Annotated in this window: 50 protein-coding genes (1 of these 50 only partly in view); 24 read left to right on the forward strand and 26 right to left on the reverse strand. The window is 72.9% G+C overall.

The features are described 5' to 3' along the window. A partial coding sequence (locus tag AOM04_RS06600) for a 2-oxo acid dehydrogenase subunit E2 (RefSeq protein WP_174447664.1) occupies nucleotides 1-957 on the forward strand: 957 nt, incomplete at its 5' end. A 19-nt stretch (nucleotides 958-976) separates the two neighbouring features. Next, entirely contained in the window at nucleotides 977-1,879 is a 903-nt protein-coding gene (locus AOM04_RS06605; RefSeq protein ID WP_062463999.1) for a TIGR01777 family oxidoreductase, read from the forward strand. On the opposite strand, the gene AOM04_RS06610 is transcribed toward AOM04_RS06605, so the two are convergent. Both AOM04_RS06610 and AOM04_RS06615 read right to left on the reverse strand, forming a co-directional pair. After that, on the reverse strand, nucleotides 1,863-3,065 hold the full coding sequence (locus AOM04_RS06610) for a serine/threonine-protein kinase (RefSeq protein WP_062464000.1): 1,203 nt from the start codon (nucleotides 3,063-3,065) through the stop codon (nucleotides 1,863-1,865). The two genes, AOM04_RS06605 and AOM04_RS06610, sit on opposite strands and share 17 nt — an antisense overlap. A 54-nt stretch (nucleotides 3,066-3,119) precedes the next feature. Next, a complete protein-coding gene (locus AOM04_RS06615) occupies nucleotides 3,120-5,303 on the reverse strand; it encodes an MMPL family transporter (protein ID WP_082104524.1) in 2,184 nt (727 codons plus the stop codon). A 70-nt stretch (nucleotides 5,304-5,373) separates the two neighbouring features. Between AOM04_RS06615 and lipB the strand changes: the two genes are divergently transcribed. From lipB to AOM04_RS06630, 3 genes are read left to right on the forward strand one after another with little or no spacing between them, the layout of a single operon-like run. Next, nucleotides 5,374-6,066, forward strand: a complete 693-nt coding sequence (gene lipB, locus AOM04_RS06620; RefSeq protein WP_062464002.1) for a lipoyl(octanoyl) transferase LipB — start codon at nucleotides 5,374-5,376, stop codon at nucleotides 6,064-6,066. Beyond that, nucleotides 6,063-7,079 carry a lipoyl synthase gene (gene lipA / locus AOM04_RS06625; protein ID WP_062464003.1) on the forward strand — a complete coding sequence of 339 codons (1,017 nt, stop codon included), beginning with the start codon at nucleotides 6,063-6,065 and terminating at the stop codon, nucleotides 7,077-7,079. Before lipB ends, lipA begins: the two co-directional genes overlap by 4 nt. Before the next feature lie 58 nt (nucleotides 7,080-7,137). Beyond that, nucleotides 7,138-7,842 (forward strand): DUF4191 domain-containing protein, encoded by a 705-nt coding sequence (locus tag AOM04_RS06630; protein ID WP_062464004.1) that lies wholly within the window; start codon nucleotides 7,138-7,140, stop codon nucleotides 7,840-7,842. Between the two features lie 108 nt (nucleotides 7,843-7,950). Here AOM04_RS06630 and AOM04_RS06635 read toward each other — a convergent pair whose 3' ends face one another. Then, nucleotides 7,951-8,595, reverse strand: a complete 645-nt coding sequence (locus AOM04_RS06635) for an HAD-IA family hydrolase (RefSeq protein ID WP_228373655.1) — start codon at nucleotides 8,593-8,595, stop codon at nucleotides 7,951-7,953. Then, nucleotides 8,592-9,011: an RDD family protein gene (locus tag AOM04_RS06640; protein ID WP_062464006.1), complete on the reverse strand. Its 420-nt coding sequence runs from the start codon at nucleotides 9,009-9,011 to the stop codon at nucleotides 8,592-8,594. Before AOM04_RS06640 ends, AOM04_RS06635 begins: the two co-directional genes overlap by 4 nt. 186 nt (nucleotides 9,012-9,197) lie before the next feature. Here AOM04_RS06640 and glnA point away from each other — a divergent pair, with 186 nt between their 5' ends. Both glnA and AOM04_RS06650 read left to right on the forward strand, forming a co-directional pair. Further along, nucleotides 9,198-10,631 carry a type I glutamate--ammonia ligase gene (gene glnA / locus AOM04_RS06645; RefSeq protein WP_062464428.1) on the forward strand — a complete coding sequence of 478 codons (1,434 nt, stop codon included), beginning with the start codon at nucleotides 9,198-9,200 and terminating at the stop codon, nucleotides 10,629-10,631. 136 nt (nucleotides 10,632-10,767) lie between these two features. Then, nucleotides 10,768-11,133 carry a hypothetical protein gene (locus AOM04_RS06650; protein WP_062464007.1) on the forward strand — a complete coding sequence of 122 codons (366 nt, stop codon included), beginning with the start codon at nucleotides 10,768-10,770 and terminating at the stop codon, nucleotides 11,131-11,133. 2 nt (nucleotides 11,134-11,135) lie between these two features. Here the strand turns inward: AOM04_RS06650 and AOM04_RS06655 are convergent, their stop codons facing one another. The 3 genes from AOM04_RS06655 to AOM04_RS06665 form a co-directional block, all read right to left on the reverse strand. Then, the gene (locus AOM04_RS06655; RefSeq protein ID WP_062464008.1) at nucleotides 11,136-11,525 is read right to left on the reverse strand and encodes a hypothetical protein; all 390 of its coding nucleotides are present in this window, start codon (nucleotides 11,523-11,525) and stop codon (nucleotides 11,136-11,138) included. Nucleotides 11,526-11,734: 209 nt separating this feature from the next. Continuing rightward, nucleotides 11,735-12,379, reverse strand: coding sequence for a response regulator (locus tag AOM04_RS06660; RefSeq protein ID WP_082104454.1), 645 nt, complete (start codon nucleotides 12,377-12,379; stop codon nucleotides 11,735-11,737). Continuing rightward, a complete protein-coding gene (locus AOM04_RS06665) occupies nucleotides 12,376-14,223 on the reverse strand; it encodes a sensor histidine kinase (protein ID WP_062464009.1) in 1,848 nt (615 codons plus the stop codon). Before AOM04_RS06665 ends, AOM04_RS06660 begins: the two co-directional genes overlap by 4 nt. Nucleotides 14,224-14,360: 137 nt before the next feature. Between AOM04_RS06665 and AOM04_RS06670 the strand changes: the two genes are divergently transcribed. Beyond that, nucleotides 14,361-15,035 (forward strand): hypothetical protein, encoded by a 675-nt coding sequence (locus AOM04_RS06670; protein WP_062464010.1) that lies wholly within the window; start codon nucleotides 14,361-14,363, stop codon nucleotides 15,033-15,035. Nucleotides 15,036-15,137: 102 nt separating this feature from the next. Here AOM04_RS06670 and AOM04_RS06675 read toward each other — a convergent pair whose 3' ends face one another. Beyond that, a complete protein-coding gene (locus AOM04_RS06675) occupies nucleotides 15,138-15,734 on the reverse strand; it encodes a GNAT family N-acetyltransferase (RefSeq protein WP_062464011.1) in 597 nt (198 codons plus the stop codon). Between the two features lie 4 nt (nucleotides 15,735-15,738). After that, nucleotides 15,739-17,079, reverse strand: coding sequence for a serine hydrolase domain-containing protein (locus AOM04_RS06680; protein ID WP_062464012.1), 1,341 nt, complete (start codon nucleotides 17,077-17,079; stop codon nucleotides 15,739-15,741). Nucleotides 17,080-17,251: 172 nt separating this feature from the next. Between AOM04_RS06680 and AOM04_RS06685 the strand changes: the two genes are divergently transcribed. Both AOM04_RS06685 and AOM04_RS06690 read left to right on the forward strand, forming a co-directional pair. Continuing rightward, on the forward strand, nucleotides 17,252-19,882 hold the full coding sequence (locus AOM04_RS06685) for a UvrD-helicase domain-containing protein (RefSeq protein WP_062464013.1): 2,631 nt from the start codon (nucleotides 17,252-17,254) through the stop codon (nucleotides 19,880-19,882). Nucleotides 19,883-19,986: 104 nt separating this feature from the next. Continuing rightward, nucleotides 19,987-21,258: an ATP-binding protein gene (locus AOM04_RS06690; protein ID WP_062464014.1), complete on the forward strand. Its 1,272-nt coding sequence runs from the start codon at nucleotides 19,987-19,989 to the stop codon at nucleotides 21,256-21,258. A gap of 106 nt (nucleotides 21,259-21,364) precedes the next feature. Here AOM04_RS06690 and AOM04_RS06695 read toward each other — a convergent pair whose 3' ends face one another. Continuing rightward, nucleotides 21,365-22,909, reverse strand: coding sequence for an MFS transporter (locus AOM04_RS06695; protein WP_082104457.1), 1,545 nt, complete (start codon nucleotides 22,907-22,909; stop codon nucleotides 21,365-21,367). A gap of 246 nt (nucleotides 22,910-23,155) precedes the next feature. On the opposite strand from AOM04_RS06695, the gene AOM04_RS06700 reads away from it, so the two are divergent. Then, nucleotides 23,156-23,719 (forward strand): TetR/AcrR family transcriptional regulator, encoded by a 564-nt coding sequence (locus AOM04_RS06700; RefSeq protein ID WP_062464015.1) that lies wholly within the window; start codon nucleotides 23,156-23,158, stop codon nucleotides 23,717-23,719. Between the two features lie 7 nt (nucleotides 23,720-23,726). Here the strand turns inward: AOM04_RS06700 and AOM04_RS06705 are convergent, their stop codons facing one another. Then, complete coding sequence (locus AOM04_RS06705) at nucleotides 23,727-24,308, reverse strand: TetR/AcrR family transcriptional regulator (RefSeq protein ID WP_062464016.1); 582 nt, start codon at nucleotides 24,306-24,308, stop codon at nucleotides 23,727-23,729. Between the two features lie 85 nt (nucleotides 24,309-24,393). On the opposite strand from AOM04_RS06705, the gene AOM04_RS06710 reads away from it, so the two are divergent. Further along, nucleotides 24,394-25,275 (forward strand): SDR family oxidoreductase, encoded by an 882-nt coding sequence (locus AOM04_RS06710; RefSeq protein WP_062464017.1) that lies wholly within the window; start codon nucleotides 24,394-24,396, stop codon nucleotides 25,273-25,275. 316 nt (nucleotides 25,276-25,591) lie between these two features. On the opposite strand, the gene AOM04_RS06715 is transcribed toward AOM04_RS06710, so the two are convergent. From AOM04_RS06715 to AOM04_RS06760, 10 genes are all read right to left on the reverse strand, one after another. Continuing rightward, on the reverse strand, nucleotides 25,592-26,767 hold the full coding sequence (locus AOM04_RS06715; RefSeq protein WP_062464018.1) for a bifunctional 2-methylcitrate synthase/citrate synthase: 1,176 nt from the start codon (nucleotides 26,765-26,767) through the stop codon (nucleotides 25,592-25,594). A gap of 32 nt (nucleotides 26,768-26,799) precedes the next feature. Beyond that, nucleotides 26,800-27,702, reverse strand: a complete 903-nt coding sequence (gene prpB, locus AOM04_RS06720; protein WP_062464430.1) for a methylisocitrate lyase — start codon at nucleotides 27,700-27,702, stop codon at nucleotides 26,800-26,802. 8 nt (nucleotides 27,703-27,710) lie between these two features. Then, on the reverse strand, nucleotides 27,711-29,243 hold the full coding sequence (locus AOM04_RS06725; protein WP_062464019.1) for an MmgE/PrpD family protein: 1,533 nt from the start codon (nucleotides 29,241-29,243) through the stop codon (nucleotides 27,711-27,713). After that, on the reverse strand, nucleotides 29,240-29,896 hold the full coding sequence (locus AOM04_RS06730; RefSeq protein WP_062464020.1) for a GntR family transcriptional regulator: 657 nt from the start codon (nucleotides 29,894-29,896) through the stop codon (nucleotides 29,240-29,242). Before AOM04_RS06730 ends, AOM04_RS06725 begins: the two co-directional genes overlap by 4 nt. Before the next feature lie 86 nt (nucleotides 29,897-29,982). Then, complete coding sequence (locus AOM04_RS06735) at nucleotides 29,983-31,233, reverse strand: cytochrome b/b6 domain-containing protein (protein WP_062464021.1); 1,251 nt, start codon at nucleotides 31,231-31,233, stop codon at nucleotides 29,983-29,985. Beyond that, on the reverse strand, nucleotides 31,230-32,192 hold the full coding sequence (locus AOM04_RS06740) for an electron transfer flavoprotein subunit alpha/FixB family protein (protein WP_062464022.1): 963 nt from the start codon (nucleotides 32,190-32,192) through the stop codon (nucleotides 31,230-31,232). Before AOM04_RS06740 ends, AOM04_RS06735 begins: the two co-directional genes overlap by 4 nt. Before the next feature lie 11 nt (nucleotides 32,193-32,203). Beyond that, on the reverse strand, nucleotides 32,204-32,980 hold the full coding sequence (locus AOM04_RS06745) for an electron transfer flavoprotein subunit beta/FixA family protein (protein WP_062464023.1): 777 nt from the start codon (nucleotides 32,978-32,980) through the stop codon (nucleotides 32,204-32,206). Next, complete coding sequence (locus tag AOM04_RS06750; RefSeq protein WP_062464024.1) at nucleotides 32,977-34,074, reverse strand: phosphotransferase family protein; 1,098 nt, start codon at nucleotides 34,072-34,074, stop codon at nucleotides 32,977-32,979. Before AOM04_RS06750 ends, AOM04_RS06745 begins: the two co-directional genes overlap by 4 nt. Beyond that, a complete protein-coding gene (locus AOM04_RS06755) occupies nucleotides 34,071-35,294 on the reverse strand; it encodes an acyl-CoA dehydrogenase family protein (RefSeq protein ID WP_062464025.1) in 1,224 nt (407 codons plus the stop codon). The genes AOM04_RS06750 and AOM04_RS06755 overlap by 4 nt, the downstream gene beginning before the upstream one ends. After that, complete coding sequence (locus AOM04_RS06760) at nucleotides 35,291-36,115, reverse strand: SDR family oxidoreductase (RefSeq protein ID WP_082104459.1); 825 nt, start codon at nucleotides 36,113-36,115, stop codon at nucleotides 35,291-35,293. Before AOM04_RS06760 ends, AOM04_RS06755 begins: the two co-directional genes overlap by 4 nt. Before the next feature lie 150 nt (nucleotides 36,116-36,265). Between AOM04_RS06760 and AOM04_RS06765 the strand changes: the two genes are divergently transcribed. Genes AOM04_RS06765 through AOM04_RS06780 form a run of 4 tightly spaced genes read left to right on the forward strand, consistent with a single transcriptional unit; the run spans nucleotide 36,266 to nucleotide 41,877 of the window. Continuing rightward, complete coding sequence (locus AOM04_RS06765; RefSeq protein WP_062464026.1) at nucleotides 36,266-37,459, forward strand: acyl-CoA dehydrogenase family protein; 1,194 nt, start codon at nucleotides 36,266-36,268, stop codon at nucleotides 37,457-37,459. A 9-nt stretch (nucleotides 37,460-37,468) separates the two neighbouring features. Next, the gene (locus AOM04_RS06770; protein ID WP_062464027.1) at nucleotides 37,469-38,677 is read left to right on the forward strand and encodes an acetyl-CoA C-acetyltransferase; all 1,209 of its coding nucleotides are present in this window, start codon (nucleotides 37,469-37,471) and stop codon (nucleotides 38,675-38,677) included. A 12-nt stretch (nucleotides 38,678-38,689) separates the two neighbouring features. Continuing rightward, the gene (locus AOM04_RS06775) at nucleotides 38,690-40,870 is read left to right on the forward strand and encodes a 3-hydroxyacyl-CoA dehydrogenase NAD-binding domain-containing protein (RefSeq protein ID WP_062464028.1); all 2,181 of its coding nucleotides are present in this window, start codon (nucleotides 38,690-38,692) and stop codon (nucleotides 40,868-40,870) included. Nucleotides 40,871-40,878: 8 nt separating this feature from the next. Continuing rightward, the gene (locus tag AOM04_RS06780) at nucleotides 40,879-41,877 is read left to right on the forward strand and encodes an NAD(P)H-dependent flavin oxidoreductase (RefSeq protein ID WP_062464029.1); all 999 of its coding nucleotides are present in this window, start codon (nucleotides 40,879-40,881) and stop codon (nucleotides 41,875-41,877) included. On the opposite strand, the gene AOM04_RS15060 is transcribed toward AOM04_RS06780, so the two are convergent. Continuing rightward, on the reverse strand, nucleotides 41,852-42,493 hold the full coding sequence (locus AOM04_RS15060) for a TetR/AcrR family transcriptional regulator (RefSeq protein WP_062464030.1): 642 nt from the start codon (nucleotides 42,491-42,493) through the stop codon (nucleotides 41,852-41,854). The genes AOM04_RS06780 and AOM04_RS15060 overlap by 26 nt on opposite strands. A gap of 142 nt (nucleotides 42,494-42,635) precedes the next feature. Between AOM04_RS15060 and AOM04_RS06790 the strand changes: the two genes are divergently transcribed. Beyond that, nucleotides 42,636-44,138 carry an aldehyde dehydrogenase family protein gene (locus tag AOM04_RS06790; protein WP_062464031.1) on the forward strand — a complete coding sequence of 501 codons (1,503 nt, stop codon included), beginning with the start codon at nucleotides 42,636-42,638 and terminating at the stop codon, nucleotides 44,136-44,138. A gap of 17 nt (nucleotides 44,139-44,155) precedes the next feature. Here the strand turns inward: AOM04_RS06790 and AOM04_RS06795 are convergent, their stop codons facing one another. Further along, entirely contained in the window at nucleotides 44,156-45,358 is a 1,203-nt protein-coding gene (locus tag AOM04_RS06795; RefSeq protein ID WP_062464032.1) for a TetR/AcrR family transcriptional regulator, read from the reverse strand. Between the two features lie 169 nt (nucleotides 45,359-45,527). Between AOM04_RS06795 and AOM04_RS06800 the strand changes: the two genes are divergently transcribed. From AOM04_RS06800 to AOM04_RS06815, 4 genes are all read left to right on the forward strand, one after another. Beyond that, nucleotides 45,528-47,114: an AMP-binding protein gene (locus AOM04_RS06800; RefSeq protein WP_062464033.1), complete on the forward strand. Its 1,587-nt coding sequence runs from the start codon at nucleotides 45,528-45,530 to the stop codon at nucleotides 47,112-47,114. 31 nt (nucleotides 47,115-47,145) lie between these two features. Continuing rightward, nucleotides 47,146-47,607, forward strand: coding sequence for an acyl-CoA thioesterase (locus AOM04_RS06805; protein WP_062464034.1), 462 nt, complete (start codon nucleotides 47,146-47,148; stop codon nucleotides 47,605-47,607). Nucleotides 47,608-47,646: 39 nt separating this feature from the next. Next, nucleotides 47,647-48,330, forward strand: a complete 684-nt coding sequence (locus AOM04_RS06810; protein WP_062464035.1) for a ZIP family metal transporter — start codon at nucleotides 47,647-47,649, stop codon at nucleotides 48,328-48,330. 84 nt (nucleotides 48,331-48,414) lie between these two features. Next, complete coding sequence (locus AOM04_RS06815; RefSeq protein ID WP_062464036.1) at nucleotides 48,415-49,839, forward strand: basic amino acid/polyamine antiporter; 1,425 nt, start codon at nucleotides 48,415-48,417, stop codon at nucleotides 49,837-49,839. Between the two features lie 13 nt (nucleotides 49,840-49,852). Here the strand turns inward: AOM04_RS06815 and AOM04_RS06820 are convergent, their stop codons facing one another. Next, nucleotides 49,853-50,920: a T6SS phospholipase effector Tle1-like catalytic domain-containing protein gene (locus AOM04_RS06820; protein WP_062464037.1), complete on the reverse strand. Its 1,068-nt coding sequence runs from the start codon at nucleotides 50,918-50,920 to the stop codon at nucleotides 49,853-49,855. 66 nt (nucleotides 50,921-50,986) lie between these two features. After that, the gene (locus tag AOM04_RS06825) at nucleotides 50,987-51,712 is read right to left on the reverse strand and encodes a GTP cyclohydrolase II (RefSeq protein WP_082104463.1); all 726 of its coding nucleotides are present in this window, start codon (nucleotides 51,710-51,712) and stop codon (nucleotides 50,987-50,989) included. A gap of 223 nt (nucleotides 51,713-51,935) precedes the next feature. On the opposite strand from AOM04_RS06825, the gene AOM04_RS06830 reads away from it, so the two are divergent. The 3 genes from AOM04_RS06830 to AOM04_RS06840 are packed head-to-tail and all read left to right on the forward strand — an operon-like array spanning nucleotide 51,936 to nucleotide 55,587. Continuing rightward, nucleotides 51,936-53,618: a glycoside hydrolase family 13 protein gene (locus AOM04_RS06830; RefSeq protein ID WP_062464038.1), complete on the forward strand. Its 1,683-nt coding sequence runs from the start codon at nucleotides 51,936-51,938 to the stop codon at nucleotides 53,616-53,618. A gap of 39 nt (nucleotides 53,619-53,657) precedes the next feature. Then, a complete protein-coding gene (locus tag AOM04_RS06835) occupies nucleotides 53,658-54,686 on the forward strand; it encodes a LacI family DNA-binding transcriptional regulator (protein ID WP_062464039.1) in 1,029 nt (342 codons plus the stop codon). Beyond that, complete coding sequence (locus tag AOM04_RS06840) at nucleotides 54,679-55,587, forward strand: carbohydrate kinase family protein (protein WP_062464040.1); 909 nt, start codon at nucleotides 54,679-54,681, stop codon at nucleotides 55,585-55,587. The genes AOM04_RS06835 and AOM04_RS06840 overlap by 8 nt, the downstream gene beginning before the upstream one ends. Before the next feature lie 99 nt (nucleotides 55,588-55,686). Here the strand turns inward: AOM04_RS06840 and AOM04_RS06845 are convergent, their stop codons facing one another. Beyond that, nucleotides 55,687-56,886: the 3' portion of an HNH endonuclease gene (locus tag AOM04_RS06845; protein ID WP_169816421.1), read on the reverse strand. The gene runs 267 nt beyond the window's last position; the window shows 1,200 of its 1,467 coding nt (coding positions 268-1,467); the start codon falls outside the window, past its right edge; its stop codon occupies nucleotides 55,687-55,689.

Consider the following 56,886-nt stretch of genomic DNA (forward strand, 5'->3'; position numbering starts at 1 on the left):
CCCGCCGCCCCGGCTCCCGCCGTGATCGCGTCGTCGGGCTCGGGCTACGTCACGCCGATCGTCCGCAAGCTCGCGGCCGACAAGGGCGTGGACCTCGGCTCGCTCACGGGCACCGGCGTCGGCGGACGCATCCGCAAGGAGGACGTCCTCGCGGCGGCCACCGTCCCCGCGGCCGCTCCCGCCGCGCCTGCCGCCGCTGCCGCCCCCGCGGTGCCGGCGAACCAGGTCGAGGTCTCCGAGCTGCGCGGCACCACGGTCAAGATGACCCGCATCCGCAAGATCACGTCCGACAAGATGATGGAGTCGCTGCACGGCATGGCGCAGCTCACCTCCGTGGTCGAGGTGGACTGCACCAAGATCTTCGCGCTGCGCGCCAAGAACAAGAACGCGTTCTCCGAGAAGCACGGCGTGAACCTCACGTTCCTGCCGTTCTTCACCCGCGCGGTGTCGATCGCGCTCCAGGAGCACGCGTTCCTCAACGCATCGGTCGTGGGCGACAGCATCGTCTACCACCCGTCGGTCAACCTGTCGCTCGCGGTGGACACCCCCAAGGGCCTCATGCTGCCGACGCTCAAGGACGCGGACGCGAAGACGATCGTCGACCACGCCAAGGGCATCGTCGACCTCGCCGGCAAGGCCCGCAACGGCGGCCTCAGCTCGGACGAGATCTCGGGCGGCACCTTCTCGGTCACCAACACGGGCTCGGGCGGGACGCTGTTCGACACCCCGATCGTCCCCTCGCCCCAGGTCGGCATCCTCGCGACCTGCGCGATCGTCAAGAAGCCTGTCGTGGTCAAGGGCCCCGACGGCGAGGACGTCATCTCGGTGCGCCCGATGTGCTATCTCCCGCTGTCCTACGACCACCGGATCGTGGACGGCGCGGACGCGGCCCGCTTCCTGCAGACCGTCAAGCGCATCATCGAGGCCGGCGAGTTCGAGTCCGAGCTCGGCCTCTAAGCGACAGGGACAACTCCACATGCGCGTCGTCATCGCAGGCTCCTCGGGGCTGATCGGCACGGCGCTCAAGAACGACCTGCACGGGGGCGGCCACGACGTGGTCGCCCTCGTGCGGCGTTCCCCCACCGGCGAGCACGAGTCGCGGTGGGACCCGGCCACCGGGCGTATCGACGCGGACCTCGTCCGTTCCGCGGACGTGGTGGTCAACCTCGCCGGCGCGTCGATCGGCGACAAGCGCCTGACCGACTCCTACGCCCAGGAGGTCCGCCGGTCGCGCGTCGACTCCACCCGGACCATCGCGCGGGCGATCCTGGGGGACGATGCGGGCGCCGGCTTTCGCGGCATGCTCCTGCAGGGCTCGGCGATGGGTTTCTTCGGCGACCGCGGCGAGGAGCGGCTCAACGAGCGGTCCCCCGCCGGCCACACCCTGCTGTCGAGCATCGTGCTCGACTGGGAGGCCGCCGCGCAGCCCGTCCGCGACGCGGGCGTGCGCGTGGTGACCGCGCGCACCGGCCTGGTGCTCGCCGCTCACGGCGGCTTCGCCGAGCGCCTGCTGCCCCTCACCTCACGCGGCCTGCTCGGCGCCCTGGGCGACCCCGACACGTGGCACTCGTGGATCACGCTCGAGGACCACATCCGGGCGCTGCGCTTCCTCATCGACTCCGACCACTCCGGCGTCGCGCTGTGCATCGCGCCCCACCCGGCACGCGACGGCGCCCTCATGCGGGCATTCTCGGAGGCCGCCGGCAAGCGTCCGGGATTCCACGTGCCCCGGTTCGTGCTCGACGCGGCGATCGGCCGCGCTGTCGAGGACCTCCTCACGTCGCAGCACGCCACCCCCGGCGTGCTCACCCGCCTCGGGTTCACCTGGAACCACCCCACCGTCGAGGACGCCGCCCGCTGGGTCATGTCGCGCCGCTGACGCCCGCGACCCGCCAGGCCTCGCCGGACCACGCGAGGTCGAGCACCACCCGCTGCGACTCCCCCGCCACCTCGGTGCGCGTCCCGTCCGGGGACACGAGCACCCGCGCCGAGAGCCGGTAGGTCACCTCGACCGTGGCACGCGTCCCGTCCCGCGCCCGCGTGCTCGCGCCCGTGACCTCGACGGCGAGGTCCTCGAGCGCCTCGCCTCCCGCGAGCTGACGGGCCTGCCGCGACGCGGTCACCCACGCCTCCGAGCCGGGCACCGTCATCGCGACGAGCGCCTCGCCGTCGCCCCGTGCCACGGCGTCCACGCGGCGCTCCGTGAGCGCCCGCGCGGCATCCGCGGGATCGGGCAGGGACGATGCGGAGGCGGGCGCGGCCTGCGCGCTCACCGGCTCCCGGCCCGCGTCGGGCAGGGGCGCCCACAGCAGCCACGCCGCTGCCGCCCCGAACGCGAGGACGGCTGCCGCGAGCCGGCCGGGGCGGCGCCGGAGCCGCCAGGCCCAGGCGCGCGGGTCGGTCTCGGTGCGCGCGTCCGCCGAGACGGGCGCCGCCCCGTCGGTCGGCGCCTCGGGTCGCCAGCGCACGGGCGCGGCGCAGCGCGCGATGCCGTGCGCGACGGCGGCGGCCGAAGGCCGCGCGTCGGGGTCAGGGTCGAGCAGCGGCAGCATCCACGCCTCCGCCTCGGTGCGCCACGCGGGCGCGGCCGCGGCGAGCGCGAGGGCGCCGAGGGCGTGGACGTCGTCCGCGGGCGTGGGCGGACCCCCGCCGGCCCGCTCGGGCGCCGCGAAGCCCGGCGTCCCGCGCTCGCGCCCGAGGGCCGGGCCGACAAGGTCGACCAGCACCGGGCGCGCCCCCACGATCACGTTGCCGGGGGCGACGTCGCCGTGCGCGAGCCCGCGCACGTGGAGCGCGGCCAGGGCGTCGGCGATGCCCGCGACGAGCCACACCCACTCCCCGAGCGACGCGCAGCGCCCCGCCTCGGCGAGCGTCACCCCGGCGACGCGGGGCGCGCACGCCACCACCGCATCGTGCTCACGCGCCACGTCGAGCGGGACGCACACGCCCGGGTGCTCGACGGCGCTCAGGGCCGCGAGCCGGGCGCGCGCGGCCCGCTCGTCCGCGTCGCCGTGCCCGACCGTCCGGGTGACCCGGTCGAGCCGGAGGGGCGTGATGGTCCGCACCCCTCCACCGTCGCATCGCGAGCGGCGCCCCGATCAGTTCTCCACAGGGTCGATTCAGTCGGAGATGCGCCGCGACGCCCACCATGCACGCCGGCCCAGGTCCCCGATGAGGCCGGGGACCAGGAGCGAGCGCACGACGAAGGTGTCGATGAGCACGCCCGCCGCCACGATGAAGGCGATCTGCGCGAGGAAGATCAGCGGGATCACGCCGAGCGCCGCGAACGTCGCCGCGAGCACGATGCCCGCCGACGTGATGACCCCGCCCGTCACGGCCAGCGCGCGCCGGATCCCCTCGCGCGCGCCGTGACGCAGCGACTCCTCGCGCGCCCGCGACATGAGGAAGATCGAGTAGTCGACGCCGAGAGCCACGAGGAACACGAAGCCGAGCAGCGGCACGGACGGGTCGGTGCCCGGGTAGTCGAGCACGTGGTTGAACACGATCGCCGACAGCCCGATGGTCGCCGCGAAGCTCAGCACGTTCGCGACGATGATGAGCACCGGCGCCGCGAGGGCCCGCAGGAGCAGCACGAGCACCACGAGGATCACCGCGAGGATGGTCGGGAGGATCACCTTGAGGTCGCGGTCGGTGGTGAGGCGCGTGTCGAGCGACTCGGCCGCCGCACCGCCCACGAGCGCCTGCGGGTCGATCGCGTGCACGGCGGCGCGGACGTCGGTGACGATCGTCTGCGCCTCGGCCGAGGACGCCGCGACCTGCGTGATGGCGTCGATCTCGACGCGTCCGTCCACCACGACCGGCTGCTCGCCGGGCACGGCGCCCACGGGCGCGCCCGCCGCCACGGACGGGGTGAGCACGTACGCCTGCGCGACGCCGTCCACCCCCTGGACCGCGGACAGCACGGCGTCCGCCTCGGACTCCGCGGCGATCACCCGGATGGGTGAGGTCGCGCCGGCGTCGACGTGCTTCTCGAGGAACTGGAAGCCCGTGACGGACTCGGTCGACTTGGTGAAGATGTCGCGGTCGCCCAGGCCGCCGACCTTGAACGTCGGCACGAACGCGGCGAGCACCACGAGCCCGATCGCCGCCGCGGCCCACACGACGCGCGGGCGCGAGGCGACCTGGCGCGAGACGCGGCCCCACAGGCCGGCGCGCGCCTCGACCTCCTCGACGGTCTCGTGCGCCTCGTCGGCCCCCTCGCCGCGGTACCGCGGCATGGCCGGCCAGAACACGCCGCGCGCGTGCCTGCCGCCGATGAGCAGCAGCGCGGGCAGCAGCGTGAGCGCCGCGAGGAACGATGCGGCGATGCCGATCGCGCCGGCCGGGCCGAGCGCGGCGTTGGACTTGAGGTCGCTCAGCAGCAGCACCAGCAGTCCCGCGATGACCGTGCCGGCCGACGCCGCGATGGGCTCGAGCGAGCGCCGCCACGCGTGCGCGAGGGCTTGGTACGGCGACTCGGTGCGGAGCAGCTCCTCGCGGTAGCGGGCGACCAGCAGCAGCGAGTAGTCCGTGGTCGCGCCCACCACGAGGATGAACATGATGCCCTGGCTCTGCCCGTTGAGGGTGATGACGTCGGACGAGGCGAGGGCGTAGACCGCGATGATCGCGCCGGTGAGCGCGAGCATCGACGTCGCGAGCACGAGGAACGGCAGCACCGGGCTGCGGTAGACGATCAGCAGGATGACCAGGACGACGCCGAGCGCGACGAGAAGCAGGATCCCGTCGATGCCTCCGAAGGCCTCCACGAGGTCGGCGGTGAGGCCCGCGGGCCCGGTGACGTAGCCGGTGAGGCCCGTGCCGGCCTCGGCCCAGCCGTGGCGCAGGGCGTCGACGTACAGCTGACCCACCGAGCTGTCACCCACGGCCTCGGCGAACACCGTCGCGTCGACGGAGAAGGTCGCGACGATCGCCTTGCCGTCCTGCGACGCGACCGCGGTCGGGCCCTCGCCCTGGGGGCCCTTGAGGGTGACGTCGCCGACGGTGCGACCCTCGGGGTCGCCCTCGAGCGGCGCCTTCAGCACCGCGTCGACGAACGCCTGCACGGTCGGCAGGTCCGCGGGCGTGCCCTCGACGGCGAGGATCGCGGGGATCGAGTCCGTCGGCGCGAACTTCGCGTGCGCGGCGGCGGCCTCGGTCGACTCGGCGCTCGACGGCAGGAACGCTGCGGCGTCGTTCTCCTGCACGTCGGAGAGCTTGCCGAACGTCTGTCCGCCGGCGCCGCCGACGGACAGCCACACCGCGATGACGAGGACGATGAGCAGGGGACGGGCCCAGGTTCGCATCTTCACGCTGGTAATGATGTCGTAAGGTCGGCGAACTATTCCCGTCGGCGACGAGAGTTACCATCCTGTGATGCGCATCGTCCCCCTCGACCTCGGCACGCGCCTCGTCCCCTACGAGGAGGCCTGGGCGCTCCAGCGCGAGGTCCACGCGGCAGTCGCCGCGGGCGCGGCCGAGGACACCGTGATCCTGGTCGAGCACGAGCCCGTGTACACCGCGGGCCGCCGCACCGCCGCCTGGGACCGCCCCGTCGACGGCACCGCCGTGGTGGATGTCGACCGCGGCGGCCGCATCACGTGGCACGGCCCCGGCCAGCTCGTCGGCTACCCGATCGTGCGCCTCGCCGAGCCCGTCGACGTGGTCCGGTACGTGCGGCAGCTCGAGCAGGCGGTCATGGACGCGTGCGCGTCCTTCGGCGTGGAGACGATGCGCGTCGAGGGCCGCTCGGGCGTCTGGCTCCCCGCGGACGATGCGCGGCGCGAGCGGAAGATCTGCGCGATCGGCGTGCGCGTGGCCAAGGGCGTGACGATGCACGGCTTCGCGCTCAACTGCACCCCGGACCTCGGCTGGTACGACCGCATCGTCCCGTGCGGCATCTCCGACGCGGACGTGACGTCGCTGTCGGCCGAGCTCGGGCGCGAGGTGCCCGTGGCGGAGGCCGTCGAGCCGACCCTGCGATTCCTGGAGGAGGCGCTCGCCGACGTAAGGTGGGCGCTGGCGCCTACCGGCGCATCGTCAGTCCTCCCCACGAAGGAGCCCGTGTGACCATCGCCCCCGAAGGCCGCAAGATGCTGCGCGTCGAGGCCCGCAACGCCGCCGTCCCCATCGAGCGCAAGCCCGAGTGGATCCGCACCAAGGCGACCATGGGTCCCGAGTACAACGACCTCAAGGGCCTCGTGAAGGCCGGCGGCCTGCACACGGTCTGCGAGGAGGCGGGCTGCCCCAACATCTTCGAGTGCTGGGAGGACCGCGAGGCGACGTTCCTCATCGGCGGCGACCAGTGCACGCGCCGCTGCGACTTCTGCCAGATCGACACCGGCAAGCCGGCCGCGTTCGACGCCGACGAGCCGCGCCGCGTGGCCGAGTCGGTGCGCCAGATGGGCCTCAAGTACTCGACCATCACGGGCGTCGCGCGCGACGACCTCGAGGACGGCGGCGCGTGGCTCTACGCCGAGACCGTGCGCCAGATCCACGCGCTCATGCCGGGCACCGGCGTCGAGCTGCTCATCCCCGACTTCAACGCCGAGCCCGACCAGCTCGCGGAGGTGTTCTCGTCGCGCCCCGAGGTGCTCGCGCACAACCTCGAGACGGTGCCGCGCGTGTTCAAGCGCATCCGTCCGGGCTTCCGCTACGAGCGGTCGCTGTCGGTGCTCACCGCCGCGCAGGACGCGGGGCTGGTGACCAAGTCGAACCTCATCCTCGGCATGGGCGAGACCTTCGACGAGGCCGTCGAGGCGCTGCGCGACCTCCACGCCGCGGGCTGCGACCTCATCACCATCACGCAGTACCTGCGCCCCTCCCCGCGCCACCACCCCGTCGACCGCTGGGTCAAGCCCGCCGAGTTCGTGGAGCTGTCCGACATCGCCGAGGAGATCGGCTTCCTCGGCGTCATGTCGGGCCCGCTCGTGCGCTCGTCGTACCGCGCCGGCCGCCTGTGGGGCCAGGCGATGCGGAGCAAGGGTCGCGAGATCCCCGCCGCGCTCGCCCACCTCGGCGAGGCCACCGAGTCGCGCCAGGAGGCCTCCGCGCTGCTCAAGGCGCGCCCCGAGCTCGCCTGACGTCACCGGGACCAGGGGTCCCGAGGGCGTCCTGACCTGCGACTAGACTGTGCGCATCATGGCTAAGAACGACGCACCGAAGCCCAAGAAGCAGCGCTGGTACCACCTGGTCCTCCAGGCGTACAAGGTGACCGCTCCGCACGACAAGTACCTGCTCCCCGGCATCATCGGCATCTTCGTCGGGATCGTCGCGATCGCGGTGCTGATCGGCCTGCTCATCGGCAACACCGCCGCGATCATCTACATGGCGATCTTCGGCGTGCTCGGCGGTGCGCTCGGCGCCATGTACTTCCTCACGCGCCGGTTCGAGAGGAACGCGTTCGCGCGCATGGAGGGCCAGCTGGGCGCCTCGGTCGCGGTCGCGCAGTCCATCCGCACCGGCTGGACCTTCGCCGACGAGCCCGTCAACATGGACGGCCGCGGCAAGGCGGTCGTGTTCCAGGGCGTGGGCAAGGGCGGCATCGCGCTGCTCGCCGAGGGCGGCGCCGCGGTGCGCAAGCCCGCGGACGCGACCAAGAAGCGCCTCGAGAAGCTCGTGCCGGGTGTGCCCGTCACCGTGATCTACGTGGGCCGCGGCCAGGGCGAGGTCCCCATCGCTGGCCTCAACAAGGCGATCCGCAAGCTCCCCAAGGCGCTCAAGAAGAACGACCGCCCCACCGTCGAGGCGCGCCTCAAGGCGATCGGCGGCGCGAAGCCCCCGATGCCCAAGGGCATCGACCCGGTGCGCGCGCGTCCCGACCGCAAGGGCATGCGCGGCCGCTGAGCCGCTCCGCTTCCCGACAACCCCCTCCCCTCGCGCCCCCGCGAATGGGTAGGGGGTTGTCGCTTCTCGGCGATCGCTGCTCGCCAGGGGTGGCAGGTTGTCGGTGGCTCAGCCGAGCTCGACGGTGACGCCGCGCTCCCCCGCCCCGAACCGCACCGCGGTGAGGTCGGGGATCCGCGCGAGCCCCGCCGTCGCGGGCGTCGCGAGCCCGCCCACCACGATCACGCGGCACCCTGCGGCGAGGCCGGAACGCACGCCCGCGTCGGAGTCCTCGAGCACCAGGCAGTCCTCCGGCGCGACCCCCAGCGCCGCGGCGCCGCGCCGGAAGGGCTCGGGATCCGGCTTGCCGTGCGCGACGTCCTCCGCGGCGACCAGCGCGTCGATCGGCGGGAAGCCCAGCCGCTCGAGGCGGCGCAGCGCCGCGGTCCGGACAGCGGACGTCACGACCGCCCAGCGGCCGGCCGGTAGTCCGTGCACGGCCGCGACGGCGCCGGGGATCTCGACGTCGGCGTCGAAGCGCTCGTTCTCCCACGCGCTGATCCGCGCGAACCACGGCTCGATGTCGGAGGTATCGCCGAGGAAGCGGCGCAGGGTCGCACGCGCGGGCACGCCGTGGACGTGCGCGAGGACCTCGGCGACGTCGAACCCGGCCTCGCGCGCGAAGTCGCCCCAGACCACGTCGACGGTCGCGGTCGAGTCGATGAGCGTGCCGTCCATGTCGAGCAGCACGCCCCCGACCTCGAGCGCCATCATGCGGCGGCCCCGATGGCGACGATGCGGGTGCCGGCGAGGCGGTCGTGCAGGCCGCGGCCGTCGGGTCCCCACACCACGGCCGGGATCACGAGCGCGAGGAGTGCCGTGCGGATCGCGGCCTTGCCGAAGCCGACCGCGCGGGCGCCGTCCTCACGGACGACCCGCAAGCCGAGCACGCGGTGGCCGATGGTCGAGCCGAGCGTCGCGACCAGCACCAGGTGCTGGACGGCCCACACCGCGAGGGTCGCGAAGGTCGACCCGGCGAGGAACGCGCGCTCGATCACGGTGACGCCGTCGACGGGGTAGGACGGATCCGGGAAGAACGCCGAGGAGATCAGCAGGCACAGGATCCAGTCGATGCCGATGCCGACCAGGCGACGCGGGACGAGGGCGGAGGGCGTGGTCTGCTCGGTCACCGGGACAGCCTAACGGCGAGGCGCGCGCCCGACCCGCCCGGCGCATCGTCCCTCGCGCCCGGTACCACCACTCCGCAGGTGCCACTTGTAACACTCCGGAAACATTCTGTGTATGTGCAGGCAACGGACCGCCCCTAGGGTGTGAGGTGCCACTGTCAGACCGAGCACTTCATGAAGGAGTACCGGATGTTCAAAGACGCCAACGAGGCGATCGAGTATGTGAAGAACGAGGGCGTCGAGTTCGTCGACATCCGCTTCTGCGACCTGCCCGGCCAGATGCAGCACTTCAACATCCCCGCGTCGCAGTTCACCGAGGACGTGTTCACCGAGGGTGCGATGTTCGACGGTTCGTCGATCCGCGGCTTCCAGGCGATCAACGAGTCCGACATGAAGCTGCTGCCGGACGTCGCGACCGCGTTCGTCGACCCGTTCCGCAAGGCGAAGACGCTGGTCATCAACTTCTCGATCGTGGACCCGTTCACGAACGAGCCGTACTCGCGCGACCCCCGCAACATCGCGGCGAAGGCCGTCGAGTACCTGAAGTCCACCGGCATCGGCGACACCGCGTTCTTCGCGCCCGAGGCCGAGTTCTTCATCTTCGACTCGGTTCGCTTCGACACGAACCAGCACGAGGGCTACTACCACATCGACTCGTCCGAGGCGTGGTGGAACACCGGCGTCGAGACCGAGGCGGACGGCACCCCGAACCGCGGCTACAAGACGCGCTACAAGGGCGGCTACTTCCCCGTCTCCCCCGGCGACCAGTTCGCGGACCTCCGCGACGAGATGTGCAAGGTCCTCGAGGAGGTCGGCCTTCACCTCGAGCGCGCGCACCACGAGGTGGGCACCGCCGGCCAGCAGGAGATCAACTACCGCTTCAACACCCTGCTCCACGCCGGTGACGACATCCAGAAGTTCAAGTACGTCATCAAGAACGTCGCGTGGCGCGCAGGCAAGACCGTGACCTTCATGCCGAAGCCGCTCTTCGGCGACAACGGCTCGGGCATGCACGTCCACCAGTCGATCTGGAAGAACGGCGAGCCGCTGTTCTACGACGAGTCCGGCTACGGCGGCCTCTCGGACATCGCCCGCTGGTACATCGGCGGCATCCTCAAGCACGCCCCGTCGCTGCTCGCGTTCACCAACCCGACCGTCAACTCGTACCACCGCCTCGTGCCGGGCTACGAGGCCCCGGTCAACCTGGTGTACTCGGCCCGCAACCGCTCCGCCGCGGTGCGTATCCCGATCACCGGCTCGAACCCGAAGGCCAAGCGCATCGAGTTCCGCGCGCCGGACCCGTCGTCGAACCCGTACCTCGCGTTCGCTGCCCTCCTGATGGCCGGCCTCGACGGCATCAAGAACCGCATCGAGCCCCCGGCCCCGGTCGACAAGGACCTCTACGAGCTTCCCCCGGAGGAGCACGCCCAGATCGCTCAGGTCCCGGCCTCGCTCCCCGAGGTGCTCGACGCCCTCGAGGCGGACCACGGCTTCCTCACCGAGGGCGGCGTGTTCACCGAGGACCTCATCGAGATGTGGATCGACCTCAAGCGCACGCAGGAGATCGACCCGCTGCGCTTCCGTCCGCACCCGCACGAGTTCGAGCTCTACTACGACTGCTGAGTCGTAGCGCTCATCCGGAGGCCCGTCCCGCATCGCGCGGGGCGGGCCTTCCACTTGTGCGGGGACGATGCGCGGGGTCGACCGGGTGCGCCGGTGCCCCTGTTCCTCCTGCTAGGGGCCCGCTAGGGTCGTCCGCATGTGGACGCTCGCACGCACCCCCGATGGCCCTCGACTCATGTGGACACACGTGCGGTGGGCGCGAATCGTCGCTCTCCTGCTCATCGCGTGGTGGGCGCTGATGGTGATCGCGAACATGCTGCTCGACGGCGGGAGCGCCGGCTCGATCGCCGTGTGGACGCTCGTGATCGGCGCGCCCGGCGTCACCCTCCTGTACCGCCTCGGGGTCGACCGGACCTGCGCGGTCCGCGAGGTGGTGGCGACCCGAGAGGTCGAGGACGGGCTCCTGGTCACCGTGATGGACGACCGCGCCCGCCGTCACGAGGTCCTCACCGATCCGTCGACCGCGGCGGCCGTCGCGCGGGCGGTGGCGGGCGCCGAGTAGCGTCAGGACGCGCGTGATGGCTCGTCCTGAGCCGCGTAGGACGTGAACCTCCAGCCGTCGCCGTCAGCGATGACGGTGGGCCCCGAGAGGTCGCCCGCGCCGCCGCCGCGCCCGTCCCAGCGGATACGGAGCTCGCCGGTCGCGCCGCGCGCCACCGTCACCGCGAACGGGGTCACGCCCGTGCCTGCCTCGTCGACGGTCGCCATGTCCGGGACGACCGTCATCCCGGTGCCGGCGGCCACCAGCGACACGGTGCCGCCCAGCGTCGGCGCGAAGCATCCGTAGACCACGACCGTGTCGCCGTAGGCATGCCGCTCTCCCGACCAGTCGGTGCCGAGGAGGATCCCCGGGTCGCCGTCGATCGCGGGCAGGTCGTTGCAGTCGTCGGCCATGGTGGGCGCCGCGTGCGGAGTGGGATCGAGAGGGACACGCGCGTCGCCACCGGCGCAAGCCGCACAGGCGAGCACGGCCGCGCACGCGAGGAACGCCTGCCACCCACCACGCATGCTCACCCGAGCACCCCCTCGACGGCGGGCGCGACGGGCGCCCGCCGCCATCATCGCAGGCACAGGGCGCTTTCAAGGCCCGGAAGGACGGCCTGTCAACTCTCGCGCGCCAGCCCGGCCTCACGCGCGCGGACGATCGCGGCCGCCCGGTCCGACACCTGGAGCTTCGCGAAGATCGCGGAGACGTGGTTGCGCACGGTCTTGAGGCTGATCATCAGATCGTGCGCGATCGCTGCGTTTCCCTTGCCCGCCGCGATCAGCTCGAGCACCTGCCTCTCGCGATCGGTCAGCTGCGGGAAGGCCGCCACGCGCGAGCCCGCGCCGGTCGCGAAGTGCGCGACGATGCGCGCCGCGATCTCGGGGCCGAAGATGGCCTCCCCTGCCGCGGCCGCACGCACCGCGCGCTCGAGCTCGTCCTGCTCGGCGCCCTTGAGCAGGTAGCCGCGGGCGCCCGCACGCATGGCGGCGAACACCGAGTCGTCGTCCTCGAACATGGTCAGCACGACCACCGCGCAGCCGTTCGCGTCGCGCACGATGCGCCGGGTCGCCTCCATCCCGTCGAGGCCGGGCATGCGCAGGTCCATGAGGATCACGTCGGGGTGCTCGCTCGCGGCGAGCTCGACCGCCTCGATCCCTGTGGCGGCGGCTCCGACGAGCGTGATGTCGTCGACCTCCGCGACCATGAGCTCGAGCCCGCGCCGGAACGCGGGATGGTCATCCGCGATGAGCAGGCGGATCATGCGCGCGGCTCCACCAGGTGCTCGGGCGACCGGGCCGACTCGAGCGGCAGGACCGCGTGCACGAGCAGTCCGCCCTCGGGCCGTGGACCGATCGCGCAGGTGCCACCCAGCTCGGCCGCGCGCTCGCGCATCGAGCTCCAGCCCACGCCGTCCTCGACCCCTGGGAGCGCGCCACGACCGTTGTCGGCGATCGTCACCTCGAGCGCGTCGCCGGCGCGGAACGCAACCGTGCAACGTGACGCGCCGCTGTGACGCGCCACGTTGGTCATCGCCTCGGTGGCGATCCGGAACGCCGCGACCTCGACCGCCGCGGGCAACCGCGGCGCATCGCCCCCACCGTCCACCTCGAAGGCGACCTCGCCGGACAGCGCCGCCGCGCGCAGGCGCACCGCCGCAACCAAGCCGACCTCGTCGATGGCCACCGGGCGCAGCCCGTCGACCACGCGGCGCACCTCGGCGATGGTGCCGCGAACCTCCTCGCGAGCCTCGGCGAGGAGGGCGTCGCGCTCGGCACCATCGCGCTTGGCCTGCGCCGCGTTGAGGGTGAGCAGGATCGCGGCCAGCGACGGTCCCACGCCGTCGTGCAGGTCGCGGCGCAGGCGACGCCGCTCCTCCTCGCGGCCGGAGACCAGGCGGCTGCGAGAGTCGCGCAGCGCATCGTTCAGCTGCTCGGCGCGCACGAGCACGGCGGCATGGCGTGCGAGGTCCCCGAGCAACGCGCGGTCGGACGCGTCGAGCACACGCCCCGGTGGCAGGTCGACCACGAGGTCGCCGAGGTGCTCGCCCCGATGCACAAGCGCGACCCCGGTGCCCGCGGGGCCGATCGACACGCGCTCCGCACGCAGCGCATCGGCCACCGCAGCCGTCACCGCGTCGACGAGCCCGTCGGGGTCCGCCGACTCCGCCCGCTCGCCGAGCAGCCGCCAGGCGGCCTGCGCCTCGGACCGGTAGCCGTAGACCCAGCGCTCGATGCGCCGCTCGATCCAGCGATGCGCGGGCTGCATCGACACCGCCACGACGGCGATGCCGATCGCACCCGCGAGGGTGGAGCTGCTCAGGACGGCGCCGGCCAGCGCAAGGATTCCCGCGTAGGCGGCCAGCGCGACCACGATCAGCGCGCCGTAGACCAGGGTGCGGCTCAGCACCAACCTGATATCGAGCAGGTGGTGTCGGACGATCGCGACGGACACCGCGACGGGGATCCCCAGGGCGCCGATGGCGAGCACCCACGTGAACGGGAAAGCCGGGACCTGATCGCGCGCGAGATACGCCGCCCACACGAGCAGGAGCGCCGTCGGCACGCTCAGGCTGCCCCACACGACCCAGAGCAACTGGAGCCTCTCGACACCGCCGGACCGCCGAAGCCGCCATCCGACTGCCCAGACGGCTCCGAAGAGGAAGGCCGTGACCACCACGAGGCCGAGGACGCCCACGGCTCCGAGCCAGGCGGGCAACGCGACCGGCGGCTCCACGCCACCGTGCGCCGCGGCGAAGCCTTCGCGATCGGCGGCGGCGCCGATCCAGAACAGCACGTTGCCCGCGAGCCCGATGTGGATCCACCGTGCCCATCGGCGGGATCCCGGCCTGCCGTCGGGCAGCAGGTAGGCGATCAGCGCGACCCACAGGAACAGGAGCGTCCACATCCCCTGCGTCGCCTGATCGAGGACCAGGCCGAGGCGTCCGGCACCGGCCGTAGCGCCGGACGGCAGCCCGAGCACGATCCCGACGCTCACGCCGTGCGCGACCAGCAGCCACCCGATGACGCGGCTCCCGCCGTGCAGCAGCACCACGAGCCCCGCGACGCACGGCACCGCCCCCACGGCGATGGCAAGCACGGCGTCCATGCCGCCAGTGTCGATGATCGGGGCCCGCGTGCACAGGGCTCCCGGGACAAGTTCCCAGGCTGTCCGGGACACGCGCATCGTGCGGGCGGGTCGGCGGGAGCCCGACGGTTGCCTCACCGAACAGAGAGGAGCCGAGCATGTCGCTCAGCAGATTCGACCGGATCGCACCGTGGAGCGGGGCGATCGCGGGTGTCGCATGGGTGGCGCAGGACGCGCTCGCCCAGTTCCGCGAGGACGATGCGCCCGGCGGTGGCACCGTCGCCTACATCGCCGACCACCTCGCGACCAACGTGGCGGCGAGCCTCTGCCTGGTGGTGATGGCCATCGCGCTGTTGTTCTTCGCCGCGACGCTGCGCACCACCCTGCGCGATTCGGAGGGCGTCGTGGGCACCTTCTCCGGGGTCGCGTACGGCGGATGGCTCGTCGCGGTCGCCGGCGCCGCGCAGATGCTCGTGTGGAACATGAGCCTCATCCATGGCGTGCCGGCGGGCGCCGACACGGCGCTGCACACCCTCGACTACGTCGCGTACTTCGCGTGGGACGCGGTGGCCATCGGGGTAGCCGGCGCATTCATCGCGACCGGCCTCGGCATCGTGACGGGCGCCGCGCTCCCCCGATGGTTCGGGATCGTCACGCTCGTGCTCGGGGTGCTAGGCGCGCTCGGTGCCGCGGGCATCCCGCCCGGGGGGATGGTGAGCTACGTCCTCCTGCCGTTCTGGCTGGTCGCGGTCTCCATCATGATGGCGCGACGTCAGCGGCGCTCCCGGGCGGGCGCACCGGCACCGCACCACGACACCGCGACAGTGGCCTGAACGGCGCGCCCCGACCCACGCGCCGACGGGGAGCGCCCGCACTCACGCGAGGGCGGGCGGTCCCCGTCGGTCGTGCGGACGCCGCGGGGCCCACGGCCGCCGTCAGCCCCCGACCGGCCTCCACATCAGCGTCACCGGCGACCGGTCGATCACCGTGGGGAACCGGCCGACCTCGACGTAGCCGAGCCGCGCGTAGCGGACGTTGTTGACCGGGTTGCTCGACTCCAGGTAGGTGGGCATCCCCTGCGCGTCCCAGCGCTCGAGGTCGACGCCGAGGTGCGCCATGCCCGCTCCCCTGCCCGCCGCGCGCGGGTGGGTGGCGAGCAGGTTGAGGTAGGCGTGGGGCGGTCGCAGCGCGCGATGCTCCTCGAAGCGCGACCACAGGGTGAGGAGGTCGGCGACGCGCGACGGCTCGAGGGAGGTGTCGAGGTGGCGACGGAGCGCATCGGCCTGCTCGGCGGACATCTCCGGCGCTCCGTCGGGTAGCCACACCGAGACCGTGTCGGCCTCGCCGGTCACCCAGACCGTCCCGTGACCCAGCGCGCCCTCGACGAAGAAGCGCCAGAAGCCGGGAATGTGATCGACAGACCCGTCCGGGCGCGCCAGGGCGACCTCCCACACCGGGTCGTGCGCGAAGGCCAGCGCGATCGTGCCGACCACGGCGTCGACGTCGGCGGCGGTGGCGGGGCGCGGGATCATCGCGTCACCGTAGCGCGTCGACCAGCTCCGCGGCCATCGACACCACGCGGTTGTCGTCGGCCGTGGGCGTGAAGCCGAGGCGCGCGACCACGAGCTGCTCCGACGGCACCACCACGACCCACTGGCCGTCGTGGCCCTCCGCGAAGTACGTGTCGGCCGGCAACCCCTTCTCGACGACGGAGCCGTCGGGGCGAGCGTTCGACCACCAGCCGGACGCGTAGCCGTCCGAGCCCTCCTCGACGGTCGTTTCCACGGCCGTCGTGGAGTCCGCGATCCACCCCGCGGGCAGCAGCTGCTCGCCGTTCCACTCGCCGTCCTGGAGCGCGAACTGGCCGATGGTCGCCCAGTCGCGCGGCGTCGCCCACATGTAGGACGAGCACACCGGGGTGCCGACCGCATCGGCCTCGAGGACCGCGCTCGCCAGGCCCAGCGGCGCGAAGACCTGCTGGCGCGGAGCGTCGGCCTGGCCGCGGTCGGCCGTCACGATGTCGCACATGAGGGTCGTCGCCCCGCTCGAGTACTGGAGGTACGAGCCGGGCTCGTGCGCGAGCGGCTGTGACGCGACGTACGCGCCCATGTCTCCCTCGCCGTAGAGCATCTGGGTGATGGGCGTGCCGAGGTCGTAGGTCTCGTCCCACTGCAGGCCCGAGGTCATCTGCATGAGGTTGCGCAGCGTGATCGCGGAGCGCCCGTCGGTCCACGACGGCACGAGGTGGTCGTCGTCGAGCGACACCTCGCCCTGTTGGACCAGGCGACCGACCATGAGGTTGGTGACGGACTTGGTCATCGACCAGCCGAGCTGGGGCGTGGTCTGGTCGAAGCCGTCCGCGTAGCGCTCGGCGACCAGCTGGCCGTCCTTGAGCACCACGACGCCGCGCGTGCCCAGCTCCGCCTGCGCGTCGGCGGGCAGGTCGTCGCCGAAGCCGCGCGCGAGGGCGGCGGTCACCGCGTCGTCGGACGATGCGGTGAGCGGAAGGTCGGTGTACGGGTTGGCGTCCGCGGACACGGCCGTCGCGGCGGGCAGCGCGTCGGGACGGGACGATGCGAGGGTGCACCCGTAGCCGTCGACCTCCCACGCCTTCTGCTTGGCGAGCACGCCGAGGATCGTGGCCTGCGCGGCCGTGCCGTCGTCGGTCAGCTTGGTGCTGAGCACCGGCACGAGGGGGTTGGGGGGAAGGTCGTCCGCCGCATCGTCCCTGCCCGCGATCGCGTGGAGCGCGCACGCGTTGTGCGCGGCGTACCCCGTGCCGGTGAGGAGCATCGGCCGCTCGTACCAGTAGGCGGCGGTGACGCCGACGGCGAGCGTGGCGACGGAGGCGATGACGATGGTGCGTGCGCGTGGCATGGCTGGGGAACCCTTCGAATCCAAGACGATCGCGCCGGGAGCCCACGTCGGTGTGGAGCCCCGCCGGCGCCGATCGAGACGGCCCAGACTAGGCCATCGGAGCGCGGTCGACGCACGCGTCGCGGACGATGCGGTGGCGGGCGATGTTCCCCGGCTACGGCAGGATGGGCGCGTGCATGAGGCGTGGTCGGGTCGAGGGGGATGGTCGCTCACCCGCGACGACGACCGCCTCACGCTGACCGTCGGCGACGAGACCGAGGTCTTCGAGGGCGTCGACGCAGGCCGCCTCACCGTGCGCCGCACCTGGAACGGCCTCGCGCTCCACGTCACCGGCGAGCACCCCCGCCGCCTGCCCGGCCTCACCCGCACGGACGCCGACGCGATCCGCGCGGCCGTCACGCGCATCGTCACCCGCGGCGCCCTCGCCGCGCCCCTCGCCCAGGCCGTCGAGACGCACGCCGCGCTCGAGCGGCTGCTCGCGCGCCACGTGCGCGCCCAGCGCTGGGTCCCCTACGACACCGTCGCCGCACTGCTCGACAGCCTTCCCACCAGGGACGATGCGCTGGCAGGAGTTCCGGCCGACGCCCGCACCCACCTCGAGACGCACCTCTCCCCCGGCGAGCTGCGCGCCCTCGCATTCCTCGACGGCGCCCCGCTGGCGCGCGTGGGCCAGGCGAACGCCGAGATCATGCGGCGCGAGCTGGCCGCCGGGCGGTCGTTCTTCACCCGCGTCGAGAAGGCGCCCCTCACGCTCGAGCAGGCGCGCGCGGTGGTGACGCTCGACAACCGCGTGCGCGTCATCGCGGCCGCCGGCTCCGGCAAGACCTCGGTGATGGTCGCGCGCGCCGCGTACGCGATCCGGCGCGGGTTCGTGCGACCCGAGCGGATCCTCATGCTCGCGTTCAACTCCGACGCGGCGCGCGAGCTGCAGGAACGCGTCGACATGCGCCTCGCCGCCCTCGGGTTGCCGTCGGAGGGGGTGCGGGCGAGCACGTTCCACGCGTTCGGGCTCGCGCTCATCGGCGAGGCGACGGGGCGACGCCCCCGGATCGCGCCGTGGATCGAGGCAGGCACCGAGGTCGAGAAGGTCCAGGAGATCGTCGACGAGCTGCGCGACTCCTCGCTCGACTTCCGCTTCAAGTGGGACCTGTTCCGCCTGCTCTACGGCAAGGTCCAGCCCGGGGGCGCCGAGCCCGACAGCCACGACTCCCTCACCGGCGTGACCGGCTTCGAGACGTACCGCGGCGAGACCGTGCGCACCGAGGGCGAGCGGCTGGTCGCCGACTGGCTGTTCCTCCACGGCGTCGACTACCGCTACGAGGCCCCGTACGTCCACGACCTGTTCGACCGCGACCACGAGCGCTACCGGCCCACGTTCCACTACCCCGACGCGGACCTGTGGCACGAGCACTGGGCGCTGCGGGCCGACGGCGCCGCGCCCCCGGGCGTCGTCGGCTACCGCGAGACGATGAAGTGGAAGCGCGGCATCCACCGGAAGCACGGCACGGCGCTCGTCGAGACGGCGTGGCACGAGATCGAGGACCACAGCGGCTTCGAGGCCCTCGCACGGTCGCTCGAGGAGCACGGCATCGCGCTCGACTGGAACCCGGACCGGCCGCTGCCCGCCGCCGAGCCGCTCGAGCACGAGCGGCTCGCCCACCTGGTACGCACCTTCATGACGCACGTGAAGTCGGGCGCGCTCACGCCGGAGGACCTCGAGGCGCGCGCCGCCGCGCAGCCCGAGCTCGACACCCCGCGCACACGCCTGTTCCTCGACCTGTACTGGCGCATCCACGAACGCTGGCAGGCCGCGCTGGCCGAGGCCGACGCGGTCGACTTCGACGACATGCTGCTGCGCGCGGCGGAGCTCGTCGAGCAGGAGCCGTCGCTCGCCCGCTGGGACCTCGTCATGGTCGACGAGTTCCAGGACACGTCGCGCGCGCGGGCGCGCCTCACCCGCGCGCTGCTGGTCGGGGATTCGAAGCACCTCCTCGCGGTCGGCGACGACTGGCAGGCGATCAACCGCTTCGCGGGCGCCGACCTCACCGTGATGACCGGCTTCGGGGACCTCTTCGGCCCGGCCCTCACGCGCCGCCTCCAGACCACGTTCCGCACCACGCAGACGACGGCGGACGTCGCGAGCCGCTTCGTGTCCGCCAACCCCACGCAGATCGCCAAGGGCGTGCGCGCGTTCCGCGGCCCGGGCGGCGCGCCCGTCGCGATCGTGCGGGTGCCGCGGCACGATGCGCTGGCGGGCGCCGTGCGCACGCACCTGGAACGCCTGTCCGAGGCCGGCGAGGCGGGCACCGTGGACGTGCTCGGCCGCTACGGCTTCGACCGGAAGCTGGTGCCCGCGCGGCGCTTCGACGGGCTCGACGTGCGCTTCCGCACGATCCACCGATCGAAGGGCCTCGAGGCGGACCACGTGATCCTGCCGAACGTCTCGAGCGGCCGCTTCGGGTTCCCCAGCACCATCCCCGACGACCCGGTGCTGCGCCTCGCGATGTCCGAGGACGACGGCTTCCGCCACTCCGAGGAGCGCCGCCTCCTCTACGTCGCGCTCACGCGGGCCCGCAGGACGGTGACACTGTTCACGGTCGCGGGGCGCGAGTCGCCGTTCGTGCTCGAGCTGCTCGAGGACGCCGACGTGGAGCTGCGGTCCGAGGACGGCCAGGCGGTCACCGAGGAGGTGCGGGTGTGCCCCGGATGCGGCGAGGGGACGCTCGTGCGGCGCGAGGGGAGGTTCGGCGAGTTCTACGGGTGCTCGACGTTCCCGCGCTGCACGCAGACCGTGAAGGTGTAGCGAACCAACGCCGAGAGCCTTCCTCGTCCCTTCGCGAGAATCTTCCTGATGCACATCTGAGATTCTTCCTAGTAGCGCGGCGAGCCAGCCGGTATCATGCCTACATGGCCTACCAACGCCGCATCGTCGACACGATCCTCGACGAGGTCTTCCCCCACCTTGCCGCCATCGCCTTGGAGGGCGCCAAGGGAGTCGGCAAGACGGCGACCGCCACGCAGCGCGCCTCGACCGTGCTCGCGATGAACAACCCGCAGCAGCGCGAGAGCGTCGCCTCCAACCTTGACCGGATCACGGCGGTGGCGGCCCCCGTGCTCATCGACGAGTGGCAGCTCGAACCCGCCGTCTGGGACCGCGTGCGGCGCGCCGTCGACGACGACAGCACAGGTGGCCACTTCCTCCTCGCCGGCTCCGCGGCTGTCGCGCCGGGCACGCCGATCCACTCCGGCGCCGGGCGCATCGTCCGCATGACGATGAGACCGCTCGCCCTCGGCGAGCGCCTGCCCGGAATCGCCACCGTGTCGCTCGGGTCGATGCTCGGGGCCGAGCAGCGGGACATCGCGGGCGAGTCCCCGGTCCTCTTCGACGGCTACGTCGACGAGATCCTCGCGTCGGGCTTCCCTGGCGTCCGCGGCCTGCCCGAGCGCGCACGATCACTGCAGCTCGACAGCTACATCACGAGCATCGTCGACCGCGAGCTGCCCGAGAACGGGATCACGGTGCGACGCCCGGAGGCCTTGCGCGCGTGGCTCGCCGCATACGGCGCCGCGACCGCCTCCACCGCGTCCTACGGCGCGATCCTCGATGCCGCGACGGCGGGCATCACCGCCAAGCCCGCGCGCGCCACGGTGGACTCCTACCGCGACAGCCTCTCGCGGCTCTTCGTGCTCGATCCCGTGCCCGCCTGGACTCCCCGCTTCCACCCACTCAAGCGGCTCGCGCTCGCACCCAAGCATCACCTGGTCGATCCGGCGCTGGCCGCGCGGCTGGCCGGCGTCAGCCGAGCGGCACTGCTCGACGGTCAAGGCTCTCGGATCGACCGCGGTCCCGCCACGTGGCTGGGGGCGCTCTTCGAGTCGCTTGTCACGCAGAGCGTACGGACCTACGCGCAGGCGGTCGACGCCTCGGTGGGGCACCTCCGCACGTGGGATGGCGGACGCGAGGTCGACCTGATCGTCGAAGCGCCGGACGGCCGGATCGTCGCCATCGAGGTGAAGCTGGCCGCGACCGTCGGCGACCGGGACGTCCGCCACCTCAACTGGCTCGCCGACCAGCTCGGCGATCGCGTCGCCGACCGCGTGGTCATCACCACGGGGCCGGCCGCCTACCGTCGCGCGGACGGCGTCGCCGTGGTGCCGCTCGCGCTGCTCGGTCCGTGAGCTCCCGCCACTCTCGGAGATAAGCAGAAGCTCCGGCGACGGGCTGGGACCTGGAAGATCAGGCCCGGACCGTCGCCGGAGCGGTGAGTCGTGCGGGGTCGAGGCGTCAGCCGCGCTCGCCCTCGTCGTCGGAGCCGACGACGGCCGGGACCGCCGCATCGTCCGCGCCGGAGATCTGCTCGCCGGCGGCCGCGACGGCGGACTCCGCCTCGACGTGACCGGCGCCGCCGGACATGCTCCTCGTCCGGACGAGGATGGCGGCGGACAGCGCCGCGAGCAGCACCGCGCCGACCGAGATCCACATGGCGGTCGAGAAGCCGTGGACGGTGGCCTCGGCCATCTCCGCGGGTGTCGAACCGCCGTGGTCGGCGATCCAGTTGGTGGTGGCGGTTGCCGCGACCGTGTTGAGCAGCGCGATGCCGATCGAGCCGCCCACCTGCTGCGTGGTGTTGAGCGTCGCGGACACGACGCCCGCGTCGCTGCCGCGCACCCCGCCGGTGGCGGTCGCCATCGACGGCATGAACGTCATGCCCATGCCCAGGCCGAGGAGGATCAGGCCGGGGAACACGTGGACCCAGTAGGTCGAGTCGACGTCGATCTGCGTGAGGTATGCCAGCGCCGAGGCGCCGATGAGCATGCCGGGGATCATGAGGCGACGCGGGCCCACGCGGGGCAGGAACCGCGCCGAGATGCCCACCGCGCCGGTCATCATGCCGACGACCATGGGCAGGAACGCGACGCCGGTCTTGAGCGGCGAGAAGCCCTGGATGCCCTGCATGTAGTAGGTGAGGAACAGGAAGACACCGAACATGCCGATCTGGGTCAGCCCGACGGCGACGAGCGCGCCCACGCGGTTGCGGTCGCGCAGCAGGTGGAGCGGGAGCAGCGCGTGCGGAGTGCGACGCTCGACGGCGACGAAGATGCCGAGAAGCACCACGCCGAGCCCGAGCATCGACAGCACGAGCGTCGAGGTCCAGCCGTGCTGCTCGGCCTCGCTGAGGCCGTAGACGATCGCGAGCAGGCCCGCGGTCGCGAGCAGCGCGCCGGGGATGTCGAGGCGGGTGCGGATGCCCTCGACGCCGTGGTTGTGCAGGAACAGCGACGCGCCGATGACGGCGAGCACGGCGATCGGCACGTTGACCATGAGGGTCCAGCGCCAGTCGAGGTACTGCGTGAGCGTGCCGCCGAGGATGAGGCCGATCGCGGCGCCGCCGCCGGCGATCGCGCCGTAGATGCCGAGGGCGCGGGCGCGCTCCTTCGGTTCCGTGAACGTGACGTTGAGCATCGACAGCGCGGCGGGTGCGAGCAGCGCGGCGAAGACGCCCTGGAGCGCACGGGCGACGACGAGCATCGCGAAGGTCTGGGAGAACCCGCCGAACGCCGAGGCGGCGGCGAAGCCCACGAGGCCCACGATGAGGACCTGCTTGCGGCCGAAGACGTCGCCGAGGCGGCCGCCGAGGAGCAGCAGGCCGCCGAAGGCGAGCGTGTACGCGGTGATGACCCACTGGCGGTCGGCATCCGAGATGCCGAGGTCCGCCTGCGCGGTGGGCAGCGCGATGTTGACGATGGTCATGTCGAGCACGACCATCAGCTGAGCAAGGCCGATCGCGGCCAGGCCCCACCAGCGGCGGGGATCGGGTGTGATGTCCATGGGAGCCTTTCACGGGCGCGTCGGGACGCGCGGCTGAAACGGGGGCGGCATCGCCGGGGAGCCCTGACGGGCGGGGCCGGGGCCCGGGGGCCGAGGCGGTCGGCGGGTCGGAAGCGGGACGATGGGCCCTTGAGGAACTTCCTAGCCGCCCGGTAAGTTACTGACAGGACGCTATAGTGGAACTAGCCGGCCGTCAAGTCGATTCCCGCGAGACGCAAGAATCTCGACGACCACCGAGAGGACGCCATGACCGAGACCCCCACCCGCCGCCGCGGAGACACCCGTGCGCGCATCCAGGAGGTCGCGCTCGAGCGCTTCACCGACAACGGCTACGACCAGACCTCGCTGCGCGAGATCGCCGAGGACCTGGGCGTCACCAAGGCCGCGCTGTACTACCACTTCAAGACCAAGGACGAGATCCTCGAGTCGCTGCTGAGCGAGGCGTCCGTCGCCCTCGACGCCCTGGTGACGTGGATGCTCGCCGAGCCCTCCACGCGCGAGCGCCGCGTCGAGATGATCCGCCGCCTCGGCGAGATCACCCAGGGCGTGCCGGGCGACGTCATGCGCTGCATCCAGCAGAACGAGGTCGCGCTGCAGAACCTCGGCACGACGACCACCCTGGTCCACGACCTCAAGGTCCGGCTGTGGCAGGCCGCCCTGCCCGACGACGCCTCGATGGAGGACCGCCTCCGCATCCGCATGGCGACCATGGCCGTGCTCATCGCGAACAAGCCGGGGAACGACCTCGGCGGCACCGCGGCCGCGCGTGCCGCCGCGGCTCAGGCGATCGCCGAGGACCTCATCCGCTAGGCGGGGGTCAGCCCAGCGTCGCGGCGGCCTCCCGCAGCTCGGCGAACGCGGCGGCCGTGCGGTCGCGCAGCTCGCCCGGCTCCTCGCCCTCGGCCGGATCCACCCATCCGCGGAAGCCGGTCGAGAAGGCGACCACGCCCATCTCCGCCGCGAGCCGCGCGACGGGTCCCGGCACACCCCGGGCGACCAGCGCATCGTCCATCGCGGCGGCCATGCCGACGGCCTTCATCGCGTTGCGCGCCCGGAACTCGTCGTTGGCGGCGATCGCCGCGTCGATGAGCGGGCTGAGCTCGCGGTTGAACTCGGTCATCGAGGACGATGCGCGGTCCAGCCCGGCGGCGACCGCGTCCAGGGGGGTCGCGCCGGCGGGCGCCTCGGCGATCCCCTCGGCGAGCAGGCGGCTGAGCGTCTCCTGGCCGGCGGTGAGGATGTCGCGCTTGTCGGCGAAGTGGCGATGGAAGGTGCTGCGGGTGAGGCCCGCGCGCTCGGCGATCTGGGCGACGGTGGTCTCGTCGAAGCCCTGCTCGGCGAACAGCTTGAGCGCCTCGACGACGAGGCGCTGGCGGGCGTCGGGCTTCCATCGGGCCATGCGGTCATCGTAGTCGATGCGACACGTGTCGCATCAAGGTGTTACCGTGATGGAACAACTGTCGCATCACTTTCGGAGGTTCACCATGCGCGTCTTCATCACCGGCGGGACCGGTCTCATCGGCGCGGCGGTCGTCGCCGAGCTCCTCGCGGCGGGCCACGAGGTCACGGCCCTCGCCCGCTCGGACGCCTCCGCGGCGACGGCCACCGCCGCCGGCTGCGCCGCGGTGCGCGGGTCGCTGGCGGACCTCGAGGTGCTGCGCGCCGCGGCCGCGGCCTCCGACGGGGTGATCCACCTGGCATTCGGCAACGACTTCAGCTCCCCCGAGGCCCTCGCCGCGAACGTCGCCGAGGAGTCCGCAGCGCTCGAGGTCCTGGGATCCGCCCTGGTGGGCAGCGAGAAGCCGCTGGTAACGGTCGCGGGCACCCCGGGCGTGCCGGGACGCGCGTCGACTGAGGAGGACCCGGTCCCGACCGTGGGCCCCGTGGGCGGACGTGGCCTCGCCGTGATGCGCGCGCTCGGGCTTGCGTCGCAGGGCGTGAGGTCGTCGGCGGTGCGGCTGCCGCGCACCGTGCACTCGGACGGCACGGGCGGCTTCGCCGGGATCCTTACCCGGATCGCCCGCCAGACGGGCGTCGCCGCCTACCCGGGTGACGGCACGCAGCGCTGGCCCGCGGTCCACGCCGCGGACGCCGCAGTGCTGTTCCGCCTCGCGCTCGAGGGCTCGCCCGGCGGCGGCGTGTGGCATGCCGTCGCCGATGACGGCGACGCGGTGCGGGACATCGTCGAGGTGATCGGGCGCCGGCTCGGGCTGCCGGTCGAGTCGCGTCCCGCCGACGCGTTCGGGCCGCTGGGGGCCGTGTTCGCGGCGGACCAGCCATCGTCGAGTGCGCTCACCCGTGCCGAGCTGGGCTGGGAGCCCACGCACCCGAGCCTGCTCGAGGACCTCGAGCTGATCGAGGCCTGACTCTCCCCTACCCGCACGGCGGTCGGGACGCTCAGTCCTCAAGAATCGGTGACTTCGGCGATCTCGGGACGCTCAGTCCTCGGCCGCGCGAGCCCGGGCGGGCGCTCTTGGCTGGCGCTCGCGGCGGGGCCAGCCCATGCGCGGTCCCCCGGCGTGTGAGGACTGAGCGTCCCGAAACGGGCGCCCAGGCCGAATCCTGAGGACTGAGCGTCCCGAGCCGCGAGCGAAGCTGCGCGCGCCGAGCCGCGAGCGGAGCTCAGCGTCCCGCGAGGTGGGGTCCTCAAGGATTCGGGAGTGCTGAGCGTCCCAACCCCTCTCAGCCGGCCATCTCCTCCTGGCGGGTCGCGGCCGCCACGTGCGCGGCATCCGCCACGTACCCGTCGAGATGCCGCTCCGGCACGCCGTCGTACACGGACAGCGGCCGGATCAGCGCATTGTCGGCGAGCTGCTCCTGGATGTGCGCCGTCCAGCCGGCGATCCGCGCCATCACGAAGATCGGCGTGAACAGCTCGGTGTCGAAGCCCATGAGGTGGTACGCCGGGCCCGACGGGTAGTCGAGGTTCGGGTAGATCCCCTTGCGGCTCACGAACTCGGTCTCGAGGGTGTCGTAGAGCTCCGCGATGTCGGGACGGTCGTAGTGCGCGACGAGCGTGTCGAGCGACGCCTTCATGGTGGGCACGCGCGAGTCGCCGCGCTTGTACACGCGGTGGCCGAAGCCCATGACCTTCCGCTTGGCCGCCAGAGCATCGTCCAGCCAGGGCCCGACCCGATCGGCAGACCCGATCTCGTCGAACGTGCGCATGACCGCCTCGTTGGCGCCGCCGTGAAGCGGTCCCTTGAGCGCCCCGATGGCCGCGACCACGGCCGAGTAGTAGTCCGACAGAGTCGAGGTCACCACGCGCGCGGTGAACGTCGAGGCGTTGAACGAGTGCTCGGCGTAGAGCGTCATGGACACGTCGAACGCCTTGCGCACGGTCTCGTCGGGCTCCTCGCCGAACGTCATCCACAGGAAGTTCGCGGCGTAGCCGAGGTCCTCGCGCGGCGGCACGAGCGGCAGGCCGCGACGGTGGCGCTGGATGTAAGCGACGACGGCGGGCACCTTCGCGATGAGGATGAGGGCCTTCTCGCGGATCTCGTCCGGGTCGGTGGACCACGCGGTCGGGTCCTCGCCGCCCATCACGCTGACCGCCGTGCGCACCACGTCCATGGGGTGGGTCTCGTCGGGCAGCCTCTCGATCACGCCCATGAGGCGGTCGCCGAGCTCGCGATGCGAGCGCTCGAGCGCGAGCGCCCGCTCGCGCTGCTCGGGCGTGGGCAGGTCGCCGTTCCACAGCAGGTGCACCACGTCCTCGAAGGAGCACATCGCCGCGAGCTCCTGGACGGGGTACCCGCGGTACAGCAGCGAGTTGGTCTCGACGTTGACCTTCGACACGGCCGTGCGGTCGGCGACCACGCCGACCAGGCCCTTCCGGATCTCGGTGGTGTCGCTCATGATCACTCCTTTGTGATGGACGATGCGGTGGTTCAGTCGCGCGCGACCGTGAAGGTGTAGACGTCCTCGTCGAAGCGGGAGTAGCCCTCGTAGTCGAGGAGCTCGTAGAGGTCGGCGCGGTGCTGCATCTCGCCGAGCCGCGAGGTGAGGACGCCCTTGGTCTCGAGGGTGTCGAGGGCCCGCATCGCGGAGCCCATCGCGAGGCGCAGGAGCGACACGGGCCAGATGACCACGTTGACCCCCACGTCGCGCAGCGCGTCGACGGTGAACAGCTCGGACTTCCCGAACTCCGTCATGTTGGCGAGGATCGGCACGTCGACGGCGGCGCTCACGGCCTCGAACTCAGCGAGCGTGGCCATGGCCTCGGGGAAGATCGCGTCGGCGCCCGCGTCGACGAGTGCCCGCGCCCGGTCAACGGCATCCGCGAGACCCGAGACCCCGCGCACGTCGGTGCGGGCCATGATGAGCAGGTTCGGGTCGCGCCGGCCGTCGACGGCGGCCCTGATCCGGCGCACCGCGAGGTCGAGCCCCACCACCTCCTTGCCGTCGAGGTGGCCGCACCGCTTGGGGTTGACCTGGTCCTCGATGTGCAGGCCCGCGACGCCGGCGTCCTCCATCTCCTGGACGGTGCGCGCGACGTTCATCGGCTCACCGAATCCGGTGTCGGCGTCGACCAGCACCGGCAGGTCGGTGACGCGCGCGATCTGCCGGGCGCGGCCCGCGACCTCGGTGAGCGTGGTGAGCCCGATGTCCGGCAGGCCGAGGTCGGCGGAGATCACGGCGCCGGAGACGTACACGCCCTCGAAGCCGCGCTCGCCGATGAGCCGCGCGGACAGCGGGTTGAACGCGCCGGGCATGCGCAGCAGCTCGCCGCTCGCGAGCCGCTCGCGGAACGCCGCGCGCTTGGCGGCGGCGGGGGTGGTCGCGTAGAGCATCATGCCTCCTAGAGCAGTCCGGCCGGGGCGGGCGCCGAGGCGCGCACCGCATCGGTCACGGTGAAGGTGAGCCGGCCGAGCTCCTCGGCGGTGAGCGACGGCAGCCGCTGGGCGACGTCAAGGAACCGCTCGGCCTCCGCGTCCTCGAGCACCCCGGAGGCGAGCGTGCGGAACTTGCGGACGTAGTCGGCGCGCGCGAACGGCCGCGCGCCGAGCGGGTGGGCGTCCGCGACCGCGATCTCGTCGCGGAACACGGAGCCGTCGGTGAACGTCACCTCGATCGAGCCGCCGAATGCCTTCTCGGCCGGGTCGTTCGAGTGGTACCTCCGGGTCCACTCCGGGTCCTCGGTGGTGACGATGCGCCGCCACAGGGCGACGGTGTCCGGCCGGGCGGCGCGCGCGGGCAGGTAGGACGACTCGTGGTCGAAGGCGCCGTCCTGCAGCGCCACCGTGAAGATGTACGGCAGCGAGTGGTCGAGCGTCTCGCGGCTGGCCTCGGGCGAGTACTTCTCGGGGTCGCCCGCGCCGGACCCGATGACGAAGTGGGTGTGGTGCGAGGTCGCGAGCACGATCCGCTCGACCCGCGCCGGGTCGCCCACCTCCGGGTGCGACCCGTGCAGGCGGCGCGCGAGGTCGATCCACGCCTGCGACTGATACTCCGCGGAGTGCTCCTTGGTGTACGAGTCGAGGATCGCGCGGCGCGGCTCCCCCGGCTCGGGCAGCGGCACCTCGTAGGACGCGTCGAAGCCGCCCAGCAGCCACGCGATCACGCCGTCCTCGCCCTCGTAGATGGGCGTCGGCGAGGTCTGGCCGCGCATCGCGCGGTCCACGGCCTCGACGGCGAGCTTGCCCGCCAGCGCGGGCGCGTGCGCCTTCCACGACGAGATCTCGCCCTTGCGGGACTGGCGCGTCGCGGTGGTCGTGTGAAGGGCCTGTCCGACGGCCTGGAAGATCACCTCGGGACCCAGCCCGAGCATCGTCCCGATGCCCGCCGCCGCGGACGGGCCCAGGTGCGCGACGTGGTCGATCTTGTGGCGGTGCAGGCTGATCGCCTTGACGAGGTCGATCTGGATCTCGTAGCCCGTGACGATGCCGCGCAGCAGGTCCGCGCCCGTGATCCCGCGCGCCGCCGCGTGCTGGGCGGCCGCGAGGATGGGCGGGATGTTGTCGCCGGGGTGCGAGTACTCCTCGGCGAGGAACGTGTCGTGGTAGTCGAGCTCACGCACCGCCACCCCGTTCGCCCACGCGGCCCACTCGGCGCTCACGCGCGTCGCGAGCGGCTCGCCGAACACGATCGCTCCCGCTCCCCCGGACGATGCGCCGTGGGCCAGCGCCTGCGCGCGGGCCGCCGCGGGGGCGGAGCGGGCGTAGGAGGCGGCCGCCACCGCAGCGTTGTCGATGACGCGGTTGATCACCATGTCCTCGACGTCGGCGTCGACCGGCACCTGCTCGGCGGCGACCTCCGCGAGACGCCAGGCGAGCTGCTCGCCGCGCGGCAGCGCCTCGGCCGAGGTGTGGGCGCGGACGGTCCAGGTCTTCATCGACGAGGCTCCTTGGGGTCGGTGTCGAGGGAACGGACGATGCTCGCCAGGCTGCGGTGGAGGTGCAGCTCGGTGGCGTGGGCGGCCATGGTCGACGAGCCCTCGACGATCGCGTCGAGGATGAGCAGGTGCTCCTGGGTGGCCTCGCGCAGGCGGGCCTCGTCGTCGCTCGAGACCCGGCGCAGGCGCGCGACGTGCGCGCGGACGCTGCGGAGCGCCGCCTGGAGGTAGGGGTTGGCGGCGGCGGCGTCGATCGCGGCGTCCATCCGGGCCGTGAGCGCGTAGAAGTCCTCGCGCGATCCCCCGGCGGCCAGGCCCTCGCCGGCCGCGCGGACCTCCTCGCGCAGGACCGCGAACACGGCCGGGTCGCGCCGCTGGGCGGCGAGGGCCGCGGCCTTGACCTCGAGCGCCTCGCGGATCTCGAACAGGTCGCGGACGGCGTCGAGCGAGAGGCCGGCGACCACGAGGCCGCGGCCGCCGCGCGCCGCGACGAGGCCGTCGCCCTGGAGCCGCGAGAGGGCCTCGCGCAGCGGGGTGCGGGAGACGCCGAGGCGCTCGGACTGCTCGATCTCGGCGAGCGGCGCGCCCGGCGCGAGGGCCCCGTCGAGGATCTCCTCGCGGAGAAGCTCGTAGACACGCTCGCTCGTCCTCACGCCGCCTCCTCGCGGTTCTGCATGCACACGCATGCCGTTCGAGCCGAACCTAGCACCGCGACGCCAGTTCTGTATACAGAAATGCGTCAGCGGCTGGTGACGTCCCCGAATCGGCCCGCGACGGGCGCCAGGAGAAGCGGGCGCAGCGCGGCCATCGCGGCGGCGGTCACGGCAAGCGACAGCAGGAACAGCGCCACGCCCAGCCACGTGGCCGAGTCGCGTCCCGCGAACATCGCGTCGAGGTTCTCCCGCGCACCGGTGGTGAGCACCAGCGCCACGTGGCCCACCACGAATGCGACGAAGTAGATCATCACCGGGAAGTGCACCGCCCGGGCGACGTTCTTCGGGTAGATCCGGTCGAGCCGGCCCCCGCCGCGCCAGTAGATGCTCATGCGCACGCCCGTGATCACCGCGAGCGGCGCCGCGACGAACACCGTGAGGAAGTACATGAGCTGCTGGAGCGCGTTGTAGTAGACCCACCCGTGCTCGGCGGGCCAGTTCAGCGACGCGTACTGCAGCACCGTGCTGACGGCGTTCGGGATGACCGACCAGCTCGTCGGCACGATCCGCACCCACTGCCCGGTCGAGAGCAGCAGCACGATGTAGGCGGCGCCGTTCGCGACCCACAGGACGTCGAGGGCCTGGTGCGTCCAGGCGAGCAGGCCGATGCGGTCCTTCGGATCGGAGCGCCGCGCCCAGTAGGCCTCGGGCCGGGTCTGATACCGCACCGCGAGGCCCGTGCGCAGGATCAGCGCGATGAGGAACATGTTGAAGAAGTGCGTCCACGACACCCACGCGGGGATCCCCACGGGCGCGCCCTCGGGCAGCGCGTAGGTGCCCGGGTAGTTCTCCATGAAGCTCGCCACCGCGTCGAGGCCCACGAGCCAGCGCGCCACGAGGATCACGAGCGCCACCACCGCGAGCAGGGCCGCGACCGCGATCGCGGCGCGCCCGCCGCGGCCCATGCGGCGCGGGGTCGGCACGGGTTCGGAGGACGATGCGGGCGTCGGGACGGCCTCGGGCGCGGGCTCGGGTGCGGCGTCGGGCGCGGGCGCCTCCTCCTCGACGGCCGCGGCCACGATCCGCGCGGGCGCCATCCCCGCGGGCGGCCAGGGTTCGCCGGTGGGCTCCCGGGGCAGGCCCCGGCGCAACGGCACGGTCCCGGAGGGCGCGGCGGCCGCGACCGCCGCCGCGGTCGGCGGCGCCTCCGCGGGCTCGACCACCGGCTCGGGCGCGTCGACGGCCGACGCGACCGGCGCATCGTCCCCGGGGCGCGCGGGCGGCCAGGGCTCGCCGCCGGGGGTGCGAGGCAGGCCGCGGCGCACGGCGGGGCTCACGCGTCCTTCCTCGCCTCGAGCGCCGCGATGAGCTGCGGCACCACGTCGAACAGGTCCCCGACCACGCCGAAGTCGGCGATCTCGAAGAGCGGCGCCTCGGCGTCGGTGTTGACGACGACGATGGTCTTCGCGGTCTGCATGCCGGCGCGATGCTGGATCGCGCCGGAGATGCCGAGCGCGACGTAGAGGTCCGGCGAGACGGACACGCCGGTCTGTCCCACCTGGTGCGAGGCGGGCACGTAGCCCTCGTCGACGGCGACGCGCGAGGCGCCCACCGCGGCGCCCAGCGCGTCCGCCAGCTGCTCGACCAGCGCGAACTGCTCGGCCGAGCCGATGCCGCGGCCGCCGGAGACCACCTTGGCGGCGCTGCGCAGGTCGGGCCGGTCGGAGGTCTCGACGATCGGGTCGACGGAGACGACCGTCACCGCGGGCAGCCCCGAGGCCTCGACGTCGAGCTCCTCGACGGGCGGGTCCGTGACGGCCTCGGCGCGCGCGTCGACCGCGCCCTGCCGCAGCGTCACCACGGGGGCGCCGAACGTGGGCGCCGAGTCGACGAGGAACCCGCCGCCGTAGATGCTGTGGTGCGCGACCACGCCCTCGGCGTCGCGGGACACGCTCACGGCGTCGACCGCCAGCGCGGAGCGCGTCCGCGCGGCGTACCGGGCCGCGGCCTCGCGGCCGTCGACGGAGTGCGAGGCGAGCACGGCGCCGGGCCGCACGCGCGCGGCGGCGGCCTCGAGCGCGTCGACCACGCCGACGCCTGCCGCGCCCGCGGGGGCGGCGAGCACTCGGGTCGCGCCGAGCGCGCCGGCGGCGGCGGCCTGTGCCGCGGCGCCGTCGCCGACGACGAGCGCGACGGGGTCGCCCACCAGTGACGCCGCGCCGAGCAGCGCCGCGGACGAGGCCGCGAGGCCGCCCTCGGCATCGCGGTCGAGCAGGACCAGGATCGTCTCGGTCATGCCGCTCCCCCTCACGCCAGCCGGTTCTCGACCAGGAACGCCGCGAGCCGCTCGCCCGCGTCGCCCTCGTCCACGATCCTCACGCCCCCGGACCGCGGCGGGCGCTCGCGGATCGCGATCATGATCGCGCGGGAGGCCTCGGGGTCGAGCGCGTCCACGCCCAGGTCGGCGAGCGACAGCACCTCGATCGCCTTCTTCTTGGCGGCCATGAGGCCCTTGAAGTTGGGCATCCGCGGGGCGGGCATCGCCTCCGTGACGGACACGACCGCGGGCAGCGGGGCCTCGATCCGGAGCGTGGCGGCCTCGGTCACCCGCACCCCCGACACCCCCTCGGCCGTGAGCTCGAGCTCGGAGAGGAAGGTCGCGGCGGGCAGCGCGAGGAGCTCGGCCATCGCGGCGGGGACGGCGCCGCCCCCGCCGTCCGTCGACGCGTTGCCCGCGGCGATCACGTCGAAACCGACCCGGCGGGCCGCCGCGGCGAGCGCCTCGGCGGTGAGGGTCACGTCGGCGCCGACGAGCGCATCGTCCACCACATGCACGGCGTGGGTCGCGCCCATCGCGAGGGCCTTGCGCAGGCTCGACTGCGCGAGCGCGGGCGCCATGGCCAGCACTATCACCTCGGTCTCGGGGTCGCGGTCGAGGACCGTCAGGGCGGCCTCGAGGGCGCGCTCGTCGACCTCGTCGAGCACCGCCTCCTCCGAGGTGCGCACCGCCAGGCCGGTCTCCAGCGACAGCGACCGGTCGACGTACGTGTCGGGCACCACCTTCATCAGCACGAGGATCCTCATCGCGTTCCCTTCTCCAGCCGGGCGAGCGCCGCGTCGGCGGCGGCCGCGAGCGCGGGCACGCCCTCCGCGAGCCGCGGTGCGAAGGCGTCGCCGGGCCGCTGCCCGTCGAGCCAACGCGTGTACATCGCCTCGCAGAATATCGCCGACTTCCACAACGCGAGGGCCTCGTACCAGGCCAGTCCGGCAAGATCGGCGCCCGTGCGCGCGGCGTAGCGCTCCGCGAGCGCCTCGCGCGAGGGGAAGCCGGGGCCGGCGGTCACGGGCGTGAGGTCCATCACGGTGGCCGGGATGCCGTCCTCGGACCACGTGGCGAGGAGGTACCCGAGGTCCGCGAGCGGGTCGCCGAGCGCCGCCATCTCCCAGTCGAGGATCGCGGCGATCCGGTCGGGCGCGGCGTACATGAGGTTGCCCAGGCGGTAGTCGCCATGGACGATGCTCGCGCGCGCCTGCACGGGACGCGTCGCCTCGAGCCGCTCCCCCACCCGCACGACCAGCGGCAGGTCGCGGCGCGTGTTCAGCGGCCACAGCTGCGCGAAGCGGCGCACCTGGCGCTCCAGGTACCCGGCGGGCCTTCCCAGCGCGGCGATCTCGCCCTCCAGCGGCACCGCGTGGAGGTTCGCGAGCGCGTCGACGGCGGCGTGCGCGACGGCGCGGCCCGCATCGGCGCCGTCGAAGCCGTGCGGCAGCGCATCCGTGAGCACCACGCCGTCCACGTGGTCCATGAGGTAGAACGGCACGCCGAGCACCGCATCGTCCTCGCACACGGCGCGCACGCGCGGCACGGGGACGCCTGCCGCGCCGACGGCGGCGAGGAAGCGGGCCTCGCGCGGCATGTCGTGCGCGGAGGGCGGGTAGGGCGGGCGGGGTCCCCGGCGCAGCACCAGGCGGTCGCCGCCGCGGCGGATCTCGTAGGTGATGTTGGCCTGCCCGTCGCCGATGCGCCGCCACGCGAGCTCGCCCGCGGGCACGCCGAGGCCGTCGAGGTACGCCGCGAGCGTGTCCGTCACCAGCAGGGGCGGGCGTGGCGCGGCGGCCGCCTCCGCGGGCGTGCGGACCACGTCGACCGCGTCGGGCACGGTCGCGAGGTCCGTCACCGGGCCCCCTCGGGCCGGTCGAGCGGCGCGGCACCGTCCTGGATCTCGCGGCGGCGGCGGGACACCGCGCGGCGCGCGATGGCCCATCGGTGGGTCTCGCTCGAGCCGTCGTACACGCGGAACGGCCGCACCTCGTTGAGGAAGGACAGCAGCGGCAGCTCGAGCGTCACGCCGTCGCCGCCGCACAGCTGAACGGCGCGGTCGATGACGCGGCCCACGGCCTCGGAGACGTGGACCTTCGCGATGGACGATGCGGTGGCGCCGGCCCGCGCGTCGCGCTCGAGCTCGCGGGCGGCCCAGTCGATGAGGGCCGCGCTGCTGGCGAGGTCGATCTCGGAGTCGGCGAGCAGGCCTTGCGCGATGCCGAGCTCCCCGAGCGGCGAGCCGAACATCTCGCGCGTGCGGACGCGGTCGAGCGCGGTGTCCTGGGCGCGTCGCGCGAGCCCGAGCCACCGCATGCAGTGGGTGAGCCGCGCGGGGCCCAGGCGCACCTGCGCGTGCCGGAAGGCCTGGCCCGGGGTGCCGAGCACGTCGGCGTCGGCGACGCGCACGCCCGCGTAGCGCACGTGAGGGTGGCCGCCGGAGATCGCGGTCTCGAGGGTGCGGATCGCGTGGCCGAGCTCCACGCCGGGGGCGTCCATCGCGACGAGGAAGAGCGTGGCGGCGTCGTCGCCCAGCTCGGGGGTGCGCGCCATCACGATCGCGAAGTCCGCCTCGTCGGCGCCCGAGATGAACCGCTTCTCGCCGTCGAGCACCCAGCCGCCGTCGACCTGGCGGGCCGAGGTGCTGAGCGCGGCCGGGTCCGAGCCGGCGCCGGGGTGCGGCTCGGTCATCGCGAAGCACGAGCGCGTCGCGCCCGCCGCGAGCGGCGCGAGGAACCGCTCCCGCTGCTCATCGGTGGCGATCCGTTCGAGCAGCAGCATGTTGCCCTCGTCGGGAGCCATGCAGTTGAGCACGGCCGGTCCGATCGGCGAGTAGCCGGCCTCCTGGAACACCGGCGACCACTCCGTGAGCGGCAGGCCGAGCCCGCCGAGCGCCACGGGCACGTGCGGCGCGAACACGCCGGCCGCGCGGGCGCGCGCCTGGAGGTCGCGGCGGGTCTCGGCGTCGAGCGTGACCCCGGCGGGCGGCTCGGCGGGGATGACGACGTCGCGGATGAAGGCGCGCGTGCGCGCGGCGACCTCGGCGGCGCCCACGCCGGTGCCGGGCGCGGCGGTCATGCCACGCCCCCGGCCGCGAGGAGGCCGCCGTCGACGGTGAGCACCTGGCCCGTCACCCACCCGGCGTCCGCCGAGCACAGGAAGGCCGCGGCGGCGGCGACGTCCTCGGGCCGGCCGAGGCGACCCAGCGGGTAGCGCGCCGCCACCTCCTCCTCGTGTCCCTCGTACAGCGCGCGCGCGAAGCGCGTGCGGACGACGGCCGGAGCGAGGGCGTTGACCCGCACACGCGGCGCGAGCTCGACCGCGAGCGTGGTCGCGAGGTGCGCGACGGCGGCCTTGGTGACCCCGTACCAGCCGATGCCGGGAGAGGCGACGGCGCCGGTGACCGAGGACATCGCGAGGATGGCCGCCCCGTCCCGCTCGCCGAGCCCCGCGGCGCACGCCTCCTGCACCCAGCCGAGCGTGCCGAGCACGTTCACCTCGAAGATCTTGCGCGCGGCGTCGTGGTCGAGCTCGAGCAGCGGGCCGTACACGGGGTTGATGCCCGCGTTGGCGACCAGGATGTCGATCCCGCCGAACTCCCCCACGGCCGTCGCGACGGCCTCGCGGCGGTGCGCGGGATCCTGCGCGTTGCCGGGCACGATGCGCACGCGCCCCTCCGGCAGCGCCGCGGCCGCCTCCTCGAGCGGCTCGGGGCGGCGCGCGGTGAGCACCACGGAGGCGCCCTCATCGGCGAGACGCCGCGCGATCGCGAGGCCGATGCCGCGGCTCGCGCCGGTCACGATGGCCACCCGGCCCTCGTGCCGCGCGCGCGCCGCGGCGACCGCCGCATCGTCCACGGGCACAGCGTTCTCGATCACCCGGGTGCTTCCCTCCACCATCCCACGCCCCTTTGCGCTGCCGCTTAACGGCGGTTCGAATCCGCCGCGTCCAGCATGGCACGAAACGCCCGCGACGCAAGGGATGGTCACCATGATTTCTAATGTGATATAAAAAATCTGTCGTCATGATCAACGAGGATCGGAGACAGCATGACCGCCACCACGAGCACCCGGGCCGTGGCGTCGACGGGGGTCGTCGGCCCCCGCGACCTGTACGAGGACGAGCACGAGCAGTTCCGCGAGATGGTCGCCGCGTTCGTCGAGCAGCATGCCCGGCCGAACGCCGAGCGTTGGGACGAGCAGGGGCGGGTCGACCGCTGGCTCTTCACCAAGGCCGCCGAGGCCGGGATCCTGGGGTTCTCCATCCCCGAGGAGCACGGCGGGGGCGGCTCGGACGACTTCCGCTTCAACGCGATCATGGGCGAGGAGCTCGCGCGCCACCCCGTGTCCTCGGGCATGGCGGGCATCGCGCTGTCGAACGACATCGTCATCCCTTACTTCACCGACCTCACCGACGACGAGCAGAAGGCACGCTGGCTGCCGGGCATCGCGCGCGGCGAGCTCATCGTCGCCATCGCGATGTCCGAGCCCGGCACGGGCAGCGACCTCGCGGGGATCCGCTGCGCCGCCGTGCGCGACGGCAACGACTACGTGGTGACCGGGTCGAAGATCTTCATCTCGAACGGGCAGAACGCGGACCTCGTGGTGACCGCCGTGCGCACGGGCGAGGACCCCCACCGCGGCCTGAGCCTGCTGGTGATCCCCACCGACTCCCCCGGCTTCTCGCGCGGCCGCCGGCTGGACAAGGTGGGCCTGCACGCGCAGGACACGAGCGAGATCCACTTCCAGGGCGTGCGCGTGCCCGCCGCGAACATGCTGGGCGCCGAGGGCAGCGGCTTCCTCGGGCTCGTGCGCAACCTTTCCCAGGAGCGGCTGTCGATCGCGGCGGCCGCGGTCGCGTCGAGCGAGGGCGTCCTCGAGCGCACGCTGCAGTACGTGAAGGACCGGCACGCCTTCGGGCAGCCCATCGGCTCGTTCCAGAACACCCGCTTCGAGCTCGCCGACATGGTGACCGCCGTGCGCGTGAGCCGCGCCTACATCGACGGCTGCCTGCGCCGCCTCATGGACGGCACCCTCACGCCCGAGGACGCGGCCGGCGCGAAGTACTGGACCACCGAGCAGTACGTGAACGTCGTGAACCGCTGCCTGCAGCTGCACGGCGGCTACGGCTACATCCGCGAGTACCGCATCGCGCGGGACTACGAGGACGCCCGCATCACCACCATCTACGGAGGCACGACCGAGATCATGAAGGAGATCGTCGGTCGAGGCCTGGGTCTGTGAGAGGAAGTCATGGCCGACGCATACATCTACGACGCGGTCCGCACGCCGCGCGGCAGGAACCGGGGCGGCTCGCTCCACGGCATCAAGCCCGTCGACCTCGTGGTGGGCCTCATCCACGCCCTCGAGGCCCGCAACCCCACGCTCGAGCCCGCGCTCATCGACGACGTCGTGCTCGGCGTGGTCTCCCCCATCGGCGAGCAGGGCGGCGACATCGCGCGCACCGCCGCTCTCGTCGCGGGCCTGCCGGAGACGGTCGCGGGCGTCCAGCTCAACCGGTTCTGCGCGTCGGGCCTCGAGGCCGTCAACACGGCGGCGCAGAAGGTCGCGAGCGGCTTCGAGGAGCTCATCCTCGCGGGCGGCGTCGAGTCGATGTCGAGGATCCCGCTGGGCTCCGACGGCGGCGCCTACGTGCAGGACCCCACCACCAACTACGACCTCTACTTCGTGCCGCAGGGGGTGAGCGCCGACCTCATCGCGACGCTCGAGGGCTTCACGCGCGAGGACGTCGACGCGTACGCCGTCGAGTCGCAGCGCAGGGCGGACGATGCGTGGCGCGAGGGCCGCTTCGACCGCTCGGTGGTCCCGGTGCAGGACATCAACGGCGTGACGGTGCTCGACCACGACGAGCACCGCCGACCCGGCGGCACGGTCGAGTCGCTCGGCGCGCTCACCCCCGCGTTCGCGGCGATGGGCGCCGACGCGGGCTTCGACGCGGTGGCGATGCAGAGGTACCACCGGGTCGAGCGCATCGACCACGTGCACACGGCGGCCAACTCGTCCGGCATCGTCGACGGCGCGGCGCTCATGCTCATCGGCTCCAAGGAGATCGGCGAGCGCCTGGGCCTCACCCCACGCGCGCGCATCGTCGCGGCCGCGGTGACCGGCTCGGAGCCGACGATCATGCTCACCGGGCCCGCGCCCGCGACCCGCAAGGCGCTCGCCAAGGCCGGGCTCGAGGTCGACGACATCGACCTGTTCGAGCTCAACGAGGCGTTCGCGGCGGTGGTGATGCGCTGGGAGCGGGAGATGGGCATCCCGCACAGCAAGGTCAACGTCAACGGCGGCGCCATCGCGATGGGACACCCCCTCGGCGCGACCGGCGCCATGATCCTCGGCATGCTGCTCGACGAGCTCGAGCGGCGCGATCTCCGGCGTGGCCTCGCCACCCTCTGCGTCGGCGCCGGCATGGGCGTCGCCACCATCATCGAGCGGGTCTGAAGGGACATGAGCATGAGCGTGATCGAGGAGACCGCCCGCGGCTACGCGTGGGACGAGGACGCGGACGGCGTCGTGACCATCACCATGGACGACCCGGCGAGCGCGGTGAACACCATGAACGCCCACTTCGTGGCCTCGCTCGAGGCGACGGTGGACAGGCTCGAGGCCCGGCGCGACGACATCGCGGGCGTCATCCTGGCGTCCGCCAAGAAGAGCTGGTTCGCCGGCGGCGACCTCAACCTGCTGCGCGCGGCCGACCCGGCCCGCTCGGCCGAGGAGGCCGCGCACATCGACCACGCCAAGGCGCTCCTGCGCCGGCTCGAGCGGCTCGGGCGGCCCGTGGTCGCCGCGCTCGACGGCACCGCGCTCGGCGGCGGCCTCGAGGTCGCGCTCGCGTGCCACCACCGCATCGCGGCCTCCGATGTCCGCGGCGCACGCTTCGGGCTGCCCGAGGTGTCGCTCGGGCTCCTGCCGGGCGGCGGCGGCGTCACGCGCGTCGTGCGCATGCTCGGCCTGCAGAAGGCGCTCGCAGACGTGATCCTGCCCGCGACCAAGTTCGCGGCCGAGGGCGCGCTCGCGGCGGGACTCGTCGACGAGGTCGTGCCCGCGGCCGAGATCCGCGAGCGCGCCAAGGCGTGGATCGCCGCGCACCCCTCCCCGGTGAAGCCGTGGGACGTCGCCGGGTTCAGGCTCCCCGGCGGCGCCGTCACGTCGCCGGGTGTGGCGGGCATGCTCGGCGCGATGCCCGCGCTGCTGCGCAAGCAGACCAAGGGCGCGCCGCTGCCCGCCCCGCGCGCCGCGATGGCCGCCGCGGTCGAGGGCGCATACGTCGACTTCGACACCGCCTCCATCATCGAGACCCGCTACCTCGTCCAGCTCACGCACACGCAGGTCGCGAAGAACATGATCAAGGCGTTCTTCTTCGACCTCGAGAGCATCAACAAGGGCGCGAGCCGGCCCGTCGGCTACCCGACCTACCAGGCCAAGCGGGTCGGCGTGATCGGCGCGGGGATGATGGGCGCCGCGATCGCCTACGTCGCGGCGCGCAGCGGCATCGACGTCATCCTCAAGGACGTCTCCGTCGAGGCCGCGGAGAAGGGCAAGGACTACGCGCGCCGCCTCGAGGAGAAGGCCCTCACGCGCGGCCAGACCACGCCCGAGCGCTCCGAGGAGCTCCTCGCGCGCATCACGACCACGGGCGATCCGCGCGACTTCGGCGGCGTCGACCTGGTGGTTGAAGCCGTGTTCGAATCCGTGCCTGTCAAGCAGGCGGTGTTCCAGGAGATCCAGGACGTGGTCCTGCCCGGCGCGGTGCTCGGCTCCAACACCTCGACGCTGCCGATCTCCCTGCTCGCCGAGGGCGTGCACCGCGACGACGACTTCATCGGCATCCACTTCTTCTCCCCCGTCGACAAGATGCCGCTCGTCGAGATCGTGCGCGGACGCAAGACCTCGGACGAGGTGCTCGCGAAGGCCTTCGACTTCGTCCTGCAGATCCGCAAGACCCCGATCGTCGTCAACGACGCCCGCGGCTTCTTCACCTCGCGCGTGATCGGGCGCTTCATCGACGAGGCGCTCGCGGCGGTCGGCGAGGGCGTCGAGCCCGCGACGGTCGAGCAGGCGGCGCTGCAGGCGGGTTACCCCGCGGGCCCGCTCGTGCTGGTCGACGAGCTGTCGCTCGCGCTCACCCAGAAGATCCGCTCCGAGACCCGCGAGGCGCAGGTCGCCGACGGCACGCCGTGGGTCGCGCATCCCGCCGAGGCGGTCGAGGACTGGATGGTGGACGATGCGCAGCGGCCCGGGCGCAAGGCCGGCCAGGGCTTCTACGACTACGACGAGACGGGCCGACGCGCGGGGATCTGGCCGGGCATCCGCACTCGATACGGGTCGGGGCGCACCGAGATCCCGCTCGTCGACCTCCAGGAGCGGATGCTCTTCGCCGAGGCGCTCGACACGATCGCATGCCTCGACGCGGGGGTGCTCACCTCCGTGGCCGATGCCAACATCGGCTCGATCTTCGGCATCGGCTTCCCGGCCTGGACCGGCGGCGTGCTGCAGTACGTCAACCAGTACGAGGGCGGCCTGGCCGGGTTCGTCGCCCGCGCGCACGCGCTCGCGGACACGTACGGCGAGCGGTTCCGCCCGCCCGCCTCGCTCGAGGCGCGCGCGGCCAGCGGCGAGATCTACGAGTAGGAGCGGCCATGCTCAGCACGCGGTTCACGGAGGCGATCGGGATCGAGCACCCGATCGTGCAGGGCGGGATGATGTGGGTCGGCCGGGCCGAGCTCGCGGCGGCGGTGTCCGAGGCGGGCGGCCTGGGCATCATCACCGCGCTCACCCAGCCGACCCCGGCCGACCTGGTCAAGGAGATCGAACGCGCCCGGACGATGACCGACAAGCCGTTCGGCGTCAACCTCACGATCCTGCCGTCGATCAACCCCCCGCCCTACGACGAGTACCGGCGCGCGATCGTCGACGCGGGCGTCACCATCGTCGAGACGGCAGGCTCCAACCCGGAGCCGCACATGGAGATGTTCCGCGAGCACGGCGTCAAGGTGATCCACAAGTGCACGAGCGTGCGCCATGCGCTCAAGGCCGAGCGGGTGGGTGTGACGGCCGTGTCCATCGACGGCTTCGAGTGCGCGGGCCACCCCGGCGAGGACGACGTCCCCGGCCTGGTGCTCATCCCCGCGGCGGCGGACGTGCTCACCCTCCCGTTCATCGCGTCGGGAGGGTTCGCGGACGGCCGGGGGCTCGCGGCGGCGCTCGCGCTCGGCGCGGACGGCATCAACATGGGCTCGCGCTTCATGTGCACCCAGGAGTCGCCGGTGGCGGAGGTGGTCAAGGAGCGGATCGTGGAGGCGACGGAGCTCGACACCAACCTCATCTTCCGGTCGCTGCGCAACACGGCGCGCGTCGCGAAGAACGCGATCAGCGACGAGGTGGTGCAGATCCTCGCGGACGGCGGACAGTTCGAGGACGTCCGCGCGTTGGTCGCGGGCGCACGCGGGCGCAAGGTGTTCGAGGACGGCGACCTCGACGCCGGCATCTGGACGGTCGGGATGGTCCAGGGGCTGATCCGCGACATCCCGCCCGCGGGGGACGTGGTGCGGCGCATCGTCGCGGACGCCGAGGACATCCTGCGCGCGCGCCTGGCCCAGTTCAGCGGGCCGCTCAGCGAGCCGCTGCTCCGTGCCTGACCATCGCCTGCGCCGTCGCGACCAGCTCGTCGAGCGAGCGCGTGCGCGGGTTCCACCACTCGACCACCCAGTTCATCGCGCCGAGCAGCAGCAGACGGAAGACGTTGATGTCGAGGTCCGCCCGCACCTCCCCCGCCTGCTGGGCGGCGACGAAGAGGTCGCGCCACAGGCGGCTGTAGAGGGCCTCCTCGGCGGCGGGACGCACGCGCAGCTGCTCGGGCACGTGGCCCGCGTTGCGGATCGACGCGGTCGCGTAGTCGGAGAGCTGCAGCTCGAAGCGCAGGTGGGCGTCGACCGCCACCATGAGGCGCTCCATGTGGGTCGAGAGCGGGTCCATCTCGGCGAGCACCTCCTCGACGTGGAGGCGCACCAGGTGGGCACCCACCCACATGACCTCCTCGACGAGCTCGTCGCGGGAGCCGAAGTAGTAGTAGATCGCGGGCGCCTGGACGCCGGCCACGGCGGCGACGTCGACCAGGCGGGTGCCGGCGTAGCCCTTGCGCGAGAGCACCTCCGCGGCGGCGTCGAGGATGCGCTGGCGGGTCTGCGCGGACTTGGGGGTCGCGTGCGGCGGCGCGTCGTCGGGCCGCTCGGTGTCGGTCGCATTGGTCTCCACGATTCTAAATCCTATTAGATTCCACCTTGCGCGCGACAGGGGCTCGCCCTAACATGTGAAGCACCGTTAACTTAGCGGCGCGAGGCGTCGCATCGGCGCGTTCCACCCCTCAACTGCTCAACGGAGAGTAGGAGACCCGGCGATGACCCTCATGGACCAGACCCAGCCCACCGCAGAGGTGACCACCCGCAACCCGGTCGACGGCAGCATCGTCGCCACCTACCCGATCGCGGGCCCGGCCGAGGTCGCCGCGGCCGTCGCGCGGGCCCGCGCGGGCTCGGCGTGGTGGAGCGGACTCGGCTTCGACGGCAGGCGCGCGTACCTGCTCGCCTGGAAGTCCGCGATCGCGCGGCGCGCCGACGAGCTCGCTGGCATCATCGCCGCCGAGACCGGCAAGCCGCACGGCGACGCGGTGCTCGAGGTGATGCTCACGCTCGGCCACCTCGACTGGGCCGCCAAGAACGCGAAGGGCGTCCTGAGGCGGCGCAAGGTCAAGGCCGGCCTGGTCAACTACAACCAGCACGCGAGCGTGGGCTACGAGCCCTACGGCGTCGTGGGCGTCATCGGGCCGTGGAACTACCCGTTCTACACGCCGATGGGCTCGATCTCGTACGCGCTCGCGGCGGGCAACGCAGTGGTGTTCAAGCCGAGCGAGCTCACGCCCGGGCCCGCGGTGTGGATCGCGGAGCGCTGGGCCGAGGCGGTCGGCCACGACGTGCTCACGGTGGCCACGGGCGACCGCGCGACGGGCGCGGCGCTGGTCGCGGCGGACGTCGACAAGGTCGCGTTCACGGGCTCGACCGCGACCGCGAAGAAGGTCATGGCGGCCGCGGCGGAGCGGCTCGTGCCGATCGTCGCGGAGTGCGGCGGCTCGGACGCGCTCCTCGTCGCCGCCGACGCGGACCTCGACGCCGCCGCATCGTTCATCGTGTTCGGCGCGATGGGCAACGCCGGCCAGACCTGCGCGGGCGTCGAGCGCGTCTACGTGGTCGAGTCGGTGCGCGACGCCCTCGTGGCGAAGGTGAAGGAGGCCGCCGAGCGCCTGCGCACCTCGGGCGCCGACGCGCAGTACGGGCCGATGACGCTGCCCGGCCAGGAGGAGGTGGTGCGCCGTCACGTGGAGGACGCGCTGCGCACCGGCACCGCCGCGGTGGGCGGGCTCGACAGCATCCAGGGCCGCACCATCGCGCCGATCGTCATCACCGACGTCGACGAGCGCTCCGACGCGGTCCAGGAGGAGACGTTCGGGCCGCTCGTGGTCATCAACCCGGTCGCGTCGCTCGACGAGGCCGTCCGACGCGCCAACGGGACGCAGTACGGGCTGACCGCCGCGGTGTTCACGCGCGACAAGGCGGCGGCGGCGCGGGCCGCGGCGGCGCTCCGGGTCGGCGCGGTGTCGATCAACTCGGTGCTGGGATTCGCTGGGGTGGCCGCGCTGCCCTTCGGCGGGGTGAAGGCCTCGGGCTTCGGGCGGATCCACGGCGCGGACGGGCTGCGGGAGTTCAGCGTCGTGAAGTCGATCGCGCGGCAGACCCGCAAGGCGATGCTCGACCTGCTCACGATGGACCGCACCGAGAAGGACCTCCACACGGCCACGCGCATGATCCCGATGCTCCACGGGCGCGCGAAGGCCCCGCGAGGCTGAGGGAGGGCGGCCGGCCGTCAGGCGTCGAGGACCGCCTCGAGCACCGGAGCGATCCACGCCTCGACGGCCGGCGCGGGCGCACGCCGCAGCGCCACCGCGAGGTCCGCGACCACGTTGAACCCGGCATGGACCAGGCACCTCGCCTCGCGCGGGTCCAGGTCGGGGCGGACGCGGCCGAGCAGCTCGACCCAGTCGTCGACGTGCGCACGCTGGAGCCGGCGCAGCCGCCGCTGGTCCTCCTCGTCGAGCGCGCCGACATCCGCCGAGTAGACGTCCATGAGGTCGCGGTCGTCGACGGCGAACCGGATGTAGGCGGCCTCGAGGATGCGCAGCGCCTCGCGCGGGTCCGCGTGGCCGAGCGCCTCCTCGGCCGCCCCGTCGAGCGCCGCCGCGGCGCGCTGGCACGCGGTGAGCAGGATCTCGGCCTTGCTGCCGAAGTGGCGGTAGACGCCCGACGGCGTGAGCCCCACCGCGGCCGCGATCTCCTCGAGGCGGACGTCGTGATAGCCGCGCTCGGCGAACAGCGCGATCCCCGCATGGGCGAGCTGGTCGCGACGGCGGCGCGGCCGCGCCAGCGGCTCCGCTGCTCCGTCGACGGGGCCGGGCGCGGGTCCCGCGGTCCGGGCGAGCACCCGCAGCGCCGCGTCGCGCACGAGCGTCCGCAACGCCGGCGCGGGGATCGCGGTGCGGTGCGTCGTCACGCTCGCGATGGCGCTGAGCGCCGCCAGCGCCGCGAGGTCCAGGGTGTCCGCCGCGGCCTCGGGCCGCAGCACGGCCTCGGGCTCGACGATGCGCCCGCGCAGCCCGGCGAAGGCGTCCCGGAGCGCATGCCGGTCCTCCGTGCGAAGGTAGCGGCTCTCCCAGCGGTAGATGCCCCCGGTGGCGCGCATGCCGATGGTCGCACCCGCGACCGCGTCGAGCAGCGCCTCGACCGCCTCGCTCGCCGCCTCGGGCGTCGGCTCGGCCATCGCCTCCACGTCCGCCGTCGCGTCGGCGAGCCGGCCGACGAGCCCGAGCGCGACCTCGCGGAACAGGTCGTACTTGGTGTCGAAGTGGCGGTAGAGCGCCGCCGCCGAGATGCCCACGGCGTCCGCGACGTCCTGCATCGCGACCCGGTGGTAGCCGCGCTCGGCGAACGCGGCCGCCGCCGCGGCCTCGATCACCTGCCGGCGGTCGCGCGGGCGCCGCCTGACGGGATCGGCGGCAATGGTCTCGCTCACGCTCGCCACCCTAGCCCCCGCATGCGCGACACGACAGCATCTAGCCAACAAATGTGAATCGTGAGTAACATGCTGCTAGCTGGTCCCCACCTGTGGCTGGCAGCGAAGGACGGGTCGAGGCAACGGCGCCTCGGTCCGCGGGCTCGACGTCTACGAAGAGGTGCATGTCATGAGCGAAGCCACGTCCGGCATCCCCACGGGGGTGCGCCGCAACCACTGGATGAACCAGGTCCTCGCCCACGCGGCGATGAGGCCCGACGCCACCGCGTTCAAGTTCCGCGGCGCGGTCACCACCTGGAGCGACGTCGCCACCCACATGGACACCCTGGCGGCCGCGCTCCGGCGGCGCGGCGTCGGCTTCGGCGACCGCGTGCTCCTGCTCACCCTCAACCACCCGCTCGTCATCGAGAGCGTGTTCGCGATCAACCGCCTCGGCGCGATCGCGGTGCCGATGAACATCCGCCTGTCCCCCGCCGAGCTCGCGTACATCATCGACGACGCGGACGGCGACGTCGTCATGGTCGACCAGCCCCTCGTGCCGCTCATCGCGGCCGCGGGCCAGCTCACGTCGCGCCTCACGAAGGTCATCGTGTTCGGCGAGGCCGGCGAGGCCGGCGAGGGCCAGGAGCCGATCGCGGACCTCCTCGCCGAGCCGCTCGACGGCTTCGAGGCCCCGGACATCGCCGAGGACACCACGTGCCTCATCATGTACAGCTCGGGCACCACGGGCCGCCCGAAGGGCGCGATGCTCGACCACCTCAACATGGCCGCCCAGTCGCTCACGGTGATCCGCGTCAACAACATCTTCGACGAGCGGGACGTGTCGTTCCTCACCGCTCCCCTGTTCCATATCGCGGGCCTGGGGTCGATCGGCGCGAACTTCATCGTCGGCATCCCGACCGTCCTGCACCCGCTGGGCGCGTTCAACCCGGCGGAGATGGTCGACGCGTGGGAGGCCGAGGGAGCGACCATCGTCTTCAACGTGCCGCAGCAGTGGCAGGCGATCTGCGCCGTGCCGGGCATCCGCGAGCGCGACCTCAGGCTCCGCGTCATCAGCTGGGGTGCGGCCCCCGCAACGGACACCCTCCTGCGCACCATGTCCGACACCTTCCCGGACGCGCTCAACGTCGCCGTCTTCGGCCAGACGGAGATGTCCCCGATCACGTGCGCGCTGCGCGGCGAGGACGCGATCCACAAGCTCGGCTCGGTGGGCCGCCCCATCGCGACCGTGCAGTGCCGCATCGTCGACGCCGAGATGAACGACGTCGCGCCCGGTCAGGTCGGCGAGATCATCTACCGCGGCCCCAACCTCATGAAGGGGTACTGGCGCAAGCCCGCCGAGACCGCCGCAGCCTTCGAGGGCGGCTGGTTCCACTCGGGCGACCTGGTGCGCCAGGACGAGGACGGCTTCGTGTGGGTGGTCGACCGCCTCAAGGACATGATCATCTCGGGCGGCGAGAACGTGTACTGCGCCGAGGTGGAGAACGCGCTCGCGGGGCACCCCGCGATCGTCGAGGCGGCGGTCTACGGGCGCGAGGACGACCGGTGGGGCGAGGTCCCCGTCGCCGCCGTCGTCCTGCGCCCCGACACCACGCTCGACGTGGGCGAGCTGCAGGCCTGGCTGGGTGACCGCCTCGCGCGCTTCAAGCAGCCCAAGGACCTCGTGCAGGTCGAGGCGCTGCCCCGCAACGCGGCGGGCAAGGTCAACAAGGTCGCGTTGCGCGCGGCCGACCGCGCCGCGGTGCCGGCACTCTAGGGACGATGCGCGGGTTGTGCCGATGCCACGCGTGACGGTCTCGGTCGAGCTCCGATGGGCCGACGTGGACCTCAACGGACACGTCAACAACGTCGCCTACCTGGTGCTGCTCGAGGAGGTGCGGATCCGGGCACTCCATCCCGTGATCCGCGCCGCCTCGGGCGTGCCGGGACCGCTCGCCGCGACGGGTCGGGCGACCGTCGTGGTGGGGCGGCACGAGATCGAGTACCTGCGCCAGCTCACCTGGTGGCCCGCGCCCGTGCGGGTCGAGCTGTGGGTGGCGCGGATCGGCACCGCCAGCGTCGACGTGCACCACGCGATCCTGCCGCCCGCGGGCGCCGGCGAGGAGCCCTACGCGCACGCGGCGACCACGCTCGTCTACCTCGATCCCGCGACGCAGCGCTCCCGCCCGCTCACCGGAGCCGAGCGCCAGGCGTTCGAGCCCCTCCTCGACGCCCCGCTCGCGTTCCGTCGCGCACCCGTCCCGACGTGAGCCCCGGCGCTCGCTGCCGCACGGTCGTAGGGTGACAGCGTGATCGAGGCTCTGCTCGTGGGCGTGGCGGCGCAGTCCTCCCTGCTCCTGGCCGGGCTGATCGTCTACCGCGTCACCATCCCCGACCGTGCGGTCGGGCAGCTCGCCGGGCTCGGCGCGGGCGCGCTCGTCGCGGCCGCGGCGTTCCAGCTGGTCCCCGAGGCGCAGGCGTCGCTCGGCAACCTCGAGATCGGTGCCTGGCTTCTCGGGGGCGCCGGCGTCTACGTGATCGCCGACACTCTCGTCGAGCGGCGCTTCGGCGCGTCCGGCGCGATGGGCATCGTGGTGGGCAACATCGTGGACGCGCTGCCGGAGTCGCTGATCTTCGGTATCCAGATGGTGGCGGGACTCGTGAGCCCCGCCCTCGCCGCGTCGGTGTGGGTGTCCAACATCCCGCAGGCACTCCCGCCGGCGGCGGACATGCGCGCGAGCGGCTGGAGCGCGCGTCGGCAGCTGCTGCTGTGGGGCGCCGTGGTCGTCGCGGCGGGCGTCTTCTCGGCGCTGGGCTATGGTGCCGCGGAGCTGGTGAGCGGCGCGACCGGCGCTCGCCTCGCTGCCCTCACCACGGGCGCGCTCATCGCGATGCTCACCACGTCGATGATCCCGTTCGCGTACGAGAAGGGGCGCGTAGCGGCGGGCGTCTGGGCCGTCGTCGGCTTCGGCCTGACCCTCGCCGCGTCCTGACGCGCGACGATGCGCGACGCGCCTCCCCGCCCGGCGCATCGTCCCTGGCCTTGCTAGGTTTCGAGAGGGACGGGAGGTGGGCTGATGGCCGAGACGGAGCGCGCCCCGGTCAAGCTCTCCCTCCTCACCATGATGACCATGGTGGTCGGCACCATGGTCGGCGCCGGGGTGTTCACGCTCCCCCAGCGCTTCGCCGCCGCCACGGGCGTGCGCGGCGCGCTCATCGCGTGGGCGATCGCGGGCTGCGGCACGCTGATGCTCGCGCTGATGTTCCAGGCGCTCGGCAACCGCAAGCCGCACCTCGACGCGGGCATCTACGCGTATGCGAAGGCGGGCTTCGGCGAGTACCTGGGGTTCTTCTCGGCGTTCGGCTACTGGGCGACCACGTGCGTGGGCAACGTGTCGTTCTGGGTGCTCATCATGTCGACGCTCGGCGGCTGGTGGCCGGCCCTCGGCGAGGGCGACACGCTGCTCGCGGTGGCGCTGTCGAGCGCGGGGCTGTGGGGCTTCTACCTGCTCGTGCGGCAGGGGGTGAAGGAGGCGGCGGCGATCAACCGCATCGTCACCATCGCCAAGCTCGTGCCGATCGTCGTGTTCATCGTGATCGCGCTATTCTACGTCGACCCGCAGGTGTTCCTCGACAACCTCGCGGGCCCCGCGGACTCCCCCCTGTTCGACCAGGTCAAGGCGACGATGCTGGTGATGGTGTTCGTGTTCCTCGGGGTCGAGGGCGCGAGCATGTACTCGCGGCACGCGCGGCGGCGCAAGGACGTGGGCCGCGCCACGGTGCTGGGCTACCTCGCGGTGTTCGCGATCTTCGCGTCGGTGACGATGGTGAGCTACGGCATCATGTCGGCGTCCCAGATGGCCGAGCTGCGCCAGCCGTCGATGGCGGGCGTGCTCGAGTCCGTGGTGGGCGGGTGGGGGTCGGTCTTCATCAGCGTCGGGCTCATCGTGTCGATCCTGGGCGCGTACCTCGCGTGGACGCTCATCGCGGCGGAGCTGCTGTTCGTCGCCGCGAAGGACCACGACATGCCGCGCTTCCTCGCGCGCCAGTCGGACCGCGACGTGCCCACCACGGCGCTGCTCACCACGTCGGTGCTCACGCAGGCGATGGTGCTCATCGTGCTCGTCTCGGCGGACGCCGTGAACTTCATGGTCGACCTCACGAGCGCGCTGTCGCTCATCCCGTTCCTGTTCGCGGCCGGCTACCTGCTGAAGATCGCGGCGCTGCGCGACGGGTACGGCCCGGGCCGCGAGCGCGGCCGGGAGCTCGCGCTGGGGGTGCTCGCGACCGCGTACGTGGTGTTCCTGCTGTTCGCGGCGGGGCTGACCTTCGTGCTCGTGTCGTCGATCATCTACGCGCCCGCGTCGATCCTGTTCGTCATGGTGCGCCGCGAGCAGGGGCGGCGCTGGTTCAGCCCGCGGGAGACGGTGATCCTGGCGGTGTCGCTCGGGGCCGCGGTGGTCGGCGTGGCGGGGCTCTCCATGGGCTGGCTCACCATCTAGGGCGGCGTGAGGCTCACACGTCGGTGACGTGATGGGTGCCCGCGAGCGCCTCGACCAGGTTCTCGGGGTCGAAGGTGGGCCGCGCCGCCTGGCGTGCCACCGCGCTCGAGGACAGGCTCTCGTTGCCGTGGTGCGTCTTCAGCATGGGCCGGATGAACGGCGGCCACAGCTTGAACGGCCCCTGGCGGGAGTCCGAGAAGGCCCCGAGCGGGTCCGGCGCGAAGTCCATCGTCAGCTCCCCCGCGTCGACGGGGTGGCCCGCGACGAACGCATCGTCCACGAACCCCAGCCCCTGCCCGGCCGCCATGCGCGTGAGCCAGCCGAGCGCGATGTCCGCGAGCGCGGTGGTGTTGCCGCCGCCGCCCCCGACGTTCGAGTGGCATCCCGCGAACCAGACCTGCTCGAGGATCTGGCCCTCGGCGGCCACGGGCAGGTCCCACAGGGTCGGGGCGAAGGCGGCGCGCTGCTCGTCGATCGCGAGCGCGTGATAGGCCGCCCGCACGGAGCGCGACAGCTGCGTGTCGTGGAAGGCCCACCGCTTGTTGAACCACTTGACGATCGGCACGGAGCTGCCGGGGATGCCCAGCGAGCCGACTGTGTCGAACACCCCGACGAAGCGGATCGACAGGTCGGGGTACGAGTGGGCCGCGCGGAACTCCTCCGCCCGCCGCTCGCCCGGCGCCGTGTCCTTGGAGCGGTCGCGGTAGAGAGCGTAGGCCTCGTCGAGGGCGCCCAGCTGGTCCGGCCGGAGGATCCCGGCGTTTCGCAGGAAGCCCGCGATCGACCGGGCCGTGTAGGCGCCCCGGCTGTAGCCGAGGAGGAAGATCTCGTCGCCCGGCTCGAACTCCGCGGCGATCGCCCGGTAGCCGTCGCGCACCTCGCGCGACAGCCCCCATCCGAACACGCCGCCGAGGATCCGCTCGCCCGGCCGGGTGCCCACGCCCGGCAGGTAGTGGACATGTTGGACGATGCCGTCGGCGCCCGTAGGCGCGACCGCGCGCGCGATCTTCACGACATTGGTGGGCCGCGCCTGATCGGCCTTGCTCCACGTGCCGTCGCAGCACACCACGATCCGCTTCATCGCGCGCCTCCCTCGTCGGTCGGTCTCCATCCTCCCAGGAGGCGGGCGGATCGCGCGGGATGCGCGTCAGGCGCGGCCGGGCAGCGCCAGCGTGTGGTCGGTGTGGTCCACCTTCGCGGCGAGGTAGCGGGCGTTGGAGTCGGTGAGGTGCACCCCCGTGGGGACGCGCTCGTCCACGTCGACCCCGAGCAGCTCGAGCTGCGCCGCCTTGTCGGGGTTGTTGCTGAGCAGCCGGATGCGGTCGACGCCCACGGCGCGCAGCATCTGGGCCGCCGCGGTGTAGTCGCGCTCGTCCTCGCCGTGGCCCAGCGCGACGTTGGCCTCGTAGGTGTCGAGGCCCGCGTCCTGGAGCGCGTAGGCGTCGAGCTTCGCATACAGCCCGATCCCGCGGCCCTCCTGGCGCAGGTACAGCAGAAAGCCGCCCGCCTCGGCGATGCGCTCGACGGCCTCGCGCAGCTGCGGTCCGCAGTCGCAGCGCTCGGAGCCCAGCACGTCGCCCGTGAGGCACTCGGAGTGCGGACGCACCAGCGGCGCCTCGCCGCCGGCCGCCGCGCGGGCGAGCGCGCCCTCCCAGTCGCCCAGGCCGATCGCGAGGTGCTCGCGGCCGTCGGCGAGGCCCGCGAACGTCATCACCCTGCCCGTGGTCGCGAACCCGTCCGCGAAGCGCAGGGGGACGGTGACGGCGGTGCGCACCGCGGCGGGCGCAGGCTCGAGCCCGGGGGTGGACGATGCGTCGGCGGGCTCGAGCGGGGCCGCGTCGCTGCGACGGCGGCTGGGGCAGATCGCGGTCATCTCACTCCTCGGGGCTGGCGCGCGGGCGCGCGATAGGTGACGCAACAACCACGTGTGCCGGGTGATTCCGGGCCGCGCCGCCGGGAGTGCCGAGGCGGGCGCCGCCCGGTTTGCCCCGGCGGCATGCAACCGCTTACATTGGGCGCCGACCCGCCTCGCAGATGACGGCGAGGCGGGTCCGCACGCGTCCGAGATCCGGCGCGACGAGAGCCGAGAGGACACCGTGGCCCACACCGACGCCGCAGCCGCCGCCCCCGCGATCCACGCCGACCAGGAGTGGTGGCGCTCCTCCGTGATCTACCAGATCTACCCCCGCTCGTTCGCGGACTCGAACGGCACCGGCGTGGGCGACCTGCGCGGCATCACCTCGCGGCTCGACAGCCTCGCGGACCTCGGCGTCGACGCGATCTGGCTGTCGCCGTTCTACCGCTCGCCGCAGCGCGACGCCGGCTACGACGTGTCCGACTTCCGCGACGTCGACCCGCTGTTCGGCACGCTCGCGGACTTCGACGCGATGGTCGAGCGCGCCCACGGCCTCGGGCTGCAGGTGATCGCGGACATCGTCCCCAACCACTGCAGCTCCGACCACCCGTGGTTCCAGGAGGCCCTCGCGGCCGCGCCCGGCTCGCCCGAGCGCGAGCGCTTCGTGTTCCGCGACGGCAAGGGCGAGCACGGCGAGCTGCCCCCGAACAACTGGGAGTCGGTCTTCGGCGGCCCCATGTGGACCCGCGTGACCGAGGCCGACGGCACCCCCGGCCAGTGGTACCTGCACATCTTCGACACCTCGCAGCCGGACTTCAACTGGGAGCTCGAGGAGGTCCGCGCCGAGTTCGACGGCGTGCTGCGCTTCTGGCTCGACCGCGGCGTCGACGGCTTCCGCGTCGACGTGGCGCACGGCCTCATCAAGGCCGAGGGCCTGCCCGACTTCGTCCAGGACGAGGACGAGGCCTCGATGGGCGGCGGCGCGGCGACGCAGTCGCCGTACTGGGCGCAGGACGGCGTCCACGAGGTGTGGCGCCGCTGGCGCGCGATCCTCGACACCTACCCCGGCGAGCGCATCCTCGCGGCCGAGGCGTGGGTGTACCCGCTCGACTTCATGGCCAACTGGGTGCGGCCCGACGAGATGCACCAGGCGTTCAACTTCGGCTACATGGAGACGCACTGGGACGCGGCCGACCTGCGCGCCGTCATCGACGCGTCGATCGACACGTTCGCCGCGGTCGGCGCCCCGTCCACGTGGGTGCTCTCCAACCACGACATGATCCGCCACGCCACGCGCCTCGCGCTGGGCAAGGACACCCCGCAGGGCCACGGCATCGGCCCCCGCTCCCCCGGCCTGCCCGACATCGAGGAGGGCATCCGCCGCGCCCGCGCCGCCTCCCTGCTCATGCTCTCGCTGCCCGGCGGCGCCTACCTCTACCAGGGCGAGGAGCTCGGCCTTCCCGAGGCGATCGACATCCCGGACGATGCGCGACAGGACCCCACGTGGCACCGCACCGAGGGCGAGAGGTACGGCCGCGACGGCTGCCGCGTGCCGCTGCCGTGGGAGGCCGACGCCCCCGCGTACGGCTTCTCCCCCACCGGCGACACGTGGCTGCCGCAGCCCGCGGTGTACGGCACGCTCGCGCGCGACGCGCAGCTGGGCGTCGAGGGCTCCACGCTCGAGATGTACCGCGCGGCGCTGCGCCTGCGCCGGTCGCACGGCCTCGGCACGGGCACCGGCACGGTGACGTGGGAGGGCTCCCCGTCGGGCGTGCTGGTCCATGTCGCGAACGGCGTCCGCGTGGTCGCGAACGTGTCCGGCGAGCCGTTCCCGATCGAGGGCGAGGTGCTCGTCGCGTCGCACGCGCTCGAGGACGGCGCGCTGCCCGCCGACGCGACCGTGTGGGTGCGGGTGCCCGAGTAGGATTCCCGCAGACACGGGGCCTGACGGAAGGGACCGAGGGTGGCGACGATCCAGGGTGTGGCCGCGCTGGCCGGCGTGTCCACCGCCACCGTGTCCCGGGCGCTCGCCGGCAAGAGCACGGTGTCGGACGCCACCCGCCGCAAGGTCGAGGAGGCCGCGCGACAGCTCGGCTACGTGGCCTCGGCCACCGCATCGTCCCTGGCATCGGGCCGCACCAGGAACATCGGCATGGTCATGCCGATCCTGGGGTCCTGGTACTACGCGAGCGTCCTCAAGGGCGCCCACCGGGCGCTCACCGACGGCGGCTACGACCTCACGCTCTACCACCTCGAGGACACGACGCGGCATCCGCGCCGGCGCCGGCGGCTGTTCGACGAGTTCCTCGCACGCAAGCGCGTCGACGCCTTCATCGCCGTCTCGGTGGAGCTCACGGACGCCGAGCTGCGCCGGCTGCACGACCTGGGCAAGCCCATGGTCGGGCTCGGCGGCCCGCTCGCGGGGGTGACCACGCTCGGTCTCGACGACCACGCGGTCGCACGCCTCGCCACGGAGCACGTCACCTCGCTCGGGCACCGCCGCATCGCGTTCATCGGCGGCGAGGAGCAGGACCACCTCGACTTCCACATGCCGGCCCACCGCCGCGAGGGCTACGAGGCGGCGCTCGGTGCGGTGGGGGTGGAGCCGGATCCGTCGCTGCGCGCGGTCGGTGACTTCACCATCGAGGGTGGCCACCGCGCGGCGCTGCGCCTGCTGGGCGACCCGCGCCTCCGGCCCACCGCGATCGTGGCGGCCTCCGACGAGATGGCCATCGGCGCGATCCTCGCCGCGCGCTCGCTCGGGCTCCGCGTGCCCGAGGACCTGTCCGTGGTCGGCATCGACGGCCACGAGCTGGGATCGTTCTTCGAGCTCACCACGGTCGACCAGAACCCCGTGGACCAGGGCCGCCTCGCCGCCGAGACGCTTCTCGCCGAGCTCACGGGCCGTCCCGCGGAGCGCGCCGCGCTGCCGCTGCCCTACGACCTCACCGTGCGCCGCTCCACCGCCGTCGCCCCGGGCAGCCGTGACTGACGGCGAGGTCCTGGTCATCGGACCGACCAGCGACAACCTCATCGTGTCCCTCGACGCCCTCCCCCGCCCCGAGCCGCACACGACGTTCGCCCGCGGCAGCGTCCAGGTGATGGGCGGCACCTCCGCGGGCAAGGCGCTGCACCTGGTCGACGCGGGCGTCGCGACGACGCTGCTCACCACCCGAGGGGACGATGCTGTGGGCGCCGAGCTCGTCGCCGCGCTGGGCCGCTGCGGGGTGGAGGTGCGCGCGGTGCTCACCGACGGCCCCACGGAACGCCATCTCAACCTCATGTCGCCGCGCGGGGAGCGCGTGTCGATCTACCTCCAGGCCGCGGGCGCGGTCGCCGTGGAGGAGATGCGGCGCGCCCGGGCCACCGCACGCGAGGCGCTGCGCGAGGCCCGGGCCGTATTCCTCGACCTCGCCGACCTGTCGCGCGCCCTCATCCCCGAGGTCACGGCGCTCGCGCGCGAGGTGTGGGTCGACGTCCATGACTACGACGGCGAGCAGGCGTACCACCGGCCGTTCCTCGAGGCGGCCGACGTGGTGGTGATGAACGGCGACCGGATCGCCGGGCCGTCGACGTACCTGCGCGGCCTTGTCGCGGGTGGCAAGACCCTCGCCATCTGCACGCTGGGATCCCGCGGCGCCATCGCGGTGGGTGCGGACGGCTCGTTCGCACGGGTCGAGGCCCCGAAGGTCGAGGTGGTGGACCCCAACGGCGCCGGCGACGCCTTCGCGGCCGGGGTGCTGGCGCACGCGCTCCATGTGGGCGGCGCCGCGCAGCTCACGGGCGACGCCCTGTGGCAGGCGCTCGAGGCCGGTGCGGCGCAGGCCTCCCGCGCCCTGTCGAGCCGTGAGCTGTCGCCCCTGCTCGAGCGCCCCGCTCCCACCGTCGGCTGACCTGGCCGACGGCGCATCGAGGCCACGCCTCGGGTGCACGCGCCTCCGCCGTGGCAGTGCCATACCGGCGAACCACCGGACCCCCGTGCCGCAACTCCCTTAGGCGGAGCTCTCCCCGCGGTCGTGCCGACCCGGTGGCGCGCCGGGCTCGTCGAGCCTGGGGGCGGTGAAGAGCGCGGGTCGCGGTGTCCCGAAGCGTGCCCTGCCGCCTTGGCGGGGGGTGCGGGTGGGGTCGACGGAGGCTGGTGGGATGAACCAGACCTCGGTGGCGGTGGCACGGATCTGCCAGCCCTGGTCGTGGATGACGTGGTGGCAGTGGCCGCACAGAAGGACGCCGTTGGACAGGTCGGTGCGGCCGCCGTGGCCCCAGTAGCGGATGTGGTGCGCCTGGGTCCAGGCGGGCGGGGCGGAGCAGAACGCGCACCCGCCGTCCCTTTCGCCCAGCGCGATGCGTTGGGCACGGGTGAAGGGGTAGACGCTGCGTCCCAGGTTCAGCAGCTCGCCCTTGTCGCACAGCAGCGCGGGGGCGAGGATCGCGGCGTACGTCATGCGTTGCGCGGTGGTGATGTCGATGGGCAGGGGGCAGCCGTCGATCTCGGCCAGCCCGGTGCCGGTGGTGAGGTCCGTCGCGTGGGCGCGCACCACGAGGGTGGTGGTGGGCTTCAGCGGGTCGGTCGAGGTGCAGCCGATGGCGTGGTGGCATGCGTCGGTCAGGGCGTCGGCACGGATCTGCTCGATGGTGCGCTGATCCGTGCCGGGGTTGTCCTGGCTGGCATGCATAGCCCTGCGCGTGAGTGTGTCGATGACGTGCTGGAACGGGGCCGCGCTCTCGGGGTCGAGCTCACCGTTGATGACGAGCATCCCGGCCCGGTTGCGCCACATCTTCAGGAAGCGTGACCGGCGGCGTTGGGCCATGGTCCGCTCGTGCTGCTGGACATCAAGAGCGGCCTTGAAACGGCCCACGATCTTGGCGAACCGTGTCGCGTCGATCCCGACGGCGCGCTCCACCAGCTCGGCAGCGGCGGTCTGCTTGGCGGACTCGGCGACGTCCTCGGACAGCGAATCGAGCATCACGATGATCTGGGAGCCGCAGTCGGTCGAGATCCGGCCGGTCGCGAGGGCCTCGGCGACCACCGGATAGCGCGGCTGCTGCTGCCTCGGAGCCGGCGGATCATCCTCGTCAGGATCATCCGGATCATCCGCATCGGGGTCGTTGTCCGGGTCGGGGTCGTCGTCCGGGTCGGGGTCGTCGTCCGGGTCGGGGTCGTTGTCCGGGTCAGGGTTGGGATCGGGGTCGGG

Origin of the sequence: Demequina soli, from assembly GCF_000971195.1 — a bacterium.
Classification (GTDB): domain Bacteria; phylum Actinomycetota; class Actinomycetes; order Actinomycetales; family Demequinaceae; genus Demequina; species Demequina soli.

Bases quoted from the DNA above. Each gene is read 5' to 3' on its own strand.
- AOM04_RS06775 (WP_062464028.1), top strand. From the start codon at position 38,690: ATGAGCGTGATCGAGGAGACCGCCCGCGGCTACGCGTGGGACGAGGAC.
- AOM04_RS06790 (WP_062464031.1), top strand. From the start codon at position 42,636: ATGACCCTCATGGACCAGACCCAGCCCACCGCAGAGGTGACCACCCGC.
- AOM04_RS06680 (WP_062464012.1), bottom strand. From the start codon at position 17,079: ATGCCACGCGCACGCACCATCGTCATCGCCTCCGTCGCCACGCTCGCC.
- AOM04_RS06675 (WP_062464011.1), bottom strand. From the start codon at position 15,734: ATGATCCCGCGCCCCGCCACCGCCGCCGACGTCGACGCCGTGGTCGGC.
- AOM04_RS06630 (WP_062464004.1), top strand. From the start codon at position 7,138: ATGGCTAAGAACGACGCACCGAAGCCCAAGAAGCAGCGCTGGTACCAC.
- AOM04_RS06780 (WP_062464029.1), top strand. From the start codon at position 40,879: ATGCTCAGCACGCGGTTCACGGAGGCGATCGGGATCGAGCACCCGATC.
- AOM04_RS06825 (WP_082104463.1), bottom strand. From the start codon at position 51,712: ATGACCGCGATCTGCCCCAGCCGCCGTCGCAGCGACGCGGCCCCGCTC.
- AOM04_RS06815 (WP_062464036.1), top strand. From the start codon at position 48,415: ATGGCCGAGACGGAGCGCGCCCCGGTCAAGCTCTCCCTCCTCACCATG.
- AOM04_RS06665 (WP_062464009.1), bottom strand. From the start codon at position 14,223: ATGGACGCCGTGCTTGCCATCGCCGTGGGGGCGGTGCCGTGCGTCGCG.
- AOM04_RS06650 (WP_062464007.1), top strand. From the start codon at position 10,768: ATGTGGACGCTCGCACGCACCCCCGATGGCCCTCGACTCATGTGGACA.
- AOM04_RS06710 (WP_062464017.1), top strand. From the start codon at position 24,394: ATGCGCGTCTTCATCACCGGCGGGACCGGTCTCATCGGCGCGGCGGTC.
- AOM04_RS06670 (WP_062464010.1), top strand. From the start codon at position 14,361: ATGTCGCTCAGCAGATTCGACCGGATCGCACCGTGGAGCGGGGCGATC.
- AOM04_RS06760 (WP_082104459.1), bottom strand. From the start codon at position 36,115: ATGGTGGAGGGAAGCACCCGGGTGATCGAGAACGCTGTGCCCGTGGAC.
- AOM04_RS06715 (WP_062464018.1), bottom strand. From the start codon at position 26,767: ATGAGCGACACCACCGAGATCCGGAAGGGCCTGGTCGGCGTGGTCGCC.
- AOM04_RS06695 (WP_082104457.1), bottom strand. From the start codon at position 22,909: ATGGACATCACACCCGATCCCCGCCGCTGGTGGGGCCTGGCCGCGATC.
- AOM04_RS06660 (WP_082104454.1), bottom strand. From the start codon at position 12,379: ATGATCCGCCTGCTCATCGCGGATGACCATCCCGCGTTCCGGCGCGGG.
- AOM04_RS06820 (WP_062464037.1), bottom strand. From the start codon at position 50,920: ATGAAGCGGATCGTGGTGTGCTGCGACGGCACGTGGAGCAAGGCCGAT.
- AOM04_RS06655 (WP_062464008.1), bottom strand. From the start codon at position 11,525: ATGGCCGACGACTGCAACGACCTGCCCGCGATCGACGGCGACCCGGGG.
- AOM04_RS06740 (WP_062464022.1), bottom strand. From the start codon at position 32,192: ATGACCGAGACGATCCTGGTCCTGCTCGACCGCGATGCCGAGGGCGGC.
- AOM04_RS06690 (WP_062464014.1), top strand. From the start codon at position 19,987: ATGGCCTACCAACGCCGCATCGTCGACACGATCCTCGACGAGGTCTTC.
- AOM04_RS06755 (WP_062464025.1), bottom strand. From the start codon at position 35,294: ATGACCGCCGCGCCCGGCACCGGCGTGGGCGCCGCCGAGGTCGCCGCG.
- AOM04_RS06635 (WP_228373655.1), bottom strand. From the start codon at position 8,595: ATGATGGCGCTCGAGGTCGGGGGCGTGCTGCTCGACATGGACGGCACG.
- AOM04_RS06725 (WP_062464019.1), bottom strand. From the start codon at position 29,243: ATGAAGACCTGGACCGTCCGCGCCCACACCTCGGCCGAGGCGCTGCCG.
- AOM04_RS06765 (WP_062464026.1), top strand. From the start codon at position 36,266: ATGACCGCCACCACGAGCACCCGGGCCGTGGCGTCGACGGGGGTCGTC.
- AOM04_RS06770 (WP_062464027.1), top strand. From the start codon at position 37,469: ATGGCCGACGCATACATCTACGACGCGGTCCGCACGCCGCGCGGCAGG.
- AOM04_RS06800 (WP_062464033.1), top strand. From the start codon at position 45,528: ATGAGCGAAGCCACGTCCGGCATCCCCACGGGGGTGCGCCGCAACCAC.
- prpB (WP_062464430.1), bottom strand. From the start codon at position 27,702: ATGCTCTACGCGACCACCCCCGCCGCCGCCAAGCGCGCGGCGTTCCGC.
- AOM04_RS06705 (WP_062464016.1), bottom strand. From the start codon at position 24,308: ATGGCCCGATGGAAGCCCGACGCCCGCCAGCGCCTCGTCGTCGAGGCG.
- glnA (WP_062464428.1), top strand. From the start codon at position 9,198: ATGTTCAAAGACGCCAACGAGGCGATCGAGTATGTGAAGAACGAGGGC.
- AOM04_RS06700 (WP_062464015.1), top strand. From the start codon at position 23,156: ATGACCGAGACCCCCACCCGCCGCCGCGGAGACACCCGTGCGCGCATC.
- AOM04_RS06745 (WP_062464023.1), bottom strand. From the start codon at position 32,980: ATGAGGATCCTCGTGCTGATGAAGGTGGTGCCCGACACGTACGTCGAC.
- lipB (WP_062464002.1), top strand. From the start codon at position 5,374: ATGCGCATCGTCCCCCTCGACCTCGGCACGCGCCTCGTCCCCTACGAG.
- AOM04_RS06605 (WP_062463999.1), top strand. From the start codon at position 977: ATGCGCGTCGTCATCGCAGGCTCCTCGGGGCTGATCGGCACGGCGCTC.
- AOM04_RS06615 (WP_082104524.1), bottom strand. From the start codon at position 5,303: ATGCGAACCTGGGCCCGTCCCCTGCTCATCGTCCTCGTCATCGCGGTG.